Origin of the sequence: Bacillus cereus (assembly GCF_002567495.1) — a bacterium.
Classification (GTDB): domain Bacteria; phylum Bacillota; class Bacilli; order Bacillales; family Bacillaceae_G; genus Bacillus_A; species Bacillus_A cereus_AQ.
This window is the reverse complement of the sequence record NZ_NVAP01000054.1, coordinates 1-57,671: the sequence shown is the minus strand read 5'-3', so window position 1 is coordinate 57,671 and position 57,671 is coordinate 1. Positions and strand designations below refer to the sequence as shown.

Genomic DNA, 57,671 nt, shown 5'->3' with positions numbered 1-57,671 from the left:
AAGCGGTGTAATAACAAGAATTAATAACGCAATTGCCCCGTATTTTTCATACTGTGTCATTTTCGCACGGATCTTTGCTGGCGCTAAATCTTCCACAACTCGATATCCATCAAGCGGTGGGATTGGTAATAAATTAAATACAAGTAAAACGATATTAAGCATAATAAAAATCTGGAAAAATTGAGCTAACGTATCTGCTACTGCAGATGGAATTGAGTATAATACACCAAATTTTAATAAGCTATACCAAATAATTAAACCAATTGCACTTAAAATTAAGTTACTAATTGGACCTGCAATCGAAACTAATATACCAGCAAGACGTGGTCTTTTAAAATTATACGGGTTAACAGGAACTGGTCTTGCCCAACCGAAACCAAGAATTAATACAGCAATCATCCCGATAGGATCTAAATGCGCCATCGGTGATAAAGTTAAGCGGCCTTGTCTCTTTGCTGTATCGTCTCCAAATTTATATGCAACATATGCATGCGCAAATTCATGCACTGATAACGCAATAATAATGGCCATTGCTACCAATGGAATTTGGTGCAACGGATATCTAAATAACTGATCCATACTTCATCTCCTCTTCAATATGTCAAAAAAGAAATTATTTGTTTTTTTCGATTGTTCTTCCCCATAATCCGCTATAATAAGAGTGTAACTTACATAAAAGGAGCGATTGTACATGCCATACGTAACAGTGAAAATGCTAGAAGGACGCACAGAGGAACAAAAGAAAGCTCTTGCTGAGAAAGTAACAGCAGCAGTAAGCGAGACAACTGGTGCTCCTGAAGAAAACATCGTTGTCTTCATCGAAGAAATGTCTAAAAACCATTATGCAGTTGGCGGAAAACGCTTAAGCGACAAATAATTTCAAGTTTTTTCATAAGAAGCAGCCATTAGCTGCTTCTTATTTTTTTCCTTCTAACAACTCGATAATTCTCTCTTTATATTTTCCTTTTCTTCCATCTTCATAGATTAAATCATGCGGATAGAATAATTTTTGATCCGTTCTCTTCTTACCTGTAATCGCCTCAACAATATCTGATTCACGTGAAAGCTCTCTAAGCTCTCCATTTGGCATAAGCAGTAAGATTGGCAGACGTTCCTCTTCTTCTCCTGCACGATAAAAGTCGTACGGTAAGTCTGATGTTGAATCAACTATTAAATAGTACTCTGGATCAAGTCCAATTTTTTTAAATAAGCTACTTAATTCCATCCAATTATCTAAGCCATGCTTATCTGTAAACTCTACATATTTAAATAGATTTCGATTCATAAAACGTCGGCATAAATCACTTAGAATTGGATCTTCTTCGTCTTGCCATACTTGGAAGTAATAATACATAACGTTCTCGTCTAACTTTAAATAATCCTCTACTGTTACTTCTTCTTCAAATAAAGAATAGAAATGAACCGGATGATTTTTAAATGTATAATACTTCTCATGCAATGCTTTAGCACGGTGTAAAATCTTCGTTAAAATAACTTCAGCACTTCGCGTTACCGGATGGAAATATACTTGCCAGTACATTTGATAACGACTCATAATATAATGCTCAACAGCATGCATACCACTATTTTTAATAACTACTTGATTCCCGTACGGACGCATTACACGTAATATACGTTCCATATCAAAATTTCCATACTTTACACCAGTGAAATAAGCATCTCTTAATAAATAATCCATACGGTCCGCATCAATTTGACTCGAAATCATACTAATCGCTAATTTATTAGTAGATGTTTTCGCAATTACGTCGGCCACCTTTTGTGGGAAATCCTTATCCACACGGCTTAATATGCGATTAATTTCCGTATCTCCAACAATAATCTTTTGTGTAAATTTCTCATGATCTAATGAAAATACTTTTTCAAACGAGTGAGAAAATGGACCGTGACCGACATCATGAAGTAATGCCGCACATAAACATAACAATCTATCTTCAGCATTCCAATTTGGTCTGCCATCAAACACATCATCAATCATACGACGAATAATTTCGTATACACCTAACGAATGAGTAAAGCGACTATGCTCTGCACCGTGAAATGTAAAAAATGTCGTTCCAAGCTGCTTAATACGGCGCAAGCGTTGAAATTCTTTCGTTCCGATTAAATCCCAAATAACACGATCGCGTACGTGCACATATTTATGTACTGGGTCTTTAAACACTTTTGTTTCGCTGAGTTTGTCGTTTAAATATACCACCTTCCGACATCCCCCTTTCTTTACTACATTCTTACTTTATATTATAAACGAAATGGGAAACAGAAAGAAATGAAAGACTATATTAATTCCCTTTATATAAAGAAAAAATCACCTTTACCGGAGTAAAAGTGATTTTCTTTTATACATTATTTCCCTAAAACGAACTCAGCAACTTCGTCTAAGATCATATCTTTACCTAATGGGAAGTAACCTTTGTTTAAGTCTTCATTTTTAATTGTAAATACGTGGTTGTTTTTAACAGCGTTCATGTTTTTCCAAATTGATTCTTCTTGGAATTCTTTTAAGCGCTGAGAACCATCACCAGTTGTAAATACAAATAAGTAATCTGGGTTGTAATCGATTAAAGCTTCTTTTTGTACTTGCACTAACGGTTTATCAGTTGGTGTACCTTTAACCGCTGGTAATTTTAAATCATTAAAGATTACGCTACCGTAACCGTAGTCACCGTATACGCGGAAAGCATTTGGATATGCAGCCATTTTCATGAATGTTGCATCGCCTGTTTTAGCGACGATTTTATCATGTAATTTACTTGCTTTTTCATCATACTTTTTGAACCATTCTTTTGTTTCTTTTTCTTTACCCAAAATTTGACCCACTTCTTCGAATTTTGGACGCCATTGATCTAATGGAGTGTTTAACATAACTGTTGGTGCAATTTTAGATAACTGGTCATAAATCTTTTCTTGACGATTATTTACAAGAATTAAATCTGGTTTTGCAGCAGCTACTGCTTCGATGTTAATTTTATCGCCCCAAGCAGAGCCAACTGGTTTAACGTCTTTTAGTTTCTTTTCAATATGTGCATCAATTTTCTCTTGAGATGTATTAGCAGTAATAACCGGTTTCATACCGAAAATTAATAATTCTTCTGTTGAACCACTAAGGTCAGCAATTTTCTTTGGATTTGCAGGGATTTTAATTTCCCCTTTTGCATGTTTTACAGTGCGCTCTTCAGTCTTCGCATCTGCTTTCTTTTCTTCTTCTTTGTTAGAACAAGCTGCAAATAGTACAGAAGTCACAACTAGTACCATTGCTAATAGTGCCATTTTAAAATTCTTCATGTTCCCACTCCTTCTAGCTGTATTTATCTTATAAGTTACAATGAACTATAAGAAACAAAGATAACAATTAATCAATATATATTTATTAACTGTTGTTAATAACCCATTCTAACGGGCGTTCAACTTCCCATTCATGTATAAGAAGCTCAACGTCCATTAGAAGTCCCCCTCTTCACGAGGGGGTTCTACTTATGCTTTTTTACGCAATTGATTACTAATCATCGCTAAATCATATGTTAAACAAATTGGCTTATAGTTTACTGGACACGGAACGATTTGAGCTTCAATCTCAAATACGTTACGAAGTGTTTCACTTGTCATAACTTCATCTGGCGTTCCTTGTTTCATTAACTTACCTGCTTTTAATGCAATCATATGATCTGAGAAACGAGAAGCGTGGTTTAAGTCATGGATAACCATAACGATCGTTCTACCTTCTTCTTCATTTAATTTTTTCAATAAGTTTAATACTTCTAATTGATGAGCCATATCTAAGTACGTTGTCGGTTCATCTAATACAAGTAATTCTGTTCCTTGCGCAAGAGCCATTGCAATCCATACACGTTGACGTTGACCACCTGATAGCGCTTCTGCTGGACGATTCGCAAATTCTTTCATTCCTGTCACTTCAAGTGCCCAGTTAATGTAGCGATAATCCTCTTCTCTCAACGTGCCGAACCCTTTTTGATGAGGGAATCTTCCGTATGACACAAGCTCAAATACAGTAAGGCCCGTGGGCACTTCTGCAGTTTGTGGTAAAATCGCCATTTTCTTTGCAATTTCTTTCGTTGGCTGTTTCTCAATTGCTTTTCCGTCAAGATAAACAGTACCTTGTTTTGCCTTCAAAATACGAGACGCCGTTTTTAATAATGTGGACTTCCCACAACCATTTGGTCCAATAATTGTTGTAATTTTCCCTTCCGGAATTTCAACTGTTAATCCATCAATAATTAAACCTTCATTATAGCCAACAGATACCGCATCAACCGCTAAAGTTGCCATACGAAAAGCCTCCCTTTATTTTGTCCTCATAAGTAAATAAATGAAATACGGTGCACCAATTACAGAAATAACAAGACCGACTGGTATTTCTGAAGTTGTTAGCACACTTCTTGAAATTACGTCTGCGAATAAAAGTAAAAACGTTCCTATTAGCGCAGCTGTAGGCAGCATAATTTGATGCTTACCACCAACAAGGCGCCTTGCTAAATGCGGGGCCATTAAACCGATAAAACCAATTCCGCCAGCAACAGCAACAGATGCACCCGCTAAACAAACTGCAATAAATAATAATTTACGTCTTTCCTTTTCTACATTTAAACCAAGACCAACAGCTGTAGAGTCGCCTAGGTTCATAACATTTAATATGTGCGCTTTACTAATAGCTAGTGGCAAGAAAATAACCATCCATGGAAGTACACTTAATACGAATTTCCAATCTGTGCCCCACAAACTTCCCGCCAGCCAAATCGTAGCAAAACGAAAATCGTTAGATGTCATCTTCATAGAGAAAATTAAACTAACAGCTCCAAATCCAGCTGCAACGGCAATACCAACAAGTATTAATCGAGTCGATGAAACGCCATCTTTCCATGCTAGTAAATAAATAATTATCGCTGCTAATATCGCTCCAACTAGTGCGAAGAATGGAAGAATAAATACAGATAAAAATGTACCAGTTCCTACTTTCCCGAAGAAGAAGTAGACGAATATAACAACTGTTAACCCCGCTCCAGCATTAATACCTATAATCCCTGGATCAGCAAGCGGATTTCGTGATAAACCTTGCAAAATCGCACCTGACATAGCTAAAGCAGATCCGACTAGTATAGCAATCACCATACGCGGCATACGGAATTCAAATAAAATAACAGACTGATCTTCAGCCCCTAGTCCAACCAATGACTTTAATACGTCCATTGGCGGGATTTTAAAAGTCCCTGTATTTAAACTAATAAGAAATATAGAAACGATTAGTCCGACTAAAATGCTTAATATAGAAATGTTCTTTTTTGTTAAGACACTCGTCCTCACATTTTTCCTCTCCCTTCATTACGTGCTAAGTAGAGGAAGAATGGAACCCCAATTAGCGCTGTAATTGCTCCAATTGGCGTTTCAAACGGCGGGTTAATGACGCGAGATAACATATCTGCACATTCAATTAACAACCCACCTAAGACCGCAGAACATGGAATAACCCATCTATAGTCCGAGCCCACAAGGAAACGAGTCATATGCGGGATTACAAGACCAACAAATCCAACTGATCCTGCCATGGAAACTGCAGAACCCGTTAACACAAGAACAAGTACTGTTCCGATAAACTTAATTAATGTCGTATTTTGACCAAGTCCAATCGCAATTTCTTCACCAAAGCTCAAAATTGTAATATACCTCGACATCATAATTGCGATAAAGAGACAAACAAGGCCAATTGGCACTAACATATTAATACTTTGCCATTTCACTCCAGCAACTCCGCCCGCATTCCACATACTCACCTCTTGGGCAAGATTGAAATACAATGCAATTCCAGATGAAATAGCCCCTAATAAAGCACTAATGGCTGCACCTGCTAAAGCTAATTTCACAGGTGTTAATCCACCTGGTGAAGAAGACCCAATTCCATATACAATGCTCGCACCAAAAGCCGCTCCAATAAAAGATGCGATAACAAACATTAAATAAGGGGAATTGGGGAAGAATGCATACATAATTGCAATTCCAAATACTGCACCATCTGTAATCCCCATTAACGATGGTGAAGCAAGTGGATTTCGCGTCATACCTTGCATAATTGCTCCTGATACCGCTAAAAAGGCACCTGCAACTACGCCCCCTATTGCTCTAGGCATGCGAAGTTCTTGAATTACGTTATGATGCGTTAACGACCCGTCAAACTGAAATACAGCTTGCCATACCGTCTTTAAACTAATATCGGCTGCCCCAAAAGAAATAGAAACTGCCATGCTTAAAGCCAACAAAACTGTACCCGCTACTAAAATAATAGAAGCGATGAGCGGTCTACTCTTAATCTCTTTAACATTCTCTTCTTGCTGTTCTATACTCCTTGCGCTCGCTTCCATCCCTCAACCATCCTAACCAACAACATATATTTAATAAAATGAAATTTATTCTCAAATAGTAATAAAAAAAATTAGGTGAATTGACCTTTTCCTGATAATGATTCTCAGAATCAGACACTTTCTATTCTACCTACCGCTTCAAAAGGCTGTCAACCATTATTTTGAAATACAAATTTATATAGATTGAAATTTTAATAAATAGGTGCTGTCCATACACTTGCGCTTTCTTAGAATAGATCCCACCTCTTATGGGCATAAAAAAAGAAGAGTAATCTGTTCACTCTTCTTTTTCTTACTTCTTTAATTTTGCTTCAATTTTTACAATTAATTCATCTTCTGTTGGAGCCGCAACTGGACGATTATTTACAAATGCGAATGATTTTTTACGACCAGGGCCACAGTAAGACTGGCATGCAACTTCAATTGTTGCACATGAATCTACTTTTTTTAACTTCGGAATCAACGTTTTAACGTTCGTTGCCTGACAATCATCGCACACACGAAATTCGTTTCCCATTATAAAACACTTCCTCTATTTCAAACTTTTCTCAAGTACATTTAAAAATAAACACTAAATGGTATTTTACCGCTCTTTGAAGCTCGTTGCAAGTTTCCCTATAAAGCTTATTCTCTACATAATACTTACATATTTATATGCTCTCCTACAGAAGTTCTCACCATTCATGGGAAAATTTTTGCCTTTCATCGAAATCTACCATATTTTTAAAAGCTTTGTATAAAAGTTCATCTTTTTGCCCATTATAAAAATAGGAAGTTCATAAAAAGAAAGGGAGTTGAATCTATGAAAGTAAGACAAGATGCTTGGACGGATGAGGATGATTTATTACTTGCTGAAACGGTACTTCGTCATGTTCGAGAAGGAAGTACGCAATTAAACGCATTTGAAGAAGTAGGTGATCAGTTAAATCGCACATCCGCTGCTTGTGGTTTCCGCTGGAATGCTGTTGTTCGCTATAGCTATGAACAAGCTCTTCAACTAGCAAAAAAACATCGTAAAGATAAAATGCGTGCCTCAAGCGGTGAACAAGCGAAAAAACGTTTACTTTATACACCACCAGCTTCAGGAGCTATAACCGATTATGAAGAACTAGTACAGGAGGAAACAACTGTACAATACAAAGAAGCTATTCCATATCAAGAACCTACTGTTCCTGTTTCAAGAACCTCTATAACAATGCAAGATGTTATTTATTTTCTACAAACAGTCGGGTCTTCAAATATAAAAGTAACAGCTCTTGAAAACGAGAATACGAGATTAAAACAAGAAATTAAAGTACAAATCCTTCGAAATGAAGAACTAGAAAAGAAACTAGAAAAGTTAGAAAAACAATCTCATACTGTACAAGAAGATTACGAAACACTTATGAACATTATGAACCGAGCTCGTAAATTGGCAGTCATGGATGACGAAGAACGTTCTCAAACATCTTTCCGAATGGATCGAAACGGTAATTTAGAAAAAATTGCAGAATAAAAAGGATGCATTGCATGCATCCTTTTTATTATTTCACTTCAACCATATGTGCTTCTTCTACTTTAGAGTCTTTCTTTATATCTGGGAAAATTTCTTTCTTTGGATTTTCTTTAAAGGCTGCTAATCCAATTGTTTTTACTGGTTGATTTATCTTTGCATATTCTGTATCACTAACAACTACATACATATCTGTGTACTTACGTGCATCACCAATTACTACATTACCTTCATACTTCATTTTCTTTCCATCAATTTCTACATCTTTTTCTTCTTTAGCAAATACGATTCCAGCTTCATCAGAAATAGACGGTAATGCTTTAATCGGTTCTACATCTTCTTTCACTACCTTTTTCAGCATTTTTTCTTTTACCATCTTTTCAGCTGTTGTTTTATTCATAATTAAAACCTTTTTCTCATTGACTGTACCTAGTTTTGCTTCAAATTTATTTTGTGATTCAATTTTATCTTTATATTGATCCATTGTTTTTTGAACACCAGTTTCATCTCCGTACATCACAATACCATTTGCTTGTGGTGCAATCATATCCATAATAGAACAGCCACTAAATACAGCAGCTGACATAACCGCTACAATTCCTAATTTAACTTTTTTCATTTGTATTGCCTCCTAAAATCATAATTACATCTCTTAGTTTAACCACCGCAGCTAGTTTGACCAATTCACTTTCCTTACAACAACATTACAATTTAGTAAGATTTCTTCCTAAAACTACTTTTTATATTTTTTGCTATAATAGAGATTGTCATTTTAGCCCGCTATTTGCGGGCTAATAATCAGCGGGGAATGAACACCCCTCCACTGATTAAAGTTTCACTTTATAGATAAGGGGTTAGTTATATGAGCAATTCCCGTTCCATTTTATCTCAGCCAGAGTGGCGTATTGTAGATCAATCTAGTTTGGGACCGACATTCCATGCACTTCAGTCATTTGCAATGGATGACACATTATGCACAAGCATTGGAAAGGGTGAATCAGCTGCAACAATGCGCTCTTGGGTTCATCACAATACAATTGTTCTTGGTATTCAAGATTCACGCCTTCCACATCTAGAAGAAGGTATTTCCTTTTTAAAGGAAAACAACTTCAATGTTATCGTTCGTAATTCTGGCGGGCTTGCAGTCGTTCTTGATGAAGGTGTTTTGAACGTATCACTTTTATTCCAAGAAACAGAAAAAGGTATCGATATTGATCTTGGATACGATACGATGTGGCATTTAATTCAGGAGATGTTAAAAGATTACGACGTTACGATCGAGGCAAAAGAAATTGTTGGCTCTTACTGTCCTGGTAGTTATGACTTAAGTATTCGCGATCAAAAATTCGCTGGTATTTCACAACGCCGTATTCGCGGCGGTGTCGCTGTCCAAATTTATCTCTGTGCTACCGAAAGTGGCTCTGAGCGTGCCGCACTCGTTCGTGATTTCTACAACCTAGCAATTCAAGGGGAAGAAACACGCTTTACGTACCCTGAAATTGTACCAAGTACGATGGCATCACTATCAGAATTACTTGGCGAAACCATTACAGTCCAAGATTTAATGATGCGCCTTTTAAAAACGTTGCAGCAATTCGCTCCAGAGTTAACACCATCTCAATTAACAATAAATGAGATTCCTTTATATGAGACGAATTTACAACGTATTATTGATCGTAATAATAAAGCACTTGGCTTAGAAAAATAAAAAATGACCACCCTGAGGGTGGTCATTTTTTATACTCATTCATTCTAGAATTAAAGTGCTTGAGCTGCTGTAATTAAAGCTAACTTGTACACTTCTTCTTCGTTACATCCGCGAGATAGGTCATTTACAGGCATATTTAAACCTTGTAAGATTGGTCCTACTGCTTCGAAGTTACCTAAGCGTTGAGCGATTTTGTAGCCGATATTACCAGCTTCTAAGCTTGGGAATACGAATACGTTAGCATCACCTTTAATTGTAGAACCTGGAGCTTTTTTCTCAGCTACAGATGGTACGAATGCAGCATCGAATTGGAATTCTCCATCTAAAGTTAACTCAGGAGCCATTTCTTTTGCAATGCGAGTTGCTTCTACAACTTTTTCTGTTTCTGGAGATTTCGCAGAACCTTTTGTAGAGAAGCTTAACATAGCAACGCGTGGATCAATGCCGAATAACTCAGCAGTTTTCGCACTTTCAATACCGATTTCAGCTAAATCTTGGCTGTTTGGTGCAATGTTAATTGCGCAATCAGCGAATACATACTTCTCTTCTTCACGTACCATGATGAATACGCCAGAAGTTTTTGTAACGCCTGGTTTTGTTTTAATAATTTGAAGTGCTGGACGAACTGTATCAGCTGTAGAGTGAGCTGCACCACTTACTAAACCGTGTGCTTTGCCCATGTATACAAGCATTGTACCGAAATAGTTTTCGTCTTTAAGGATTTTGCGAGCGTCTTCTTCTGTTGCTTTACCTTTACGGCGTTCAACGAAAGATGCTACCATTGCATCCATTTCTTCGTATGTAGCTGGGTCATAAATATCAACGCCTGCTAATGTTAAATTCATGCTAGCAGCTTTTGCGCTAATTTCTTCTTTATTACCAACTAAGATTGGTTTTACTAACTCTTCTTTTGCTAAACGCTCTGCAGCGCCTAAAATTCTTTCATCAGTTCCTTCAGGAAGTACGATAGAAATGCCTTTTCCTTGAACTTTTTCTTTTACTGTTGTAAATAAGTTGCTCACGAATAAACCCTCCTACATATGTTAAAAAAACTCTATCTTTAAGAATACTGCTTTTCTTCTATATTTTAAACTTATAGCTCCCAAAAAATAGATAAAATAAAAATGATTATATTTTCATAAAATTCAGCCATAAAATCCATCTTATTTAGAAGGCTCTGTCTCTTTACCATTCCATATAAATGTGACAATTTTATGCGCTGAAGTTTTATATAGATGATTTTAAAACTATATATGCTATAGTTAACGTGTAAAACTATCATTAACTGAGGTGAATAGAATGAGTGAAGCAACAACAACGTTAGATGGCTGGTATTGTTTACATGATTTACGTTCTATTGATTGGGCTGCATGGAAAACATTATCTAGCGACGAACGCGGACAAGCAGTGTCTGAATTTTTAAATGTCGTTGAAAAATGGAACGAAGTAGCTGCTACAAAAAAAGGCAGTCACGCAATGTATACAGTTGTTGGCCAAAAAGCTGATATTATGCTTATGATTTTACGTCCAACAATGGAAGAGTTAAATGAAATTGAGACAGAATTGAATAAAACAACTTTAGCTGAATATATGGTTCCTGCATATTCTTACGTATCTGTTGTTGAATTAAGCAACTATCTTCCAGCTGATGAGGATCCATACCAAAACCCACAAATTTTAGCTCGCTTATATCCTGAATTGCCGAAAGCAAATCATATTTGCTTCTATCCAATGGATAAGCGTCGCCAAGGTAATGACAACTGGTACATGCTTCCTATGGAAGAGCGTAAAAAAATGATGTACAGTCATAGTAAAATTGGTCGCCAATACGCAGGTAAAGTACGCCAAGTGATTTCAGGATCTGTTGGATTCGATGATTTCGAGTGGGGCGTAACATTATTCGCTGACGATGTTCTTCAATTTAAAAAGCTTATATATGAAATGCGCTTCGATGAAGTAAGTGCTCGTTATGGTGAATTTGGAACATTCTTCGTTGGAAACATTTTACCAGACGAAAAAGTAGAGAAATTTTTACACATATAAATGGTGAAAAGGAACGAAATTCGTTCCTTTTTTTATTCTTCTCTATACTTAACCTCAAAATCTCCTTATTTCTGCAATTTTGAACAAAAACCGACAAATTATTTTCAAATTTCTTGTAAAATTGTAACCTTTTTATATGTAAAGATATGCTAAAATGATACGAGCTATATGCTAAATAACGATGCGAAGGTGATAATCTATATGAAAAAAATCTTGTCTATTTTACTATTGCTTGTATTGTCAATTCCTTCCTTAGAAGTAACAACATCCCATGCGGAAGAAAAAATACATATTGAGGCAGCTGCTGCACTTCTATTTGATGCAGATACAGGAAAAATACTACACGAGCAAAATCCAGATGAATTACTAGCTATTGCTAGTATGTCAAAATTAATTGTTGTTTACGCTGTTTTAGAAGCAATTAAAGAAGGAAAAATCACTTGGGATACGAAAGTAAATATTTCTGATTACGCTTATGAAGTCTCTCGTAATAATGAATTCTCTAATGTACCGTTCGAAAAAGGACGTCAATATACTGTAATAGAATTATATCATTCTATTGTTATATTCTCTGCAAATGGATCTAGTATTGCTTTAGCAGAACTTCTTGCAGGAAGTGAGAAAAACTTCTTAAATCTTGCAAATGAACATGCAAAAAAACTAGGGTTAAAGAAATATAAATTTGTAAACTCTACCGGGTTAAACAATGCTGATTTAAAAGGAAAACATCCTGAAGGAACTGATCCGACTGGAGAAAACTCCATGTCAGCTCGCGATATGGGTATTCTTGCAAAAACAATTATTACAAAGTATCCAGAAATGCTAGAGGATACAAAACAAAGATTTAGAAACTTCCCAGACAATCATCCAAAACCAATTCGTATGGAAAACTGGAACTGGATGTTACCAGGCGCAGCCTTCTCTTATGATGGAACAGATGGTTTAAAAACTGGTAGTTCTGATACCGCTGGATATGGATTTACTATTACTGCTAAACGTGGTGATGTACGTCTTATTTCGGTTATTATTAAAACAAAATCAATGGATGAACGCTTTACAGAATCTCGTGAATTAATCGAATACGGGTTTAATAACTTTGAAAAACAAAAACTAAAAATTAATAAAAATAACACAATCCCTGTAGTAAAAGGGAAAGAAGATCAAGTAACTGTTACACCAGAAAAAGAAATAACAGTAATTGCAAAAAAAGGTAGCAAAGATCCTTATAAAATCGGGACTGAAATAGATAAATCTCTCGCTGAAGATGGACATTTAGTTGCTCCTATTAAGAAAGATACCAAAGTAGGCTCAATTACTTTAGAATCAACTGATAAATATGGTTTCTTAGACGGTAATAAAAGTATGAAAGTTACTGCAAAAACGACAGAAGAAATTGAAAAAGCAAATTGGTTTGTGTTAACAATGCGCTCTATTGGAGATTTCTTCTCAAACTTATGGTCTAAAGTATTTTAATGATGAAAAGCTAGCTCACGCTAGCTTTTTTTATTTTCCTCTCTCAATGTAAAACTTCGTTTGGTTGTCATATCTGAGTCCTTTTCCTCATACGTATGAACTAGTAATTGTTCCACACTTCATCTAGAGATAAAGTGAAACTTTAATCAGTGGAGGTTTTGTTCATCCCCCACTAATTATTAGCCTTCACCAATCGGGCGTTTAGGGGCAGTTTGATCTCCCACCCACCTTCTTTGCTCCAGCCAAATTTTAAGGTGGGAGTCTTACTGCCCATTGATGCGGGATAAACCTCTTTCCAACAGGTATTACAAAAAGAGAGGTGACACATAATGGGTGTTATTGCTTATAACGAGGAAGATGTAAAGTTGTTGGCTAGACTGATGCGTGCTGAAGCCGAGGGAGAAGGGCAACAAGGAATGTTAATGGTCGGAAACGTTGGGGTAAATCGTGTCCGTGGAAATTGTTTAGACTTTAAAAGTGTTCGTAATTTACGTCAAATGGTTTATCAAAACCCCGGCGGTTTTGAAGCAACGCAAAAAGGATATTTTTATCAACGGGCACGCGAACAAGATATTGCTCTGGCGAGACGGACCATTCAAGGGCAACGTTTTTGGCCTGCCAACTTTGCCTTATGGTTCTTTAGACCCGAAGGTGCATGTCCACCAACTTGGTATAACCAACAAAACTCTGGTCGCTTTAAAAAGCACTGCTTCTTCCAGCCATCTGCTGGAGACTGTCCTAGCGTATATTAAGGAATAAAAATGAGGAGGGATTTTTGAATGGCACAGCAACAAAATCCGTACTATGGAACAGGTTTTTATCAACCATCTGGAACTTATGTACAACCGCAACAAATGACTCAACAACAGCAGCAAGCGATGCAACAACAAACAGCTCAAGCTGCGCAAGCTCAATATGCAATTTCTCAAGGCATGTTACCTCTAGAGCAATCATATATTGAAAATATCCTTCGTTTAAACAAAGGTAAGCAAGCTACGATTGTAATGACTTATGAACGTGGCAGTTCCCTTGGTACACAGTCTTATACAGGTATTATTGAAGCAGCTGGCCGTGACCATATTGTTATTAGTGAACCACAATCAGGAAAACGCTATTTACTACTAATGATCTACTTAGATTACGTAGAATTCCCAGAAGAAATTGCGTATTTACCTAGTCAACAAGCAACTTATACTCCAAGACCATAAAAAAAAGCTGGCAAATGCCAGCTTTTGTTTTTTTATAATCCTTTTACAACTGCAGTCCCTACTAGAATCCACGCCACAATAAATGCTACACCACCAAGAGGTGTAATTGGACCAAAAAACTTAATGCCCGTCGTACTTAATGCATACAAACTACCTGAGAACATAATAATCCCAGCTACCATAAGCCAACCAGCAGTAGTTAAAAGTGATGATTGAACCTTATCCATCAATAAAGCAACTACGAATAGTCCACCTGCATGAAACATTTGATATGTAACGCCTGTTTTCCAAACCTCTAACATTTTCGCAGAAATTTTATTTTCTAAACCATGTGCTCCAAAGGCTCCTAACACAACAGATAGTCCCGCTGCAATACAACCTAGTAAAAAGAAAATTTTCATCTTAATTCCCCTTTTTTACTTTTATCATAAGCAATTTTTTCATATAAGCCAAACGATTTCATCCTTAAAAATCAAATAAAGAATTACCATTTGCACCTTCTTCTTTTATATACACAGGTTCTCCAGAAACTGGCATAACTGGTTGAACTGTCGTTATAGGCTGTGATCCAATTACTTGCGATTGAATTTGCGGCTCCCTATACGTAGAAGATTCAACCTGTTCATCTAATAGTAAATCGCATAAAGCACGCACAACTAATAAATGATCTTTTGATTTTTGTCCTTCACTACTTTTTGCCTTTGCAATTTCATTCGCCATTTTATTTAAAATCTTATCGCTCGATATTTGCATTCCTTATCACCTCGTACTTTGTAGTTCTTTCTCAAATTGCCTCAGCTTCTCTACTGAACCAAATACTATTATCATATCATGTTCTTGCAGTTTTTCCTGCCCCGTTGGATTATGTATAATATCCCCATTTCTCAAAATCGCTAATATCGTTACATCAAATTGATTCCTCACATCACTCTCTAGTAACGATTTACCAACTAGTATTGTATCTTTTCCAACTAAAATTTCTTCAATGACAAATGACTGTTCTATCCCATACAGCACTGTATCAATATAATGAACTGTTAATGGATTCGCAATACCTTTTGCAATATGAATTCCTGCCATACTAGATGGATTAATAACTTTATTTGCACCCGCACGCCTTAATTTCTCTTCAGTTTCTGGCTTTTCAGCTCTCGCCACAATTTTAATTGCATCGTTTAATCCTCTTGCTGTTAATGTAATAAATACATTTTCAGCATCATTTGCTACGATAGCAACTAAACCAGCCGCTTTTGAAATTCCAGCATGCTGTAAAACTTGATCCTCCGTTGCATCTCCATGAATATACAAAAGCTTTTCCTTCTCTAATATGCTTTCATCTTTATCGACAACAACAAATGGAATTTTCTTTTCTTGCAATTCATGTACCACTTGAAGCCCCACTCTACCGCAACCACATACTATAATGTGATTTTGTAACTGTGCTATTTGTTTATCCATCTTCTTCCTCCGCACTGCATGAAATAAATTCCCTTCAATAATCATAGCTGCCACTACTCCAATTGCATATGTAACAATACCAACGCCAACAGGAATAATGAGGAGCGCAAATACTTTCCCCACCTGTGTTACAGGAACGGCATCTCCGTATCCAACAGTTAATACCGTAATCATCGTCATCCAAAATGCTTGAAACAAACTAATCTCTTCAATCGTCATAAATCCTATTGTTCCTAGAATCACAACAAAGGTCATACATATAACTGCTATCCATAATTGCTTACGTGCATTCATATCGTGTTTCAACTCTTTTCTCTATCTACAAATCTTTGCCAGTGGAAATAAAATACGTATATACTAGATACGGAATCTATGAAAGAGGTTGATATAATGAAGACGTTTCTTTCCGCCTTACAATGGGCACTATTTATTTTAGCTGGAAGCCTTATTGTACCAATTAGTGTCGCAACTAGTTATGGTCTTGATGGTGCTGAAGCTATCGCATTTGTACAAAGAACATTATTTGTTCTTGGCTTTGCTGGTCTACTGCAAGCTATATTTGGGCATAAACTTCCTATTCAAGAAGGTCCTGCAGGCCTTTGGTGGGGAATTTTCTCCCTTTACGCAAGCTTAGGTGTCGTATTATTTGGATCAAGCAATGAGACACTTAAAGTTCTTCAATATGCTTTCTTATTAAGCGGTATTATTTGCATTATTCTTAGCGTTTTTGGACTTATTGATAAACTAGTTCGCTATTTTACACCAACAGTCATTGGAACGTATTTATTTCTTCTTGTCGCACAACTTAGTGGCTCCTTCTTAAAAGGAATGTTTGGCCTTGATGGACAACATACAGAAGTACAACCTAACGTATTTATTCTTTCACTTATTGTTATTTTACTATCCTTTTTCATCATGAAGCTACCTATTATTGGACAATATTCCGTTCTTTTCAGTATCGTATGCGGCTGGATATTATTCGCATGCTTCGGATTATCTAATCCAATAACACCTGTGACAGACATAATTCGCCTTCCGTCTCTATTTGTGTTCGGAATGCCTCGTGTTGAATGGAACATGGCGATTACTGTAGTTTTCGTTACACTATTACTTCTAACAAATATGTTAGCAAGTATTCGCGTTGTACAAAAGGTTGTCTCTAAATATGAAGAAAATGCTGCACCAGATCGTTTCAAACAAGCAGGAATTATAACGGGAATCAACCAATTGCTAGGCGGCCTATTTTCAGCTATTGGCCCTGTCGCTATTTCCGGATCAGCAGGTTTTATTGCAACGACTAATATTTATAAACGTCTCCCGTTTATATTGGGGTCAAGCTTTATTATTGTCGTTAGTATATTTCCAAAGATCACTTCATTCTTTGCAGCAATCCCTGTTGCAGTTGGTTATGCCGCTATTTATCCTGTATTCGCAAGCATGATTGGCCTCGCTTTTCGAGAATACGAAACTGTACAGGATAAAGAACGATTATTTAAAGTTGCTGGTCTTTCGATCTTTACAGGAGTCGGGGTTATGTTTGTTCCAGCAGGAGCATATTCTACACTCCCACCATTTCTAGCATCGTTTTTAAGTAACGGTCTCGTTCTTGGGTCTGTAATGGCAATCTTGCTAGAAATACTATTTTCTCGTTCCACAGCAAAACAACTATCGTAAATTGGAAAACTTCCATTATTGCACTCTACCTTTAGAGTTGTTACGATAAAATCAAACTTTAATCATTGGGGTTTTATCCATCCCCAATGATTATTAACTGATATTATGAGCAACACACTCATAATAATTCATCTACTTCTTTTTAAAGAAGTTTGATGTCTTACTATTATTCCTCAACATCTTCATTAACATGTATTTTGATTTCAATTAAAGAAGGGAATTTTCTATATGACTTATAAAATGATTGTTTTAGATTTAGATGATACTTTATTACGTGATGACCATACTATTTCACCTCGCACAAAAGAAGCTTTAATGACTGCACAAGAGCAAGGGGTAAAAGTTGTACTTGCTTCTGGACGTCCAACGTTTGGTATGCGCAATGTAGCCAAAGAACTTCGTTTAGAAGAATACGGCAGTTTCATTCTATCTTTTAATGGCGCAAAAATTATTAACTGTAAAACAAACGAAGAAATCTTTAGTAGCACGCTATCTCCTGAAATCGTTCACAACCTATTTGAAATTAGTAAAACTGAAGATGTATGGATTCATACTTATATGGGCGATGATATCGTAACGGAAGAAAATAATCCTTATACTGAAATTGAGGGCGATATTACTGGTATGCCAATTGTTGTAGTAGATGACTTTAAAGCCGCAGTTAAAGAGCCTGTAGTAAAAGTATTAATGAATAAAGAGGCTGAACACCTTGTTGAAGTTGAAAAGAAACTACAAAAACAACTAGAAGGCCAATTAAGCGTGATGCGTTCGAAACCATTCTTCTTAGAATTTACTGAAGCCGGTGTTACAAAAGGAACGAGCTTAAACAAACTAATCCAAAAGCTTGGCATTAAGCGTGAAGAAGTTATCGCAATGGGCGATAGCTATAACGACCAAGCAATGATTGAATTTGCTGGTCTTGGCGTTGCAATGGGCAATGCACCTGATGATATTAAAGAGATTGCAAACTACGTAACAGATACAAATATGAACGATGGCGTTGCAAAAGTTGTAGAGAAATTCGTTTTAAAAACGGATGTACTTGTTTAATATTTTCATTCACAAAACCTATTTGAAGTCAAACACTTCAAATAGGTTTTTATTTAAATTCTCATGCTTTTGTGACTATATTTTGAACTTTGCACTATTCTCGTAGTGTAAACTTTCTTTTTGTATATAATGAAACAAAATAGACTATTTTATTTTGAAAAAGAATACAAATTTACTATATACAAGCATACGTTAAAGGAGGCTACTTTATGTTATCTACACCAATCGGACGATTAAGAGCAATTGGACTAGTTGAGGGTATTTCTTTCCTATTACTATTATTTGTAGCAATGCCATTAAAATATTTCGCAGGATTTGCAACAGCTGTTAAAATTACAGGCATGGCTCATGGTGTTCTATTTATTCTATTTATCTTTGCAGTAATCCAAGTAACAATCGTACACCGTAAATCAATTTTATGGGCACTCGGAGCATTCGTTTCATCCGTTATCCCATTTGGTACGTTTGTACTAGATGCAAAATTAAAGAACGAACAACAATAATAAAAAGGTAGTTAACGACTGTTAACTACCTTTTCTATTTATAAATTTGGGATTTCCCAATCAATTTCTCTTTCACCCATATTAGCTAAAATCGTATTTACTTTAGAATACGGCTTACTACCAAAGAAACCTCTTCTTGCTGATAATGGACTTGGATGTACAGATTCGATAATGTGGTGCTTCGTATTCGTAATTAATTTCTTCTTCGCCTGTGCATGGCGTCCCCACAATATGAAAACAACGGGTTTTTCACGTTCATTTAATAGCTCAATTACGCGATCTGTGAAATGCTCCCATCCTTTTCCTTTATGAGAATTTGCTTCGCCTTGACGAACCGTTAATACAGTATTTAATAATAAAACTCCTTGCTCTGCCCACTTTACTAAATAACCGTTATTCGGGATTTCATACCCATATTCATCTCGAAGTTCTTTATACATATTTAACAACGATGGTGGTGTTTTGACACCAGGTTGTACAGAAAAACTTAAACCATGCGCTTGATTCGGTCCATGATATGGATCTTGTCCTAAAATAACAACCTTTGTATTTTCATAACTTGTATACTGAAGAGCGTTAAAAATATCTTCTACCTTCGGATAAACAACATACGTGCTGTATTCTTCTGTCAAAAAACTGGATAGAGTACGATAATACTCTTTCTCAAGTTCTGGTGCCAATAATGGCCCCCAATCATTTTTCAAAACATTTTCCATGCCTTCACTTCCTGTCCAATTAATTCACCATATCCTGTTTTGTAAATACTACGAACGAAATAATAAGGGAAACAACTGCCCATACAGTTAAATTCATCAAAGAAAATCCCATCGATAAACCTTGTAATGCAGGTAATTTTCCTGATAAGTAATCTGTTAATGATAAATTCACACTAAAAATATATTTCGCGCCTTCCCAAGATGTTGCGAACGAGCTTAAAATACCGCCTGCAATTAATGCAGCTAGCATAACGCCCATACCCGCTGGTGTATTGCGAATTAAGACAGAAACCATAAATGATATAGTTCCGACAACAATAGCAACAAACCAAGCTAATCCGTATGCCATTAAAATGTATTGCCACTGCGGAATAAGATGTACAAAATTCGTATTTAACGTTTCCTTATCAATGACAAACCCAGTTAAAACCGGTAAATTCCATCCCGAGTACCCAAATACAAGCCCTGATAATATGTAAGCAAACAAACCTACAAGAAGCAGTATGAGCGAAATGAAAAATAACATCGTCACGTATTTACTAAGGAGTATTTTCCAGCGCCGAATCGGCCGCGTAAGTAACATTTTCATCGTACCATCACTTCGTTCTCCTGAAACGATATCAATTGCAACAATCATTACAAGAAGCGGAATAAACAATGTAATTCCTTGTTCAATAAATGCTCTTACAAAAGTTGGTGCACCCGGCGCCATCGGGTTAATATCATGATCTAAATAATATTGTTGTTGCTCCACTCTTACCTTCAGCCAATCCCGCCATTCTTCTGGTAGTCTAGAATTGTTCAACCGGTTCTGAGAATCAACAATTTGTTGTTGCAATGATACTTTCCAATCCGTTGTACCGAGTCTTTTTTGTGTCGTTTCCATTTCACGATACTGCGCATACACAAAAAGCGGGATTAAGATTGCTAAAATAAGCATGACAACAAAAATACGTTTCTTACGGTAAATCTTTTCCGATTCATTTAAAACTAGATTCGCAAATTCACGCATGCTGCTCACCCCTTGTGAGTTCAATAAATAAATCTTCTAGCGTAAACACAAGCTCCTTAACGCTATGTACATCTATCTCATTTTCTACAAAGTGTTTATTCCAACTACTTATAGATGCAATATCCATGCGGCATAGTAATCGCTCTCCTTCTACACTCACTTCTCTTACTTCCTCGGCCGCTTCTAGCATATCTTTCGCCTTCGAAATTGGTGTAACAACCCATTCTACACGATCACTTGCTGTTTTAATTAATTCTTCAACCTTGGCAACTGTTATCATTTTTCCTTTATGAATAATAGCAACACGATCGCATATCATTTGCACTTCACTTAGTAAGTGACTTGAAATAAACACGCTCATATTTTCTTCTTTCACAAGCTTATGTATAAACTCCCTAAGTTCTCTAATCCCGGCTGGATCTAAGCCATTTGTTGGCTCATCTAATATGAGCAATTTGGGATTCCCAAGGAGCGCCTGCGCAATTCCAAGGCGCTGTTTCATACCAAGTGAGTATGTTTTTACCTTGTCGTGAATTCTTTCATCTAAATGAACCATTTTAGCAATTTCAGTAATACGTTCATCTGATATATCACCTAACATACGAGCAAATTGCTTTAAATTTTCCCATCCTGTTAAGTATGTATATAACTCTGGGTTTTCAACGATACTTCCAATTTGACGCATCGCTTCTCTGAAGTTTTCCTTAATCGAATAACCACCAATAGAAATCGTACCTTCTGTTGCTTTAATCAATCCAACTAACATTCGGATGGTAGTCGTTTTTCCAGCACCATTTGGTCCTAAGAACCCAAACACTTCTCCTTGCTTCACATCAAATGAAATATTCTCTACAAGCGTCTTCTTCCCAATTACCTTCTTCAAGTCTCGTACGGAAAGTATCGTCGTCATTTTACCCCTCCTTGTTCTAGTTTTAATTTACTTACAACATTTTGAACTAAACGTTCTGCCATATATGTGTAACCTACTTCATTTGGATGGAAATGATCAGAGTATAATAAATCTTTCCCACGGTTTTGGAATAAATCAAATGTCGGTGTAATATACACATTTTTATCATTTAGTGCCAATTTCTCTAAAGATGCATTCCAGTCCACAACAATATTTGAAGAGCCTTTTAAATCCTCTACATCTTCAAACGGATTGTATAAACCAAGCCAAAAAATAGGACTATCTGTATTTAATTTACGAATTTCTTCTATAATTTTCTTCGCTTCATTTTGAAACGTTTCTGTATCAGGACGATATGTTTCTAAATCTATTTTCCCGAGCGATTCCCAGCCTGGGAACAAATCATTCCCACCAATCGTTAATACAATTACATCTGCTTGCTTAATGGAATATTGAGCGCCACTACCCTCAATTTGTTTTAATAAATCGGGCATTTTTGCACCACTAACTGCTAAATTTGTTAATGCAATTTTTTGCTTATAATCTTTTTGTAAATCCTCTTTCATTCGCCCAACATAGCCAATTCCTTCTTTATCGCCAACACCGCGTGTTAATGAATCACCTAAACTGACGATTTGTAACGTTCCCGTTTTCTTTTTCTCTTTTGCCACTACATCAGTCTTTTTAATTAAATTTGAAGCTTTCGGATTTAATACATCATTTACACCTGAAACAAAGCCATATGCAAATAAACAGAAAGATGCAATTGTAATGAGTAGAATTACTTTTACTACTTTTGATCTCATATCAAAACCCCTTTTAGCCCTCATAGATTGTCCATAATTATACCAAACGAAATTTTGAAAAGCGATTTTCACACCTTCCCTATCACGTCGTTTCTCTATTTACTAACTCTGGTAATAACTCTATATGTTTCACATCTAATTTCTCTTCATTAATCTTTTCATATAATAATTCAAACGCTTTCATCCCGACATTTTTACTAGGATGCGAAATTGTAGTTATACCTAATATATCTGCCACCTCTTGATCATCACATCCGATAATCGTCATATCTTCTGGAATTCGAATTCCTTGTGTTTTCGCTTCCGTTACCATTCCCGCTGCAATATGGTTACAAGATACAAGAAACGCCGTCGGTTTTACAGACATACGAGCCCATTCTCTGATTACGTTACGTCCATCTTCCACCGTAAAACACCCTTCAAATTTCCAGGTCTCTAACGGTGTTACGGTACTCTGTTGAAGCGAATCTGCATACGCCTTTTTTCGTCTTTGGCTATTAATGCTATTACTTCTTCCAATGCAATATCCAATACGTGTATGACCGGCATCTATTAAGCTTTTCATCCCACGTGAAAATACTTTGTAGTAATCAATATGTACACTTGAAATACATTTCGAATCTATTTCTTCACACATAACAATCGGGCCGAATTTCGTATATTCTTCAAGCTTCTCCTTACTATTTGCCCGAGAACATATAATAACTCCATCAAGCTTTTTCATTTTTAACATATTTAAAATTTCTATTTCTCTTTCTTCGCTATAATTTGTCTGGCAAAGCATCATATTATAATTATTCTTTGCCGTTTCTTTTGATATCCCCTCAATAATAGCGCTATAATATTGATCATTTACGTGCGGTAATAACACGCCAATTACATTCGTTTTTCCTTTCACTAAATGAATCGCATTCACATTTTGCGTATAATTTAATTCTTCTATAATCGCTAAAATTTCTGTTCGCTTTTGTTCATTTACATACGGATGATTATTCAATACACGTGAAACAGTTGAAACAGATACTCCAGCAAGTTCAGCAATCTTTCTTATATTCGTCATCTCATTCTCCCCTTCCCTGCCAAAATTCTCACTTGACCTGGTAAGCTTTCCACAATATATCCTTTCCTAGCAACTACATTTAGAAAGGATATACAACTATGCTTCGATTCAAATTAGAATATATATTTTTCATTGGCGGTTTACTCATTCTTGCCATCGGTATTAATATGATGACGACAATTACTTCCTTTGGACTTAGCCCTTATGATTCCTTCTTTATTGCACTATATCAAAATTTTGGGATAAGTATTGGTTTTTGGATTTTCATGATTAACTTTGCCTTTACACTTATCGTACTCTTTTGGAACAAAAAACAAATTACAATCGGTACAATTGTAACGATGGTTCTTATTTCTCTTTTTGTTGATTGGATTGGTTCCATTACAACTATTATGGACGCTATCCGCTCTCTTCCAAAATATATAACACTTATTTGCGGAAATCTATTCGTTGGAGCTGGAATTGGTCTTTACGTCTCTACAAACCTTTGCGCAGCGCCTCAAGAAGCTTTCGTTTTAACGGTTGCTGAGAAGAAAAAATGGACGTTTCGAAGAACAGAAATTTCATTAGCTTTTTTATTTTTAACATTAAGTTTCTTATTAGATGGGCCCATTTATTTTGGAACAATCATCTTGTCCTTTACAACGGGTTGGATTATTCAAGCGTTCATTCAAATTGGCACGAAAATTTTAAACAAAAAAGAACCTATTNNAATAGGTTCTTTTTTGTTTATCCCGCATTAACAGGCAGTAAAACTCCCACCTTAAAATCCAGCAAATACAAAGAAGTTAGGCGGGGGATGGACACCCCCACTGATTAAAGTGTCACTTTATGATAAAAGATACTACTTAGCATCTCCTTCAATTCGATAGTTTGCTTTCACACAATCTATTTCTTCATACGATTGCAATGTATGTAGAATGTACTCATAATCCGCAAGAGAAGCACGATGCGTTACAATTACGATTTCTGCTTTCCCTTTCTCTTCAAGTGGCATTTGAATAATCTTTTCAAAACTAACACCGCGCTCAGAGAACAATGATGTAATTTTTGCAAACACACCAATTTCGTCTTTCACATGAAGTCTTAAAAACTTTTTCACAATAATTTCATCTGGCTCTTTTAGTACCTTTTGATATTGCGGGACTACCGCACTATTTCCGTTTACACCTAGCCTAATATTTTGCATTACAGCAACTAGGTCAGAAACAACAGCTGTCGCTGTTGGCAAGCTTCCTGCTCCCGGACCATAAAACATCGTTTCTCCTACCGCTTCACCATACACATAGACAGCATTATATTCATTTTGCACTGCCGCAAGAGGGTGTGCATTTGGAAGTAAAGTTGGCTCAACTGTGACCTCTAATTTCTCGCCATCTCGCTTTGCAAGACCAATTAATTTAATTGTATAGCCTAAACTCTTACTATATTCAATATCTTCTGCTGTAATAGAAGTAATTCCTTTTACTTTCACATCTCCAAGCTCTACATTTGTAGAGAAACCAAGAGTAGCTAAAATCGTCATTTTTCTTGCTGCATCTAAACCTTCTACATCTGATGTTGGATCTGCTTCTGCAAATCCAAGTTGTTGGGCTTCTTTTAACACGTCGTTATATGCTCTCCCTTCGTCTGACATTTTCGTCAAAATAAAATTTGTCGTTCCATTTACAATTCCCATTACTTTCGTAATAAGATCTGAAGAAAGTCCTTCTACGATACTTCGTAAAATCGGAATTCCTCCGGCTACACTTGCTTCATAAAACAGATCAGCCTTATTATCCTTTGCTACCGCTAATAATTCAGCTCCGTGTAACGCCATTAAATCTTTATTTGCAGTCACAACGTGCTTCCCACTTTGTAAAGCTTGTAAAATATATGCCTTTGCATCATCAATGCCGCCCATCACTTCGATGACAACATCAATATTTGGATTATCTAAAATTTCATTTGCATTTTGTGTTAATAGAGTAGAAGGTACCTCTACCTCTCTCTCTTTCTCAATGTTTTGTACTAATACTTTCGTTACCTTCACTGAACAACCTACTTGGTGTATGAGTCGTTCTTGATGATCTGTAATAATACGAACTACACCGCTACCAACTGTCCCAAGACCTAATAGACCAACTTGAATTTCTTTCATAATACTGTCCACCCCTCAAAAATTGTGTTTAGATGAAATTATATGAGTAAAAAATCTGAAAAACAATGTATTTTGAACATTCGGAAAAATAAAGAGTAATCCTTACAAAGAAAACGTTGCCACATGTTACACAATCTTTTTTTACAATACATAAGAGGTTTCTTGATACACGTAATAATTCAGCCAATTAGAGAATAATAAATTCCCATGACTCCTCCACCTAACAAGCGGCTTTTCATCTGGATTATCATGTTTAAAATAATTTTTTGGCACATCAATATTTAACCCTTTTTGGCAATCCCGTTCGTATTCTTGCTTTAACGTATCACAACTGTATTCACTATGTCCGAGGGCAAAAACTTGCCTTCCTTCTTGCCCAATAATAAGGTGAACACCAGCTTCTTCAGAGTTTGCTAACAATGTTAATTCTTTCACCCCTCTAATATCACTCTCTCGTACTTCTGTATGACGAGAATGCGGGGCAAAAAACAACTCATCAAAACCTTGTAACAATTTCACATGTTTCTCGCAAACTTCATGTTCAAATACACCAAACATTTTTTCCTTAAGGGGATACTTTGGAACACCATAATGATAATACAAGCCCGCCTGTGCCCCCCAGCAAATATGAAGCGTAGATGTTACATTCGTTTTTGAATACTCCATAATATATTTAAGCTCTTCCCAATAATCTACCTCTTCAAAAGCAAGAGTCTCCACTGGTGCTCCTGTAATAATGAGCCCATCAAACTTTTCACTTTCAATATCACGAAACGTTTTATAAAAGCTTGTTAAGTGTTCTTGCGTTACATGACGAGATAAATGTGATTCCATATGAAGTAAATGAACATCTAATTGCAACGGTGTATTTCCAATTAAGCGAAGTAATTGCGCCTCTGTGTCTTGCTTCGTTGGCATTAAATTTAATATAGCAATTTTCAATGCACGTATATCTTGTGTTTCTGCTCGCTCCTTCGTCATTACAAAAATATTTTCTTTTTGCAACACTTTGCGAGCTGGTAAATCTTTATCAATTATGATCGGCATGTTGTTTGCCTCCGACTAATGCTACTTCTAAGTCTGCAATAATATCAGAAACATCTTCTATACCAACCGATAAACGAATTAAATCAGATGTAACACCAGCTAGACGCTGATCTTCAGCACTTAATTGTCTATGCGTCGTACTAGCAGGATGTATGACACAAGTTCGTGCATCAGCTACATGTGTTACGAGTGTTGCTAGTTTTACATTTGCGATAAATTCTTTCGCTGCTTCTAATCCACCTTTAATGCCGAATGTTAAAACACCACTAGCACCCTTTTTCAAATATGTTTGTGCTAACGAGTAATTTTCATTACTATCTAACCCCGGATAATTCACCCATTCAATACGTTCATGGTTAGCAAGCCACTTGGCAACTGCGAGAGCATTTTCGCTATGACGCTCCATTCGTAAATGCAGTGTTTCTAAGCCAATATTGCTAATATATGCATTGAATGGGCTCATACAATTTCCATAGTCTCTTAATAACTGAACACGTGCTTTCACAATATAAGCTGCTGCCCCAAAGTTTTGAACATAGCTTACGCCGTGATAACTCGGATCTGGTTCAACAAGCTCAGGATATTTTCCGTTTGTCCAATCAAAATTTCCTCCGTCAATTACAATGCCACCTAAAGAGCTTGCATGACCATCAATATATTTCGTCGTAGAATGAACAATAATATTTGCTCCATGTTCAAACGCCTGGCATAAATAAGGAGTCGCTAATGTATTATCAACGATAAAAGGTACTTTCAGCTCTTTGGCTGCATCTGAAAATTCTTTGAAATTTAAAACGTTCATTGCTGGATTTCCTAACGATTCTGCATAGATGAGTTTCGTCTTATCATTAGCAAGTGCCGCAATTTCATCTGCTGTTAAATTGGGATTAAAGAACGTAACATCAATGCCAAGCTTACGTAAACTTACTCCAAATAAATTAAACGTTCCTCCGTAAACTGTTGAAGAACAAAGCAGATGATCTCCACTACTACAAATATTTAAAACTGCTAGCATAATGGCCGCCTGCCCAGAAGCTGTTGCAACAGCTCCCACGCCGCCTTCTAAATCTGATAACTTTTGTTCAAATGCAGCTAGTGTGGGATTCCCAATACGCGTATAAATATAACCTTCTGCCTCTAAGTTAAATAATGCCGCTAGATCATCCGACGTATCGTATTTATACGTTGTGCTTTGATACAGCGGTAGAACGCGTGGTTCACCATTCTTTGGTGTATAGCCACCTTGCACACAAATTGTTCCTTTTCCCCATGATTCTCCCATCTCTCATTCTCCTTTCTTTTATACAAAATAAAAAACTGCCCCTTTCCTGAAAACAAGAAAGGAGCAGTTTGAAAACACGCTCTAAAGGCTCTTTCTTATCTTTCAGGATTACTACCTGCAGGATTTGGCACAATTCCGTTATACGGCTGTTGCCAAGGTTTCATCGGGCCTGTCCCTCCACCTTTTCTTGATAAGACTATGCAATTACCGTTGATTTTATAGCAATAATTTCCTAATGTCAATTGGTTTTTCTGAATGTTCTAAAATAAATGTCAACAAGTTTCATATAAAGCAACAAAAGAAATATATTCCATATCAACTCGAAAAAGACCTTTAAAAAAAACGATTACTGTAACATAAACCCCAACCACTTATTTATTACACATGCTGTTTTAATAGAGCGTATAACTCTTCAAAATTATGCACTTCATATGTCGGTATAATCCCACTACTATTTAATTTCCTTTCTGGGTTAAACCAACAAGTATCAATTCCTGCTACATATCCACCTTTAATATCGGCGCTTAATGAATCCCCAATAATTAGCCCTTCTTCAAGTGCAAAGTTAGGAATCCGTTCAAAAACATAATCAAAATACTCTTTCATCGGCTTTTGAAAACCTGTATCTTCAGAAACAAAAACATCTTTAAACAATGAATGTAAACCCGCATTACGCAAACGTTTATCTTGCGTCTTAGAAACACCATTTGTTACTATATACAACTCATACTCCCCTTGAATTTGATTTATAAATTCAAACGCACCTTGCATGAGTTGGTTTCCTTCTTCTAAGTAGCTACGATAATTATTTTCAAATAACATTCCATCTACTTCTTCCCCATACTCTTTAAACAACATAGAAAATCGTATATTTACAACTTCATTGCGCGATAGTTCGCCTTTTTCAAAAGCATCCCAAAGACCTTTATTTATTTTTTTATAACGAGCCTCTATCTCGTCTGTTAAAGGAATTCCCTTCTCTTCAAAGAGCATCCATAAAGCAACTTTTTCAGCCTTTTGGAAATCTAATAATGTATCGTCTACATCAAATAGCAATGTGTTATATTTTTTCATAAACCCCTCACACTCTCTTTTCTACAAAAACAAATTTACATAAATCGTATCATTCCTTCTTGTAAAAATAATAGGAGATATCTCATACTTCAAATAGGGGGTGAAAATATGAAAATCAACAAAAATGAAGAAGAAATTTATCAATATATGAAAACTCACCAATTCCATACTTTTTTTTCCTTTCATGTCTTACCATATGTAGAACTACATTCTTTTCAAAAGAATGAAATGATATGTAACGAAGGAAATGATCTCCCTTATCTCTATTACTTAATTTCTGGAAAAGCAAAAATATATATGAGTCATAAAAACGGGAAAGTTTCATTAATTAATTTTATTCAAGCACCATCCTTTATTGGAGAATTAGGATTAATAGGCGTGGAAAATATCACCAAATCCATTGAGGTGCTAGAAGATTGCGTTTGCTTAGCACTTCCGCTTAAAGAATGTCAGCATCTTTTATTACGAGATGCAACTTTTTTACAACATCTATGCAAATTTATCGGTAAAAAAACGATTGCCCGAACAGAAAGTTACGCAAAAAACTACAGTTATCCTTTTGAAAATCGATTAGCTGCATTTATCTTATTAACAGAACAAAATAATTGTTATATAGAAAAGCATACTGAGGCTTCGGAATACTTGAACGTCAGCTATCGTCATCTTTTATATGTATTAAACCAATTTTGCCAGCAAAATTATTTAAGAAAAGAAGGCCGAACATATTATATACAAGGTCGAAATCAATTAGAAAAGCTTGCTGACGAGCTGAAAATATAAAGAAACAGCATTAACATAAACGTTAATGCTGTTTCTTTGAGTGGCGATTATAATTTCAATTAAAATTTGCTTGCTACTTTCGCTGCTTCTTCAAGACCTGCAGTAATGATTTCTTCTGCTTTGTCTGGGAATTGATTATGTCCTTCAATAACTACTGTTTCCATGTTTGTTGCACCGAAGAAGCCCATCATGCTTGCCACGTATTTAACAGCCATTTCTACCTCAGCTGCTGGACCTTCTGAATATACGCCGCCTCGCGCATTTAATAATGCAATCTTCTTATCTCCGATTAGGCCAACCGGACCTTCTGGTGTATATTTGAACGTTTTACCAGCACGGTTTAAATAATCAATATATGTGTGTAGCACTGCTGGAATCGTTAAATTCCATAATGGGAAGCCGAAAACGACTTTATCAGCTTCTAGGAATTGATTTAAATACTTATCAGCAACTGCTACTGCTTTTGCTTCTTCTTCTGTTAAATCAAAGCCTTTACCTGCCTTGAATGTACCATTAATCATGTCTACGCCTACGTATGGTAATTCTTCTTTATATAAATCAAGTTCTACTACTGTATCATTTGGATGTGCTTCTTTATAATTTGCTAAAAATGCCTCGTATAATTTCACACTAACTGCTTGTTCCGCTGGGCGGTTGTTTGCTTTTACAAATAAAACTGTTGCCATTGTTTCTTCCTCCTAATATGCTCTCTTATGTTGTTATATGCTTTCAAAAAGGTATCCCTTGTAATTGTTGTTTTGTTGCTTACAAACATATTTTATCTTTATATCAAGACAATTTCGTCCTCACATAGACGTATTTTTCCATAAAAAAAGTCCACCTTCTAAAGGCGAACTAGGTCTTACGACTTTTGTCTTATACAATTCCATTTTTCACTGCATATAATGCCGCTTGCGTGCGATCAGATAAATGTAATTTACTCAAAATACTACTTACATGAGCTTTTACCGTTTTTTCTGTAATAACTAAAACAGAAGCAATTTCTTTATTGCTCATCCCTTTTGCTAATAGCTGCAACACTTCATTTTCTCTCGCTGTTAGCACATCCACTTGAATAGAAGGTTCTTCTTCCTTTTCTTCCACTGGTAATGTTTGAGAGAGAAGAGCAGTTGCTATATCTGGATGTAATTGAATATTACCTTTATATGCGCTTCGAATAGCTTCAACAAGTTGATCTGGTTCTACATCTTTTAAAATATAGCCGCTTGCTCCCGCCCTTAACGCTGGTAAAACATGTGCCTGATCAGAAAAGCTAGTTAATACAATTACTTTCACATCCGGATATTCTTGTTTAATACACGCTGTCGCCTCAACGCCATCCATTTCAGGCATATATAAATCCATTAGTACAACATCAGGATTTGTCTCCCCTACTTTCACTAATGCTTCTTTCCCATTATTCGCTTCTCCGACTAACGCTAAGTCTTCTTGCGTACTTAAGAAAAATGCTAATCCTTTTAAAACGACTGTATGATCATCAACTAACAATACTTTTATTTTCACAAACTTCCCTCATTTTCACATCATAATGGTACGTTTACTTTTACACTTGTTCTTTTCTTATCACTTACAATTTTAATTGTTCCACCAATTAATTCTACTCTTTCACGCATCGTAGTCATGCCGAGTGATTTCTTCTCTTTTATATCCTTTTCTACAAATCCGTTTCCTTGATCGACTATTTCTAATGATACTTTCTTCTCCGTCAATTTCAAATAAATCGTCGCTTCTCTGACATTCGCATGTTTACTTACGTTATTTAAAGCTTCTTGTCCAATTCTCCATAGCGCTTCCTCTACTACGCGCGGTAAATCACGAACACCTGTAACTTGTTCTCTAATTTTCAATCCTAAATTTTCACCGTACTGCTTTAAGGCTGGTAATAAACCTTTTTCTAATCCCGCTGGACGAAGCTGCCAAATTAATGTTCTCATTTCCTTTAAAGCCCCTTGCGCTAGTTCACGCATCTCACGCAAGGAACTATCGACCTTTTCATTTTGGCCTTTTAAAACAGCTTCAGCACCTTTCGTCATAAAAGTTAATGAAAATAACTTTTGTGATACAGAATCATGTAAATCTCTTGCTAATCGATTCCTTTCTTCCATTCGTACAAGTTCACGGCGCTGTTCGTTTAATCTTAAATTCTCTATTATTAACGAAACGTGGTTCGATAATGCTTGAATTACATCTATCGTATTAACATCAAATTCCCCATTATTTAAACTAACACATAAAACACCAAATATATGATTTTGGATATGTATTGGCGTAGCAATAACAGCTCCATGTAGATGCTTTAATAGAGCTGGCTCACCTTGTTCTAACGCCTTCTTGGCCACTTCCCTTACACCCTCTTGTAACTCTTCCTGACCATAAGAAGCTCGCAAGGATAACTCTATTTCTTCCCTAATAAAAAACGCTACTTGATTCCACTGAAATACTTCACCTACATGATTTACTACTTTTTCAGGTAATACATTAAACTTATGAATCATTTTTAAATCTTGAATAAACCGCTCCAATTTCACATAATAATGTGCTCTTCGCTTTTCATTTTCATATAATTTTGTTCGCTTTAAGGCCGTCCCAATTTGGAAAGCAACTGATTGGAGCAATACTAATTCTTCTTCCGAAAAGTGTGTTTTACCTGGGCTCGCTACATTTAAAACACCAAATTTCTCTCCTCCAGCCTTTAAAGGAACCGTAGCATGATGAAGAATTCCCTCTGTATCTCCCCAATTATATTCAATTGCATTATTAATTCTTTTACATTCAATTATATTAACCGCTCGCTCTAATTTTCCATCCACAAAGCCACGTAAACACCAACACTCACCTTCACACATTGGGCGTTTATTTTCATATGTAAGTGCCTCTGGTAGCTGGTAATCGATCAATTTTGTATATTTTCCATTTTCATCCGCAAGAAAAATCCAGCCCGTCGTTAAACCTGTTACACTGAGCAACTTTTCTAACACTGCTTGCAGTACATGATACATATCATTTGATGTATTTAATGTTTCTGCAATTTCTTTTAATATAACTAATTCATTTGTACGATTCTCTTGAAACATAATTCGTCTCCTACATACAAGATTTTAAATAGCTCCTCAAATAAATCATCTACTTTTCACTTTGTACTTATTCGTAACATTGATATAATGGTGAAAACATAGTTTTCATTATATCACCTGAGGGGGCTTTCATAATGACATTAAATAAAGCACTTACTATCGCTGGTTCTGACACAAGTGGTGGTGCTGGTATACAAGCAGATTTAAAAACATTCCAAGAACTTGGTGTATACGGAATGACATCTCTTACGACAATCGTAACGATGGATCCACATAACGGTTGGGCACATAACGTATTCCCAATCCCAGCTTCTACATTAAAACCACAATTAGAAACGACAATTGAGGGCGTTGGCGTAGATGCTTTAAAAACGGGTATGCTTGGATCAGTAGAAATTATTGAAATGGTTGCTGAAACAATCGAAAAACATAATTTCAAAAATGTAGTAGTTGACCCTGTTATGGTATGTAAAGGTGCTGATGAAGCATTACATCCTGAAACGAATGATTGCTTACGTGACGTTCTTGTTCCAAAAGCATTAGTTGTAACACCAAACTTATTTGAAGCTTACCAATTAAGTGGCGTAAAAATTAATTCTCTTGAGGATATGAAAGAAGCAGCGAAAAAAATCCACGCTTTAGGTGCGAAATACGTCTTAATTAAAGGCGGTAGCAAACTTGGTACGGAAACTGCAATCGACGTCCTATATGATGGAGAAACATTCGATCTTCTAGAATCAGAAAAAATCGATACTACAAATACACACGGTGCAGGTTGTACATATTCTGCTGCGATTACAGCAGAACTTGCAAAAGGAAAACCTGTGAAAGAAGCAGTAAAAACTGCTAAAGAATTCATCACAGCTGCCATTCGTTACTCATTCAAAATTAACGAATACGTAGGTCCAACTCACCATGGTGCATATCGTAAATTCGTTGTATCAAAAGAACTTGTCTAATATATAAATAAAAACACTCACGGAGTTCATACATTGCCTCTGTGAGTGTTTTTTAGTAACCTTTATATCTTCCGGTCATCTTACCTTTACGATGCCGAACTGACCTGATTTCTACCATTTCGTTTCGAATAGTATAACGCATCATCCGCTGCTTGAATAAATTGCTCCGGTGATTCTTCATACTCTGAAATACCTACCGAAACTGTAATTTTTATTTTCGTTCCGTCTAACAATTGAAATGAATGTCTTTCAACAGCTGTACGAATTTGTTCCCCAATACGCATTCCATAAGCTAATCCCTTCCTTGGTATCAAAAGCGCAAACTCCTCTCCACCCTTTCGAAAAACCAAATCCGGAAATGCTGACATTTCTCGTAAAATACGCCCTACTTGTTTTAGCACTTCATCTCCTGCCGGATGCCCATACGTATCATTTACATGCTTAAAGTGATCAATATCTATAAGTAGTAAACAAAGTGAATCATCTTTCAGATGTTTATTACTAATATGACGATTCATCTCTAAATCAAACTGCCTTACGTTTCCTAGGCTTGTCAATGCGTCTACCGTTGCATATTGCTTCATCGTTTGAAATAACTCATTGGATTGCAAAACATAGTTTGCACTTATGAATGTTATGTAACCTGTAATAATACTAGAAATTAAATATAATCCCACTACGTGGATGTCCTTAATTAACCATATATATAGCGCTGGGATTAGAATAGATAAAATATATGTGTGTAACCATACCCACTTTTCTCCTAAAGAAAGCTTCATGCGCGAAATAAAGATGCTACCTATTCCTATCGCAATGATTGTATAAAAGGCCACTTGAGAAGCTAATGAATAATCCATAAATAATAGTCTAACTACTAAAATCATACCAACAGTTATAGAACTCGCTATCGGTCCTCCAATTATAACAGCCAGAATGACAGCTAAGTAGCGCAAATCTAATAGGATAGTATCAACATGAACACCGAAATACATGAGTAATATACCTAATATCCCAGTAAAAATACCTACTATACATTTCTGCCCAAAAGAGAACCCTTCTTTTAACGGCTTGTCCCTTAAAAGCTGACCTCCAACAAAAATAAAGGAAAGAATAATTGTTGTATTTACAAATAAGTCCCTTAACATAAAATAATCTCCCTACTTTTCTATCTATCCCTTTCCTTACTTTATTGTATACGAAATACCTATAATTCCCAAAGTTTTTTGTTTATTTTTTGCTGTTCCACGTGAAACAGCAAAAAAATAAAAAGGGCGAGTTTTCGCCCTTTTTTCATTAACAACAGCGTGATATTTTTCCACCCTTTGCGTTAAATCTCGCTTCTTGTGCCTCAGCAAAAAACTGCCTTTGACATACAATTTCTTCTTCTGGATGATTCTTTTGCATATGCTCTACATATACTTCATAACTTGGTACCCCAACGAGTAAACTAATAAAGCGCTTCCTTTCTCTCCATACTTGCCACAGCTTTTTAAGCATAGTTCCTCGACTCACTTTCATCTCTTGGAATATATGGTGCCTCTTTTAACGGCATCGGCTTATTTCTTAATACTTGAATCCAAATTCGAAGTGCAGAGATTAACACAGCAATTACAACTATCATAAAAATCCCACAAAGTGCTGCATCGATATAATCATTAAAAATAATTTGCTTCATTTGAGCAACATTTTTAGCTGGCGCTAACACTTTCCCTTCATCTAACGCTCCCTGAAATACCTTCGCATGAGATAGAAATCCGATTTTAGGATTTTCATGAAATAGCTTCTGATAACCAGCTGTCATTGTTACAATAAGCAATCCTACAGTTGGAATAAGTGTCACCCAAACATACGCCTTTTTCCCCATTTTGAACAAAATTGTCGTTCCAAGTAATAATGCAATGCCCGCTAACATTTGATTTGCAATACCGAAAAGTGGCCATAATGTATTAATCCCACCGAGCGGATCTACTACCCCTTGATATAAAAAGTATCCCCATCCTAATACACATAATGTTGTGGCTATTACGTTCGCTAATGTAGAATCCGTTTTTGCAAACGGCTTATATACATGCCCTAAAATATCTTGAATCATAAATCGTCCTACACGTGTTCCTGCATCAATCGTTGTTAAAATAAATAGTGCTTCAAAGAGAATAGCAAAATGATACCAAAATGCCATCATTGCCGTTCCACCTATTACTTGTGAAAAAATATATGCCATACCTATCGCTAATGTTGGTGCACCACCTGTACGTGATAAAATAGTTTGCTCTCCAACGTTTACAGCAAGATCTTTTAGTTCATTTGGTGTAATAGCAAATCCCCATGAAGAAATAACTTGAGCTGCTTGCGATACATCCGTACCAATAAGCGCCGCCGGACTATTAATCGCAAAATAAGTTCCTGGTGTTAATACACAAGCTGCAATCATTGCCATCGCTGCTACAAACGACTCCATTAACATTGCTCCATAACCAATTGGCTGTGCATGTCCCTCTTGTTCAATCATTTTTGGCGTCGTACCTGATGAAACAAGAGCATGGAATCCAGAGACTGCACCACAGGCAATCGTAATAAATAAGAACGGGAATAAATTACCGGAGAAAACAGGACCCGTTCCATCAATAAATTGCGAAACTGCTGGCATTTGTAAATCGGGTGCTACAATTAAAATACCAATCGCCAATCCAACAATTGTTCCAACTTTTAAAAATGTACTTAAATAATCACGTGGCGCTAATAACATCCAAACTGGTAATGCAGATGCAATAAATCCATATACAATAAGCATAATAGCAATTGTTTCACCACTAAATGTGAACATACTTGCAAGCGTTGGATTTTCTGCTACATACTGTCCTCCAATAAGAGATAGGATAAGTAGGATAATACCAATTACTGATCCTTCTCCAACACGACCAGGCCTAATATAGCGCATATAAACTCCCATTAAAATAGCGATAGGAATCGTTGCTGCTATCGTAAACATTCCCCAAGGACTTCCGATCAGTGCCTTTACTACGACTAATGCTAATACCGCTAATAAAATAATCATAATTCCTAAAATACCTATCATTGCAATTAGTCCTGTAACAGGTCCAATCTCATCCTTAATCATTTCTCCTAACGATTTACCATTACGCCTCATCGAAGCAAATAAAATGACAAAATCTTGGACAGCTCCCGCGACAACTACCCCAACAATAATCCAAATGGTCCCTGGTAAATATCCCATTTGTGCTGCTAAAATTGGTCCTACTAAAGGTCCCGCCCCAGCAATCGCTGCAAAGTGATGTCCAAACAATACCCACTTATTTGTTGGAACATAGTCTTTCCCATCGTTTAATGTATGGGCTGGTGTTTGTCGATTATTATCTAAATTAAAAACTTTTCTCGCTATAAATCTACTATAAAAGCGATAAGCAACTGCATATACACATACGGCAGCTACTAAGAGCCATACAGCATTAATAGTTTCACCTTGTGATAAGGCTATTACTCCAAAAGCACCTGCTCCTACTGCTGTAATAACACCCCAAAGTAAGATTGATTTCAATGTCTTCACATACAATTCCCCCAATACTATTTCTTAGTGGAGATTGTACTAAATTTTCTGAATATTTAACTTGAATCCTCCTTATCATGAAGGATTTTCAGTTTATCATGTCAAAATACTCTCATTACCTGCTATAATTCAATGTTATTTCGAAGGCGTTTTACATAATTACGACTAACTGGAATCGGTTGCTCATCATACCTATCTAAATACAAATTATATGTGCCATTATAATAAGGTTTCAGTTCTTTTACATATAACATATTAATTAAATAGCTTTTATGTACACGTAAAAAATCATATACATTTAGCTTATTTTCTAATTCTTGAAGTGTATATGTTGAAATATACTGATTATTCGTTGTGTAAATTGAAACAGTTTTATTTTCTTTATTTTTACTTACATATACGATATCTTCTGGAAGAATATATCGTATACCCTCTTGACTTTCTATCGGTAGTTTTCGCAAATAACTCTTTGCTTTCTCACCTTGTTCTTTGCCTATTTTATATAAAAGAAATTGTAAGTCTTCTTCACGAAATGGTCGTAATAAATAATAAAATGCTTGGAAACGGAAAGCTGTAATAGATTCTTCTATGTTTTCACCTACAAAAATAAATTTTGTATAGCAATTTATTTCTCGTAATAAACTTGCATATTCAAAACCAGTACCATCTAGTAATTTGGAACTTAAAAAAACAAAGTCTGGTATATGTTTTTTCATCATAAATAAAGATTCTGTTCCTGTCTTTGCTTCAAAACATTCTACATTTCTCATATTTTCAGTGAAATTTTCAACTAACTCTCTTCTCTCTTCTGCCTCTTCCATGATCAGTAAAATTTTCATTTCTTCAACCACCTAATTCTTTGTCCATATGTCCTGTTGTATACATTCGCTTTTATAAGAAATAATCCCTTTTTCTTACTATACCATTATTTATCTAAAAAAACAGAAAAAAGGGAATCCTCACGGTTCCCCCTGCCTTTTATTCCGTTATTTATATGCAGTATAACTCTCACTGATTAAAATTTCACTTTATACTAATTCTCGTTGCTTCGTTTCTTGCCCAAGTACAATTACAGCAACTACACCAATTAAAATTGATCCGCAGAAAATCGTAAATATTAGTGATAATGAAGCCTGCGAAGCAACTAAGTATCCTACTAATAATGGCCCAAGAATACCACCAATACGACCGAATGCCGCTGCCATCCCTGCACCTGTACCACGAATAACCGTTGGATACTGTTCAGGTGTATAAGCGTATAATGCACCCCAAGCACCTAAATTAAAGAAGGATAGTAACATACCTGCTACGATTAATACTGTTAATGACTCTGCCACTCCAAACAAGTAAGCACTGCATGCTGTACCGATTAAATACGTAACTAAAACAAACTTACGACCAAGACGTTCAATAAACCAAGCAGCAGTGAAATACCCTGGTAATTGAGCTAACGTCATAATAAGTACGTATTGGAAACTTTTTATTAAACTAAATCCTTTTAATACCATTACACTAGGTAACCAAAGGAACATTCCATAATAGGAAAAGACAACACAAAACCATAGAATCCATAGCATAATTGTTGCTTTACGATATTCCCCTGACCAAACTGATTTTATATTTTCAATAACAGATGGCCTTTTTTCAACTTTTTGGAACCTTGGGGAATCCGGTAAATTCCATCTTAAATATAAAGCATATAGTGCTGGAACTGCACTCAATACCATCGCAACTTCCCAACCATATTTCGGAATAACAAAATACGAGATAAGAGCTGCAATTAGCCATCCACCTGCCCAAAAACTTTCTAATAACACAACAATTTTCCCGCGCTCATGCGCTTCAACACTCTCTGATACTAGTGTAGAGGCAACCGGAAGCTCTCCACCAAGCCCCATACCAATTATAAAGCGTAAAACGAGAAACATCGCGAGTGTCGTCGTTAACGCAGTTAAACCACTACCGATAGAAAATAATAATAATGTAATAATAAAGACTGATTTTCGCCCTATTTTATCTGATAGTATCCCAAAAATAAGCGCTCCTACTGCCATACCGATTGAGTTAATACTACCTATCCAGCCCATTTCCTGGCTCGTTAATCCCCAATCCTTTTGCAGGGCTACCATTACAAATGAAAGCATTCCAACATCCATTGCATCAAATAGCCATCCAAGCCCAGCTATACCGAGTAGTTTTCGCTTCGAAATTTCTTTTACCTTGCCCACTAGAAGTCCTCCTCACACAGGTGTCTTTACACATCATTTTACATGTGTGAATTGTATAAGTAAAATACTTTCGTGTAAAAAATTCTCCTTCATCATTCCCAAAAAATAAAATGTTTATCCCGCAATTTGAGGGCAGTAAAACTCCCGACTGGTGAGGGCTGATAATCAATGGGGAATGCCCCCACTGATTAAAGTTTCAATTTATCAAAAATAGACAAATAAAAAAAGTAGCGATATTTCGCTACTTTTTCGAACGCATTACCTCTTTTAAAAATTCCGCTAGTACTAACTGACGACGCCAGCGTGTTGGATTACTGCATAATCTATAAAACCACTCTAAATGAATCGCTTGAATCCATTTTGGTGCACGTTTTACTTCTCCAGCCCATACGTCTAAACTTCCGCCTACTCCAACAGCCATTTTCGTTTCTAAACGATGTCTATTGTTTTGGATAAAGTTCTCTTGTCTTGGAAAACCAAGTGCAACAAATAATAAATCTGGTTTTGCTTCTTGAATGCGAGAAATAATATCCTCTTCATCTTCTTGTTTAAAATAACCATCTTGTGTCCCCACGATGGATACAGCTGAATATGTCTTTGTTAAATGATCTGCTGCAGCTTGTACAACATGCGGCTTTGCACCTAATAAGAAAACAGATACTGGTTTATTCTCTTCTGATAACTTCGCAAGTAAATTACACATTAAATCAAAACCTGCTACACGTTCTTTTAAAGGTGTACCAAGCATACCGCTTGCCTTTACAACCCCAATACCATCAGGTGTAATTAAATCTGTATTCAATAATGTTTGATAGAACTTTTCATCCTTTTTTGCGCACATAACAATTTCAGGATTTGCTGTTACTACCTGAAACGTATGATTTTGCTCCGCTTCTAGTTGTTCTTTTAAATACTGAACCGTTTCATCCATTGTCATTGTAGAGAAAGGAACGCCTAGAATATCAACTGTTTGTACTGCCATAATTAACTATCCCCTCTATCATTACAGGTTTTTCGCTATTAATTGCTTATATGTTTCTTTTGTATCGTCATATAGTTTTTGAAGTGAGAAGTCCATAGTAGCATGCTCATAAATATGTTTACCCATTGCTGCTAACTCTCCGGTCTTCCACTTATCATACGCCTCTTCTAAAGCTAAGGCTAATGCCTTTCCATCACCTGTTGGCACAATCCATCCGTAAGTTTCATCTACGATTAATGGCTCAATTTCTCCAGCCCTAGTCACAATTGATGGTACGCGTTGATTTGCCGCTTCTAATAAAACTAGTGGGAACCCTTCACTATGGGAGGTTAATAAATTTACATGTGACGACGCAAATAATTGTTTTACATCTTGACGATGTCCTAAAAACTCAACTTTATCGTTAATCCCTTTTTCAGTAGCTAATGACTTTAGATTTTCTTCTAACGGGCCATCGCCAACTAATAATACTTTAATTTTCTCTAATTTTGTTTGTTGTAACGCATCGAATAAAACTTCATGTCCTTTGACAGGATGTAATCGTGCTACTTGGATTGCTGTAAATACATCTTCATCAATATTGAACATTTCTTTTTTATTATAGCCTTCTGCTTTTTCCTTATCGTATTCAATTCCATTATAAATAACATGCATCTTTTCATTTGAAATACCTAATGCTGCCAAGCTTTTTTTCAATCTATTTGTTACAACAAAAAATAAATCTATATTTTTTAAGGCTTTCAAATTTAATTTCGTAAAAATCCAACCTTTTAAGCCTTGTTTAGTAAAGTCTTGAAATGGATCACTATGAATAGTCGTTACCCATTTTGCATTTATTCTCTTTTTCATTAGAGAAACATAGAAATTAGCCCTAGGACCATGTGTATGGACTACATCAAATTTTTCGTTATTAATAAATTCACTTATATTCTTTAAAATGGATAAATCATAGCGCGATTTTTGTGAAAACACATGGACTTTTATCCCTAACTCCCTTGCTTCCTTCGCAACAATTCCATCTTCAAATACTGCTAATTCTACTTCACCAGTTGGAAACTGATCGAGAAGTGAAATAATATGTGTTTTCCCTCCCCCATCTTCTGCTCCTGCATTCATATGCAATATTCTCATATTTTTTCCTCCTTTAAATCCTCGCTACGTTTCCATCTATTTTTATTTTACTGTACTAAAAAATAAAAGCTAACAAAAGTTAGCTTTTATTTTTATCATTCAATTTCTAGGTCTACTATTAGATAAGCTAACACCACTACAAAGTAAATCCCAACTCCTGGTGCTGTTAAAATATGTCCTGCAATATAAGCAATACCTAATGCTAACAATAAGCTTGCTGCAATCATTCCATATTTTATATTAAATATGTCCTTAAATCTCGTAGCAAATGCTAGTAGGATTCTTAGCCCGTAATAAATAAATGGAATCATTAATAATGCAAAACCAATAATTCCAAAATCATAAAACCAATCATGGAAGTCCATTTCGATTAGCTTTGGATCTGGCTGCTTTTGTTCATTATATTTAAAGTTACCTGCATAGCCCATTCCTAGTAATTTTTGTGACAATGGCGCTTCTTTAAAGAACTGCTTATGTCTTTCTTCATATACTTGACGTCCGCTGAAGATAAGATTTTCTTGATTTTCTTTCTTTTGTTCTTTCTCAAGCTCTTTCTTAACTTCCTCTTCTATCTTCGCCTTTTCTTCTGGCTTTTCAACTTTATGATGATTTTCTTCTTTTGCTTTAAGTTCTTGCTCTTTTTTCAGCTTCTCTTTAATTTCTTGTTCTTTTTGACCTTGTTGTGCCACATTTTGCTCTGATAAATAATTATTGTGAATACCCATATTTTGCGCTAATGGCGTTTGTTTAAACGTTCCAACTACACCAGCTAATAGGACAACAGCAATTACTGCGTTAAGCGCAAGAGATTTTTTGTTCGGATTTTTTCTATTAAATAATAATTGTAGTACAATGATCCCGATTGCTGCTGCTAACGTAGCACCAATTGAGCCCATTCCTACTTTTGTACCAACTTGAATTAATGAGTAAATCATTAAAAGTGATGGAATCCAATATAAAATGTGTTTCCAGCTCTTTGTTTTTTGAATAGAATATAGTACCACAATAGGGAAAATAATAGCTAAGATTGAACCTAGTTCATTCCCTGCATAGAACCAACCTCGAGAACCAACCTTCATCCATTCATAACTACCAAAATCAGTAGATGTTGAAATAGAAATAACCATAATTGCGTTAATGATTAATGTAGAATATACAATACTATTTCGAACCTTATCACTAATATTAACTGTCTTTTTCAATGATTTTAAAGCTAAAATGTATGATCCCAGCATAATATATATATATAATGCTTTCGCAACGAATTTAACTTCTTCACTAAGTACAATAGGATTTTTAACTACTTTGTTATTAATAAATCCTATTCCTAAAACTCCAGCTAATAATATAAGATAAATTAAAAACTTTCTATTTTCCTTCTCTTTTGCCTGAATTAAAATGTAAATACCACCAACAGCCATAATAAGGAATCTCACTAAAATTCCAACGGTAGCATTTGATTTTAATAAAGTGATGCTAAGAGACGTTAATAAATCTAAAACAGGCTGTAAAATAATAAAAAAGAGCAAAAAATGCTCAAATCTAACCCTAGCTTGATTTGCTAACATTCCAAGACCTCCATACAAAATCTTAACATTATCTTTTAATCATAATTTTTTATCGTTCAAACACACCTAGCAATTATAACATAACTCATATTCAAATCTAGAACTATTTTTCCAGCTAAAACTAGCCAGGACAAGTATTAATCAGTAATAGAAATTACTGTCCTTTAGCTATACTCCCCTATTTTTACAAAAGCTATCTAACAACCATCCCCTTATTTTTGTCAGTATATACATATTTTTTTATCATTTTATACAAATATAAACCAACGCACCTACTATTGTAACATTTTACCAAATAGGTAACATCAAAAAATGTGAAATTAATCTTTTCATATCTTTTTCAAATTAATTTATGGCTACTTTCCAAACATTTTCAAACGCTTTCTTTATGTATTTCATCCGTTTTTCTACATGTAACGAAAAGTAATTGTTATTTCCAATACTTTAGTGTATATTTTTTCTCTGGAACATCTTTAAGAGGAAGGGATTAAGGCCATGTTATTAATCGATATATTTACGTTTCTTGGCATTATCGCCGCTGCCATTTCTGGTACATTAGTTGGTTTAAAAAAAGATTTAGATTTATTTGGTGTCCTTTGTTTAGCTGTAGCTACTGCGCTCGGCGGCGGTATTATTCGTGATATTATGATTGGTAACCTGCCCCCTGTCGCATTTGTAAAGCCCATTTACTTTTTCGTAAGTGTATTATCAGCATTATTTACTTGTATGTTTTTTGAGCGCATCAATAAACTTCAAGTCGTTATTATGCTTTCTGATGCTGTAGGCTTAGGCGTTTTTACAGCTATTGGTGCAAATGCGGCAATGTCACATCATGTTGACGCCTCATTTCTAGTTGTTTCAATGGGAGTCATTACAGGTATTGGAGGCGGTATTTTGCGTGACATTTGTGCTCAAGATATCCCTTACGTATTCCGAAAAGAGATCTACGCAATCGCTTCTATCTTAGGAGCAATTAGCTTCCTAATCACACATGCAATGGGGGCGCACGTATTAGCTTTCTATGTTTGTTTATTAGTAACATTCGTTATTCGTGTCGTCACTGTAATATATAATGTGCATTTCCCTGTTTTCTTTAAAACACATGCTAAAATTAATAAAGGCCATTAAGAGAATTCTATCTAGAATTCTCTTAATTTATATACTATTCTACAAACTAATATAGAGTAATTACTCTATATTAGTTTTAAAATTGAAAACGTTTTATAAACAGGGGGAAGAATGATGCTTGGGGTTTTCAAAAAAAATATTAATAAAACAAACGCCAGTATACTTGAATTAAGTAAGGACCAACAAATAACTTTTAATGTCCCTACTAATTCTGAACTAAAAATCCAAATGGATATGCTACATATTTCAAAAGAAGATTTACAAGTTGTCAAAGTACTACAGCCTTTTATTTATGCAGAAATAGATTGGATTACTGAAAAATTCTATGCCAACATTACAAAACAACCTAATTTAATTACTATTATTGAACGTTACAGCTCTATTCCAAAATTAAAACAAACTTTAAAAACACACATTAAAGAATTATTCAGCGGCAATATGCATGAAGATTTTATTGAACAGCGTGTTAGGATTGCCAAAAGACATGTACAAATTGGTTTACATCGAAAATGGTATACTGCTGCTTATCAAGAATTATTCCGCTCTATCATTAAGATTTTGCAAACAAAAATAACAACAATCGATGATTTTTCCTATTCTATAAATGTCATAAATAAATTATTCACTCTTGAACAAGAACTTGTTCTTGCAGCTTATGAATCTGAATATGAAAGAATACAAAAAGGGCACGAGAAAGAAAAAGAACTAACTGCTATGACAATTACGCATATTGCAACAGAACTAGCTGCCGTATCTGAAAAAACAAGTTCTTCTATTCAAAAACTAACCGCTAAATCTGAAACTATTGTAGAAATCGCTAAAACAGGTACATCATTAGCTACAACATCTGAAGAAAAAGCGAATAAAGGGAAAGAACAATTAAACCAACAAAACAAACGAATGGGATCTATTCAAATGAATATGGAAACGATTATTACAGATACTCATGAACTTCTCGATATTTCCAACAAAATTAATGAAATCATAGATATCGTTAAATCGATTGCGGAGCAAACAAATTTACTCGCATTAAATGCTGCTATTGAGTCTGCACGTGCTGGAGAATTTGGTAAAGGTTTTTCTGTTGTTGCTGGTGAAATCCGAAAATTATCAGAGCAAACGAAGGAATCTATATTTAACGTTACAAAGCTCGTTGAAAAAACAAATGAGCAAATTACCCGTGTCTCGTCTTCCGTGAAACAAATTAGTTCTCTCGTATCAGAAGGAACAGATAGTATGTCGGCCACAGATCAATACTTCCAAGAAATTGTAAAAGATATGTCTAACTCAAAAGAACAGAATAAAAAAATTGAACATGAGCTACAAGCTATTTCACAAGTAATGAAAGGGATTCAAGATGATTCCTCAAAAATGGCCCTAACAGCCGATAATTTACAACTAGAACTAAACCGATAAGATAAAGTGAAACTTTAATCAGACCTCACCAATCGGGCTTTTACGGGCAGCCCGCCCCCCCACCTAACTTCTTTGTTTTCGCTGAATTTTTGGGTGGGGGTCTTACTGCCCGGCAAATAGCGGGATAAAATTCAGGTCAGGCGTACTCTCTATCTGCACTGACTACTAAATTTCATATTCCATCAAAAAAAGAATCCAGAATGGATTCTTTTTATTTTCTGAAAAATATTTTTTGACAATACATATAACTCATATAAACACCAAAGCTCTGCAAAATAAACAGTGCTGGCATAATTATATTGTAATACGCCACATCTACTTGGAAGAGTCTTAACAATACGTAGCCACTAATTAAAAACAAGAACAACATATATCCCTCATTTTGTTGTTTCTTAATAAGGAAGTGTAATAGAGCTATGGCCATAAACAATGTTACGGCTATATATATCAGTTTTTCACATTTGAAAAGAATAGAATTTATCCCCTCATCTGAAAACTGATTTATCATCGGTTCTAAAAGTTTAAACCTTTCTCCCTCAATCTCTTTTAACTTTTGACCAATATGCTCTGTTACACTTTGATTTTTCGGCATTTTTTCCTCATGTTGTGTTTTGCCAATTAAGACCGATTGAACATACGCCTCATTCGAAATCGTATATTGTGACATTCCCATTGTCTTAATTCCATAATTCACACCAAAATGAACACTATAAAATAGAATAAGTATCCCTATCATCTTTAGTAACACCTTTTGTTTCGTTGCTGATTGAAACACTTCAATTAATAATACATATACAGCGATAAAAATAGGAAGAAATAATCCCATTGGGAAAATCATATTACTAAATGCAAATAAAATCGCTGAAAACACCCACATATAAGGATGATCTAATCCTTTATATAAAAGTATGTAACAAGCAAAATAAAATAAAAATATTGCAAGTGACTCAGGAGTTAATACGGAACTCATAAATATATTTGGAATATACAGAGCATAAAATATAGAAGCAATACGACCGCATTCTTCTCCAAAAACCATTGCCGCAATACGATAAATAAAAAATACAGTTCCTGCGCAAAATAACACATTAAATAGTTGTAAAGCGAATATTGTATCACCAAATATACGAATAATTACTGACTCATATATAATAAAAGGCAAATGAGTTACAGTCCCTATATTATTACCAATTGCAATCTGCTTTGCAGACTCATACATCACTTTCATATCACCAATTATTGGAGCATCTACAAATAAAAGCATACTAAGTCTCACAACTATAGATATACTTATAAGAAAAATAAGAAATTGTTTATCTGTAAAACGATATTGTAGTATTGATGCCACTAACAAAATGAGTATGACGAAAATTGCCAATATGATTGTTACACTTGTTGTACTTCCTCCAAAAAATTGCTTACTTGTCTCAAATGCTGCCCAACAACTATAAACAAAAAATGCGAGCATCGCACCGATTATAATTTTATTGAAGAAAGATGAAAAATTTGTTTGTATATGATTCATATGTCCATTGCACCTCTATTTCCATTCATAACAAAACGATTCTATCATGAATGGGTACACGGCTGATAGAAAATTTCTATGACAAATACATAGTCATTACTTTTTCACTTGCAATGTAAGCGAATCCTCTTTTACACTACATTTTAGACAAAATAAATTTTCTTTCAGTTACATGAATACAAATACAGAAGTTTAAATAATCCTCTTTTGGAATACACTTTACTTCATTAAATATCTAATGTGAGTACTCCGCGTACACATATTATTCTGATTGAAAACAGACTATAGGGGCTGAATATATGGAAAAGAAATTCATGCGAGAATCTAAAGCAATTAAGACAACACGTGTTTTTCCTAACGATTTAAATAATCACCAAACACTTTTTGGAGGGAAATTATTAGCAGAAATTGATAGTATTGCTTCAATTGCGGCTGCAAGACATAGTCGTAAACATTGCGTAACAGCATCTATCGATTCAGTTGATTTTTTAACTCCAATTCACCAAGCTGATTCTGTTTGTTATGAAGCATTCGTATGTTATACAGGGAAATCTTCAATGGAAGTTTTCGTAAAAGTAATTGCAGAAAATTTATTAGCAGGCGAGCGTAGAATTGCTGCTACTTGCTTTATTACATTTGTAGCAATAAAAGATGGAAAACCTTCATCTGTACCACAAGTACTTCCTGAAACTGAGGAAGAACATTGGTTACACACAACCGGTTCAGAACGCGCGGAAAACCGAAAAAAAGGACGTTTAAAAAGCAAGGAGATGGCTGAAGTTTTAACTTTAAGTAAGCCATGGAATATGTAATACGATAATTTCACTTCATACATGCACAGGTTTTTTCATCCTTGCATGTATTTTTTATTATAAAAAATGCCACCCCTTATCTTTTATTTACTGTTTGTCTCCTAAAATAACCCACCAGTTTTTCCTTTATTTTGCTATGCTATTAATGGTATATTAGATAAGGTTCGTTTAAAAATAACTATAATATAATTAAGTATATAAGGGATGGTGCGGTAATGTCTATTGAGGTACCAATTTCAATACCAAAAACGTTAATTATTATTCCTGCTTATAACGAGGAAGAAGCAATTGCGGATACATTAACAAGATTATTAAAACTAAAACAGCATTTTACAGAATTAAGCATTTGCGTTATTAACGATGGATCACATGATAAAACAGCTCAAATCGTAAATGATTTTCCTGTTCACCTTGTGAACTTACCCTATAATCTAGGTATTGGCTCGGCTGTACAAACTGGTTATAAATACGCTTATGAGAATGGATATGATATTGCGATTCAGTTCGATGCTGATGGCCAACATAATCCTGATGACTTATACAAAATTATAAAACCTATCGCTGAAGACCAATGCGATATGGTACTAGGTTCACGTTTTACAGAAAAAACAGCCTATAAAGGGAGTATTTCCAGAAGAATTGGTATTTTTTATTTTACTGCTCTATTGAAAGTACTAACAAAACAAACCTTTATGGATCCAACTTCTGGGTATCGTGCTATCAATCGAGAAGTAATTAAGATTTTTGCATACAATTATCCAAAAGATTATCCAGAGCCAGAAGTCCTTATTCATTTAAAAAAGAAAAAATTACGCATTAATGAAATCTCCGTAAATATGCAAGAACGCCAAGGGGGACAATCTTCTATTACACCTCTCAAATCTGCATATTACATGATTAAAGTAAGTCTTGCTATATTGATGCAAAAAATCGTGAAAGGTTGATAATAAATGCCTATAATTACCTTTTCATTTATCTTCATTCTACTATTATTTTTATTAATTATTAATTCCATTCGTCGTGGAGCTTTAGAAACGAAATATGCTATTTTATGGATTTTTGTTTGTGTTTCAATGGCAATTTTAAGTTCTACTGAAAAAATTATAAATTGGATTGGACAACTATTACACGTAGAATATCCTCCATCTGTTTTATTCTTATTTGGACTATTATTCTGTTTCATCTTAATTTTTGACTTAACAAGAAAAATTTCTAAATTACATCATCAGCTTGTAACATTAACGCAAGATTATGCGTTATTAAAGCAAAAATTAAACGTTAAGCAAACTGAAACTGATAACGAATAGTTTTCTATTTAAATATGAACATATACGAAAAAACATCTTAATTTTTCAAAAAAATTAAGATGTTTTTTATTTCAAACTATTTTTTTCTAATTAATAATTTACTAATTTTCATAACCGTTGCCACAGTACCGACTCCAATTATAATAAATAAGAATGGTATTAACGGTAATGCATATCGTTCATATGCAACATAAAAACACGTTAAAGCTGTTTGCAGTAAAAGGATTGACCATAAAAATGTAGTCTCTCTCCACCTTTTTAAAAGGAAAATAAATGAAAGTACTGTACATATTAAAAACATCGTCTTAATAAAATTATATATTTCATTCATATCCTTTGCAGAAACATTGAACACTTCAATATTATGCTCTATAGAATAATACGGTTTTTTCCAAAGAATTTCTGGTTTCAAGACTAAATAACTCTCTATCATAGATTCCTTATCCGTTTTCCACCATTCTTTCATTTTATCAATCGCTATTTTTTCTTCTAATTCCATAAATTCATGCGCTTCAAGATTAGGGTACTTTGCATGTAATTCTATTTCAAGTTCCCCCATATCCTTACCTTCTGGGTAGCCTTTCCCTTGATACGTTCCAAGTAATAACGGATTCCCTGCCCCAGCAGTTAGTGGGATAAATTTATCAAATTGAATGTAATTGCGGGCCCACCATGGTCCAAGTACGATAAGTCCTATTCCTATGCTTATAATCGCCTGCTTCATCATAATCCGGAATGGGTAGCGTTTCATTAAAAGATACCCAAATAATAAGATTGGATATAAGGCAATTTGTACGCGGAGGTACAGTGCTAAAAAGTAGAAAATTAATACGATCAGAAGATGTTTCGTTTTATGAGTATCAGCTAATTTTAAACTCCAATATACTAATCCTAATGAAAGGAATAGAAACGGTCCTTCTGTTAAAGTTAAATTTTCCATAACAATCTCTGGAGGATACACAGCTAATAAGAAAGCACCTATTAATCCTGCAGCAGGATTCAATAAATAAGTACCAATCTTATAAGTTAGCAAAATACTAAGTACCCCTAATAGGATAATAATTAATTTGGCTACAAAAAGACCTTCACTGCCATTTCCAAAAAAGTAAAATACAGCTGCTAATAAGGCTGGAAAACCCGGCATAATATGAATCGTTGGTTTATCTGGTTCATGGTATGTTAACATCCCTGTTTCCAATAAAATATTTGCCGTTTTTTGATAACCTATATCATCGCTAGCTATAGATAGATCTGCACCGTGTGTTTGTAAAGTTGCAAAACGAAGTGCAAACCCGACAATCATAATAATCCCTAAAAGGACTATATTAGATTTGCGAGTAAATCGCCCTAACATCTCATCTTCTCCCTTCAGATACATAATCTCCAAAATATTTTTCTATATTTTTACAACACAATACGTTCTATAATAAATACTTTTTATACAAAGTACAACAATAGAAAGTTGATTTACAAAGTTTATATGCGTTAAACTTATACAGATGTTCTTGTAATCTTCTCCCTTTCAAAGGGCTTGTATATATGGTGCAAGACATAAAAAACTTGAGGAGATAAAAATTCTATGATGGAACAAAAGCAACTTGTTTCTGTTGTCATACCTCTGTATAACACGGAAAAATATATTGAAGAAACGATGCAGTCAATACTAGATCAAACATATAAAAACATTGAAATTGTAATTGTAGATGATGGAAGTAAAGATCAATCACCTTCTATCGTGAAAAACCTTGCCGAAAAATATCCAGGGCAAGTAAAATACGTTCATCAAAAAAACCAAGGTGTTTCGGTAGCTCGTAATACAGGTATCGAAAGTGCTAGCGGAGAATATGTCGCTTTCCTTGATAGTGATGACTTATGGCATCCAACTAAAATTGAGAAGCAAGTCGAAAGTATGCATAAAAACAACATGGACGCGTGCTATTGTGGTTATATGAATTTCTACGAAGAAACAGGCGAGAAGGTTGAACATACAACAAACTTTATTAAAGGCGATATGGCAAAAGCATTCCTAACACATCAGGTTGTTGCTCAAACAAGTACTTGGATTTTCAAACGATCCATCGTAATGGATCATAACATTCGTTTTACACCAGGATGTAGTTGGGGCGAAGACTTGGAATTTTTATTTAAACTTATGAGTGTGACAAATGTATGTTATGTCGATGAATACTTAACATATTATAGAATCTTATCAGAAGGAAATCTTTCTTCTAAATATAAAGATTATGAATTAAAAACAACAAAAGAGCTGGAAGTATTCAACCGTATGAAGGACTGGGTACATAATAAATCTCAAGATTTCATTACAAAAGATTCTCAGTCACTTATTGAAATTCTTGAGACTTATTTATTCCCTTATACAGTCATCAATAACGCTTGTATATATATTAAGGGAAACTCTCAATTAGATAAATCACAAGTTCAATTAATCAAAAAAGATATAAAGAAATATTGCCGTAAAATCTATTCAAAAAATGGAAAGCGTAGTAAAAAGCTATATGCAATGCTTTGGTTTGTACGAATTAAATTTCTGTTTTCTTAAACCGAAAATATAACGGTACTCTCTCTTTCTGTGAACAAATCAAATTTACAAATAGGACAAGCTAACCGGGTCCTAAAGAATAGAAAGGTCCTTTCTCATGAAAACAAATAAAATTCTAAAAAACGCATCCTACCTCTTTGTAGGAAACATTACTGTTCGCTTTGTACTGGCCATTGCAACAATTCTCTTTGCAAGATATGTTTCTCCAGAGGATTACGGTATGTTTACAACTGCATTAGCAGTTTCAGCTGTTATTTGTTACTTTACAGATGCAGGTTTGACACATACGTTTATGCGTGAAGGAACGAGAAGCGATGCTAATATTAGCGTACTAATAAGTAGTTATTTACGTATTCGTTTAATATTAGCTATCGTAATTTCTGTACTCTTCGCCATTTTTGCCCAGTTCTTCTATCCCGATGCTTACTTACGTGCGATGGTATATTGGGTTGTTCTACCAACAATGTTCGGAGCAACCTTACAAGGTGTCGGAATGGCTTACTTCCAAGTAACAGAACGTATGCAATTTACAGCTATTATTTCTGTACTACAAGGTGTAACAGCTGCTGCTGCCTTATTACTAGGAATGTCTTTTCAATGGTCACTTATGATGGTTGCTGCTATGTACGGGGTATCTAGTCTTGTAACAGGTGTTATCGCCTTTATAATGACAATACGCTATACGAAAGTCCATAAGGGTTGGGATAAAGGTATTTTAGATCAACTACTTATTTTCACAATCAATGGAATCATCATTATGCTCTTACCACAATTGGGGCCTATTATATTAGAAAAGGTTTCAACATATAATCAAGTTGGATTCTTTGGTGCTGCATCTAAAATACCTGCTGTACTATATCAAATACCTGGAGTAATTGCAGCTGCCTTTTATCCAAGGCTTTTTGCTTTTGGTAATGAGAAGAACATTGAAGAGCATAGAAAATTATCAAGTTTTGAATTAAAACTTATGTCTTTTTTAGGAATGGGAATTTCTATCCCCTTTATTGCTGATCCAAGTTTCTGGATTGTTAGTTTATTAGGAGAAAAGTACGCTCCCGCTGGTGACGCTCTTGCTATTTTAGCGTTTATGGTTATTTTACAATCAATTAACTATCCACTAGCCGACAATTTAACAACAATTGGCCAGCAATGGAAACGCGCAACAACAATGACTATTGGATTAGTTGTTGCCATCATAAGTTATATTGTATTAGGTAGTAAATATGGAATGATGGGGGCAGCTGTGGCAGCTATCCTTACCGAAATTACACTATTAATCGGATTTACCCTCTTTATTCGTAAAGGCATACAATTATTAGTTAAAGGAATTATATTTAATTCCTTAGCCTTTCTTATTAGTTACGGTATATACCGATTTACATTAATCAACTTACCACCATTAGTTGCTTTAACGCTTACTGGTATACTATACGGTATAATCGGGGTTTTAATTGACCCTCAAATACGTGGATTCGTTTTAGGGTTTATAAAACAAAAGCTCATTCGCAAACATGCTTAAAAACAAAAAGCTTTTCCTATTTAAAAATGGAAAAGCTTTTTGTTTTTTTATATACCACCATTTTTCTTCAGTAAAAAAATTCTATATATTCCAGGTCAAATTGACTTACTTTCTGAAAATGCCTTATACTAAATTACATGTAAACTATGAATTTCAACGCCTGTAAAAATATATATGCTTCAACAAAAATATATATTTTCTCATGTTAAAACTAAAAAACACACCTTTAAAAATTGGTGTGTTTTTATATGCTACCTAAAAACTAGTTGCTACATGATAACAACTTTTAAAGGAGGATTATCAATTTTTATGAGCATAAAGCCGAATAATAAATTCTTTTCCAAGAAAACGATAATAATTATGCCAATATTATTATTGTGTGCTTTTGCTTTTCATTATTTCTTTTTAACATCTAATCAAGCCTTTTCTGGTACAGGGGATGCGTTACGCCAATTTGGCTTCTTTACGTTTCTTCTGCAACATGCCTTTAAAGATGGCAACCTTTTTTGGTCTTTTGATTATGGGTTAGGTGGAGATTTATTTGGAGAGTTTAGTTATTATTACAGCACATCACCGTTTTTCTGGATTACACTGTTACTACCTAAACTAAGTCTTGAGCAAGTGTATGACGTGAAATTATACATGAGTATTTTAAAAAACTTTTTAGCTATGTTATTCATGTATGGCTCTTTACGTTACCATAATAAAACAGCATTCTCATCTTTTGTTGCTGCTATTATATATGGTGGCTGTATTACTTTCATCCGCCACTCTTTACTATGGGATTTCATGGCTGATGCCATTGTATTTTTACCATTAGTAGTATGGGGACTTGATAAATATATTATTGAAAAGAAGCGCGGACTTTTCCTAATCGCTGCTACTTTAATGTTAGCATCAAACTTTTATTTTGCTTTTATCACAAGTATTTTTATATTCATTTATGCATTATTCCAATACTTTGCGACACAACAAAATAAAACGATTGTCTCTTTTCTAACTTATTATATTAGAATCGGCTTATTGTACGGACTATCACTCGGTTTAGCCGCCGTTTGCTTCCTCCCATCAGTTAATGCCGTATTTAGTGCCGATCGACTATCAAAAAAGTTTGAGATACCACTATTATTTGAAGATAAATTTTATAAAGATTTAATGGAAAATATTTTCTTCATGTATAGTGCTGAAAATCATCAACTAGCTTTACCAGCTTTAATTTTATTCTTAATTGTATTTGGAATGTTTATACGTGATAAACTCGTTAAAAATAAAGTATTCTTTACGTTATTCATGTTCATTCTGTTTATGCTTCCATATACATATTCTGTATTTAATGGTTTTTCAGCAATGCAATCTAGATGGTTTTATTTATTTGTATTTGTCATTGCCCAAACAATTGCATACATCTTAGATTGGATGATTGTTCATAAGAAAGACTACAAATTACCTTATTTAATAAGTTTATTAGTATCTATAGGATTATTCATTTATGCATTTTATAGAAAAGCAAATATAAATGTAACTGATAAGCCTTTACAGGACGTTGATAACATTTTACTCGGAACCGTCGTTCTTTCTGTTATTACAGTATGTTTATGGCGTTATATTTCTAAACCTTTCATACAATTTTTAGTTGTATTGAACGTACTCGTTAGCACAATTTCTATGAATTATATGTATGCGAATAATATACTTAGCACCGTTTACGGACAGAGCCAGATTTCAACAGAAAAGTTACACGAACCAGGTTATGATAATAAAGAAGAAATCGCTGCAATTCGCTACATACAAGAAAATGATAAAGATTTTTATCGTATCCTTAATCCATATAGCGAATATAACACACCAATGCTACAAGGATATCATGGCGTAAGTACGTATCAAAGCTTGGTTAATTATTATGTCCATGACTTTATGAAAAATAAATACGGTGTATTCCAAATGTACGATACACCTTCAATGTTTTATCAAGCTGATAGTCGACTACTACTTGAAAATATGCTAGGTGTAAAATATCGCGTATTAAGTGTTGATACAGATCCAAAGAATGTACCTTATGGATATAAACTATTACAGCAAGTAGGACCGTATAATATTTACAAAAACGACTATGCTTTACCGTTAGGTTATGTATATGATTCGGCTATAAGTGAAGAAGAGTTTTCTAAATTAAACTTCGCTCAGCGTGATCAATTATTATTACATGCTGTTGTCGTTAATAATACAAAAGAATTTTCATTAAACCATTTTAATAAACAAGATCTTAAATCAAAGGCAGTATCTATTAAAACGGAAAAAGCAAAATTCGAAAACATGGAAAAAGAAGGAAACAAACTAATTGTTCATGGCTATGGAAATATGATCGTACCTATCAATTACCCTAATACGCCTGGTGATCTACTAATAGAATTAAAATTGAAAAATGCAGGTACATTCAATGCAGCTGTTAATGGAAAAACGATAGGAAAAGGTGACGATGCTGGTGCATACTCGTATCCGTTAGAAAGATTTGTTTACAATTTAGGCAATGAGCGTCCAGAAAACCTAACTATCTCTATTGATGTGGCAGGTGAGTATGAATTAGGTGACTTACAAGCAAATATTGTAAACTATGAAAGTGTACAAAAAGAAACAAAAAAATTAACTGAAAATAGACTTGAAAATATTTATTATAAGAACAATTATTTAAAAGGAGATATTAACTCAAATAAAGACGGGCTCCTATATTTATCTGTTCCATATAGTAAAGGTTGGACTATAAAAGTTGATGGAAAAGAAACGGAATTTACGAAAGCGAATTCTGCATTTATCGGTGTTCCCATTACAAAAGGCTCACATGTAATCGAAATGACTTACGTTACACCTTACTTCAAATTAGGTATGATTATATCAATCATCTCACTAATTATTTGTGTAGCTTTACTAATTTTCACAAATCCAAAAGCACGACGAAAATTTTCTTTTAAAAAGCAATAATGAGCACTCAATGAATCATGAAGCTATCCAATTGGGTAGCTTCATATAAAAACGCATAACATTGTTTTAACCCATTACAAACAAGGAGTGTCAAAAATGACTCTTTCAATCGTTGTACCATGCTACAATGAAGAAAAGGTGCTTCGTGCCTTTTATTCAGAGACTTCTCTTGAAATTCATAAATTAACTACCGATTATGAATTTGTTTTTGTTAATGATGGTAGTAAAGATGATACTTTAAATATTTTACGTGATTTAGCTAGTTCAGATTCGTCAGTACACTATATATCATTTAGTCGAAACTTCGGAAAAGAAGCTGCAATGTTAGCAGGTTTAAAATATGCTACAGGCGATGCAATCGTTATTATGGATGCTGACTTACAACACCCTCCTACGTTAATAAAAGAACTGTTAGAAGGATATAACGACGGCTACGACCAAGTCATTGCAAAAAGGACAAGAACTGGTGATTCACCCGTTCGCTCTTTCGTCTCTCGTCTTTACTATAAGGTGATGAATAAGTTTGTAGATATTGAATTAGTAGATGGTATTGGTGACTTTAGACTTTTAAGTCGAAGAGCAGTAGATTCTTTAGTATCTTTAAGTGAATACAACCGATTTTCAAAGGGCTTATTCTCTTGGATCGGTTATAACGAATTAATCATTGAATATGAAAATGTATTACGTTCTGATGGAGAAAGTAAATGGACCTTCTCGAAATTATTAAATTACGGAATTGATGGTGTAATTTCATTCAATAATAAACCGTTACGTCTATCTATATATCTCGGATTACTAACAACCATTTTTGGACTTTTATATGTAATCACTACGTTCGTTCAAATCATCCTTGGTGGTGTGGAAGTTCCTGGTTACTTCACTCTCATTTCCGCTATACTATTTATTGGTGGTATTCAACTCATATTCCTAGGAGTTATCGGGGAATATATCGGTCGTATTTATTATGAAACAAAACGTAGACCACATTTTATTGTAGCTGAAAAGAAAGTTAGTGAAGTCAAACAAAAAGCATAATAAAAAAGTTACTTCTGTATAATCTGTACCCTTTGTA

General features: G+C 34.9%; 56 protein-coding genes, 1 pseudogene and 1 riboswitch (1 of these 58 running past the window's edge). Of the genes and pseudogenes, 23 read left to right on the top strand and 34 right to left on the bottom strand.

Translation table 11 applies throughout. The features are described from left to right. A protein-coding gene (locus COK05_RS25790; RefSeq protein WP_098614822.1) for a site-2 protease family protein crosses the window boundary here: on the bottom strand, nt 1–579 show its 5' portion. It extends 93 nt beyond the left edge of the window; the window shows 579 of its 672 coding nt (coding positions 1–579); its start codon is at nt 577–579; the stop codon falls past the left edge of the window. Nucleotides 580–691: 112 nt separating this feature from the next. Between COK05_RS25790 and COK05_RS25785 the strand changes: the two genes are divergently transcribed. Then, on the top strand, nt 692–877 hold the full coding sequence (locus COK05_RS25785) for a 2-hydroxymuconate tautomerase (protein ID WP_001147171.1): 186 nt from the start codon (nt 692–694) through the stop codon (nt 875–877). Between the two features lie 39 nt (nt 878–916). Here the strand turns inward: COK05_RS25785 and COK05_RS25780 are convergent, their stop codons facing one another. From COK05_RS25780 to COK05_RS25755, 6 genes are all read right to left on the bottom strand, one after another. Then, entirely contained in the window at nt 917–2,221 is a 1,305-nt protein-coding gene (locus COK05_RS25780) for an HD domain-containing protein (protein WP_098614821.1), read from the bottom strand. Between the two features lie 146 nt (nt 2,222–2,367). Next, the gene (locus COK05_RS25775) at nt 2,368–3,306 is read right to left on the bottom strand and encodes an ABC transporter substrate-binding protein (protein WP_098614820.1); all 939 of its coding nucleotides are present in this window, start codon (nt 3,304–3,306) and stop codon (nt 2,368–2,370) included. Between the two features lie 189 nt (nt 3,307–3,495). Further along, on the bottom strand, nt 3,496–4,308 hold the full coding sequence (locus tag COK05_RS25770) for an ABC transporter ATP-binding protein (protein WP_098614819.1): 813 nt from the start codon (nt 4,306–4,308) through the stop codon (nt 3,496–3,498). Between the two features lie 15 nt (nt 4,309–4,323). Beyond that, nucleotides 4,324–5,340, bottom strand: a complete 1,017-nt coding sequence (locus COK05_RS25765) for a FecCD family ABC transporter permease (RefSeq protein ID WP_098614818.1) — start codon at nt 5,338–5,340, stop codon at nt 4,324–4,326. After that, the gene (locus COK05_RS25760) at nt 5,337–6,392 is read right to left on the bottom strand and encodes a FecCD family ABC transporter permease (protein ID WP_098614817.1); all 1,056 of its coding nucleotides are present in this window, start codon (nt 6,390–6,392) and stop codon (nt 5,337–5,339) included. The genes COK05_RS25765 and COK05_RS25760 overlap by 4 nt, the downstream gene beginning before the upstream one ends. A 292-nt stretch (nt 6,393–6,684) precedes the next feature. Continuing rightward, entirely contained in the window at nt 6,685–6,909 is a 225-nt protein-coding gene (locus tag COK05_RS25755) for a DUF1450 domain-containing protein (RefSeq protein ID WP_000526074.1), read from the bottom strand. A 285-nt stretch (nt 6,910–7,194) separates the two neighbouring features. Here COK05_RS25755 and COK05_RS25750 point away from each other — a divergent pair, with 285 nt between their 5' ends. After that, complete coding sequence (locus COK05_RS25750) at nt 7,195–7,887, top strand: RsfA family transcriptional regulator (protein WP_098614816.1); 693 nt, start codon at nt 7,195–7,197, stop codon at nt 7,885–7,887. A gap of 28 nt (nt 7,888–7,915) precedes the next feature. Here COK05_RS25750 and COK05_RS25745 read toward each other — a convergent pair whose 3' ends face one another. Beyond that, nucleotides 7,916–8,503, bottom strand: coding sequence for a lipoprotein BA_5634 family protein (locus COK05_RS25745; RefSeq protein ID WP_098614815.1), 588 nt, complete (start codon nt 8,501–8,503; stop codon nt 7,916–7,918). Nucleotides 8,504–8,746: 243 nt separating this feature from the next. Here COK05_RS25745 and COK05_RS25740 point away from each other — a divergent pair, with 243 nt between their 5' ends. Beyond that, nucleotides 8,747–9,592 carry a lipoate--protein ligase family protein gene (locus tag COK05_RS25740; protein WP_098614814.1) on the top strand — a complete coding sequence of 282 codons (846 nt, stop codon included), beginning with the start codon at nt 8,747–8,749 and terminating at the stop codon, nt 9,590–9,592. Between the two features lie 50 nt (nt 9,593–9,642). On the opposite strand, the gene pta is transcribed toward COK05_RS25740, so the two are convergent. After that, the gene (gene pta, locus COK05_RS25735; protein WP_000067215.1) at nt 9,643–10,614 is read right to left on the bottom strand and encodes a phosphate acetyltransferase; all 972 of its coding nucleotides are present in this window, start codon (nt 10,612–10,614) and stop codon (nt 9,643–9,645) included. A gap of 277 nt (nt 10,615–10,891) precedes the next feature. On the opposite strand from pta, the gene hemQ reads away from it, so the two are divergent. From hemQ to gerQ, 4 genes are all read left to right on the top strand, one after another. Continuing rightward, nucleotides 10,892–11,635 carry a hydrogen peroxide-dependent heme synthase gene (gene hemQ / locus COK05_RS25730; protein WP_098614813.1) on the top strand — a complete coding sequence of 248 codons (744 nt, stop codon included), beginning with the start codon at nt 10,892–10,894 and terminating at the stop codon, nt 11,633–11,635. Nucleotides 11,636–11,836: 201 nt separating this feature from the next. Further along, nucleotides 11,837–13,108, top strand: a complete 1,272-nt coding sequence (locus COK05_RS25725) for a serine hydrolase (RefSeq protein ID WP_098614812.1) — start codon at nt 11,837–11,839, stop codon at nt 13,106–13,108. Nucleotides 13,109–13,437: 329 nt separating this feature from the next. Beyond that, nucleotides 13,438–13,860 carry a cell wall hydrolase CwlJ gene (gene cwlJ / locus COK05_RS25720; RefSeq protein ID WP_098614811.1) on the top strand — a complete coding sequence of 141 codons (423 nt, stop codon included), beginning with the start codon at nt 13,438–13,440 and terminating at the stop codon, nt 13,858–13,860. Between the two features lie 27 nt (nt 13,861–13,887). After that, complete coding sequence (gerQ, locus tag COK05_RS25715) at nt 13,888–14,316, top strand: spore coat protein GerQ (RefSeq protein WP_098614810.1); 429 nt, start codon at nt 13,888–13,890, stop codon at nt 14,314–14,316. 32 nt (nt 14,317–14,348) lie between these two features. On the opposite strand, the gene COK05_RS25710 is transcribed toward gerQ, so the two are convergent. The 3 genes from COK05_RS25710 to COK05_RS25700 all read right to left on the bottom strand — a co-directional run bounded on the left by COK05_RS25710 (nt 14,349) and on the right by COK05_RS25700 (nt 16,068). After that, the gene (locus COK05_RS25710) at nt 14,349–14,717 is read right to left on the bottom strand and encodes a DUF423 domain-containing protein (RefSeq protein WP_000688325.1); all 369 of its coding nucleotides are present in this window, start codon (nt 14,715–14,717) and stop codon (nt 14,349–14,351) included. Between the two features lie 64 nt (nt 14,718–14,781). Then, nucleotides 14,782–15,069 carry a YwdI family protein gene (locus COK05_RS25705; protein WP_002123688.1) on the bottom strand — a complete coding sequence of 96 codons (288 nt, stop codon included), beginning with the start codon at nt 15,067–15,069 and terminating at the stop codon, nt 14,782–14,784. Between the two features lie 6 nt (nt 15,070–15,075). Continuing rightward, entirely contained in the window at nt 15,076–16,068 is a 993-nt protein-coding gene (locus tag COK05_RS25700) for a potassium channel family protein (RefSeq protein WP_141539261.1), read from the bottom strand. A 96-nt stretch (nt 16,069–16,164) separates the two neighbouring features. Here COK05_RS25700 and COK05_RS25695 point away from each other — a divergent pair, with 96 nt between their 5' ends. From COK05_RS25695 to COK05_RS25685, 3 genes are all read left to right on the top strand, one after another. Then, entirely contained in the window at nt 16,165–17,448 is a 1,284-nt protein-coding gene (locus tag COK05_RS25695; protein WP_141539257.1) for a purine/pyrimidine permease, read from the top strand. Nucleotides 17,449–17,676: 228 nt separating this feature from the next. Then, complete coding sequence (locus COK05_RS25690; RefSeq protein WP_098614807.1) at nt 17,677–18,498, top strand: Cof-type HAD-IIB family hydrolase; 822 nt, start codon at nt 17,677–17,679, stop codon at nt 18,496–18,498. Nucleotides 18,499–18,707: 209 nt separating this feature from the next. Next, entirely contained in the window at nt 18,708–19,001 is a 294-nt protein-coding gene (locus tag COK05_RS25685) for a DUF3817 domain-containing protein (protein ID WP_000953396.1), read from the top strand. Nucleotides 19,002–19,039: 38 nt separating this feature from the next. Here the strand turns inward: COK05_RS25685 and COK05_RS25680 are convergent, their stop codons facing one another. Genes COK05_RS25680 through COK05_RS25660 form a run of 5 tightly spaced genes read right to left on the bottom strand, consistent with a single transcriptional unit; the run spans nt 19,040 to nt 23,505 of the window. After that, entirely contained in the window at nt 19,040–19,717 is a 678-nt protein-coding gene (locus tag COK05_RS25680; protein WP_098614806.1) for a uracil-DNA glycosylase, read from the bottom strand. A gap of 19 nt (nt 19,718–19,736) precedes the next feature. Then, nucleotides 19,737–20,729: an ABC transporter permease subunit gene (locus COK05_RS25675; protein ID WP_098614805.1), complete on the bottom strand. Its 993-nt coding sequence runs from the start codon at nt 20,727–20,729 to the stop codon at nt 19,737–19,739. Then, complete coding sequence (locus tag COK05_RS25670; RefSeq protein ID WP_098614804.1) at nt 20,722–21,639, bottom strand: ABC transporter ATP-binding protein; 918 nt, start codon at nt 21,637–21,639, stop codon at nt 20,722–20,724. The genes COK05_RS25675 and COK05_RS25670 overlap by 8 nt, the downstream gene beginning before the upstream one ends. After that, a complete protein-coding gene (locus tag COK05_RS25665; protein ID WP_141539256.1) occupies nt 21,636–22,517 on the bottom strand; it encodes an SGNH/GDSL hydrolase family protein in 882 nt (293 codons plus the stop codon). Before COK05_RS25665 ends, COK05_RS25670 begins: the two co-directional genes overlap by 4 nt. Nucleotides 22,518–22,527: 10 nt before the next feature. Beyond that, the gene (locus COK05_RS25660; RefSeq protein WP_098614802.1) at nt 22,528–23,505 is read right to left on the bottom strand and encodes a LacI family DNA-binding transcriptional regulator; all 978 of its coding nucleotides are present in this window, start codon (nt 23,503–23,505) and stop codon (nt 22,528–22,530) included. A 98-nt stretch (nt 23,506–23,603) separates the two neighbouring features. On the opposite strand from COK05_RS25660, the gene COK05_RS25655 reads away from it, so the two are divergent. Further along, complete coding sequence (locus tag COK05_RS25655) at nt 23,604–24,248, top strand: YczE/YyaS/YitT family protein (RefSeq protein WP_098614801.1); 645 nt, start codon at nt 23,604–23,606, stop codon at nt 24,246–24,248. Nucleotides 24,249–24,349: 101 nt separating this feature from the next. On the opposite strand, the gene COK05_RS25650 is transcribed toward COK05_RS25655, so the two are convergent. The 4 genes from COK05_RS25650 to COK05_RS25635 all read right to left on the bottom strand — a co-directional run bounded on the left by COK05_RS25650 (nt 24,350) and on the right by COK05_RS25635 (nt 29,048). Continuing rightward, nucleotides 24,350–25,645 (bottom strand): homoserine dehydrogenase, encoded by a 1,296-nt coding sequence (locus COK05_RS25650; RefSeq protein WP_098614800.1) that lies wholly within the window; start codon nt 25,643–25,645, stop codon nt 24,350–24,352. A gap of 141 nt (nt 25,646–25,786) precedes the next feature. Further along, nucleotides 25,787–26,692: a homoserine O-acetyltransferase MetA gene (gene metA, locus COK05_RS25645; RefSeq protein ID WP_098614799.1), complete on the bottom strand. Its 906-nt coding sequence runs from the start codon at nt 26,690–26,692 to the stop codon at nt 25,787–25,789. Next, nucleotides 26,676–27,974 (bottom strand): bifunctional O-acetylhomoserine aminocarboxypropyltransferase/cysteine synthase, encoded by a 1,299-nt coding sequence (locus tag COK05_RS25640; protein WP_098614798.1) that lies wholly within the window; start codon nt 27,972–27,974, stop codon nt 26,676–26,678. The genes metA and COK05_RS25640 overlap by 17 nt, the downstream gene beginning before the upstream one ends. 92 nt (nt 27,975–28,066) lie before the next feature. Next, nucleotides 28,067–28,171, bottom strand: a riboswitch (SAM riboswitch). Nucleotides 28,172–28,352: 181 nt separating this feature from the next. Further along, nucleotides 28,353–29,048, bottom strand: coding sequence for a YjjG family noncanonical pyrimidine nucleotidase (locus tag COK05_RS25635; RefSeq protein ID WP_098614797.1), 696 nt, complete (start codon nt 29,046–29,048; stop codon nt 28,353–28,355). Between the two features lie 108 nt (nt 29,049–29,156). Here COK05_RS25635 and COK05_RS25630 point away from each other — a divergent pair, with 108 nt between their 5' ends. Next, a complete protein-coding gene (locus tag COK05_RS25630) occupies nt 29,157–29,828 on the top strand; it encodes a transcriptional regulator YeiL (RefSeq protein WP_098614796.1) in 672 nt (223 codons plus the stop codon). Between the two features lie 59 nt (nt 29,829–29,887). Here COK05_RS25630 and COK05_RS25625 read toward each other — a convergent pair whose 3' ends face one another. The 3 genes from COK05_RS25625 to COK05_RS25615 form a co-directional block, all read right to left on the bottom strand. Beyond that, nucleotides 29,888–30,514 (bottom strand): FMN-dependent NADH-azoreductase, encoded by a 627-nt coding sequence (locus tag COK05_RS25625; RefSeq protein WP_000246726.1) that lies wholly within the window; start codon nt 30,512–30,514, stop codon nt 29,888–29,890. A 190-nt stretch (nt 30,515–30,704) separates the two neighbouring features. Then, complete coding sequence (locus COK05_RS25620) at nt 30,705–31,352, bottom strand: response regulator (RefSeq protein WP_063223946.1); 648 nt, start codon at nt 31,350–31,352, stop codon at nt 30,705–30,707. A gap of 20 nt (nt 31,353–31,372) precedes the next feature. Beyond that, a complete protein-coding gene (locus COK05_RS25615) occupies nt 31,373–32,923 on the bottom strand; it encodes a GAF domain-containing sensor histidine kinase (protein WP_098614795.1) in 1,551 nt (516 codons plus the stop codon). 134 nt (nt 32,924–33,057) lie between these two features. On the opposite strand from COK05_RS25615, the gene pdxK reads away from it, so the two are divergent. Then, entirely contained in the window at nt 33,058–33,882 is an 825-nt protein-coding gene (gene pdxK / locus COK05_RS25610; protein WP_000174252.1) for a pyridoxine/pyridoxal/pyridoxamine kinase, read from the top strand. A gap of 86 nt (nt 33,883–33,968) precedes the next feature. On the opposite strand, the gene COK05_RS25605 is transcribed toward pdxK, so the two are convergent. The 8 genes from COK05_RS25605 to COK05_RS25565 all read right to left on the bottom strand — a co-directional run bounded on the left by COK05_RS25605 (nt 33,969) and on the right by COK05_RS25565 (nt 43,356). Continuing rightward, the gene (locus COK05_RS25605) at nt 33,969–35,027 is read right to left on the bottom strand and encodes a GGDEF domain-containing protein (protein WP_098614794.1); all 1,059 of its coding nucleotides are present in this window, start codon (nt 35,025–35,027) and stop codon (nt 33,969–33,971) included. Nucleotides 35,028–35,175: 148 nt separating this feature from the next. Beyond that, on the bottom strand, nt 35,176–35,379 hold the full coding sequence (locus COK05_RS25600; RefSeq protein ID WP_098614793.1) for a YbdD/YjiX family protein: 204 nt from the start codon (nt 35,377–35,379) through the stop codon (nt 35,176–35,178). Beyond that, a complete protein-coding gene (gene cstA, locus COK05_RS25595) occupies nt 35,372–37,447 on the bottom strand; it encodes a carbon starvation protein CstA (RefSeq protein WP_098614792.1) in 2,076 nt (691 codons plus the stop codon). The genes COK05_RS25600 and cstA overlap by 8 nt, the downstream gene beginning before the upstream one ends. A 122-nt stretch (nt 37,448–37,569) precedes the next feature. After that, nucleotides 37,570–38,286, bottom strand: a complete 717-nt coding sequence (locus tag COK05_RS25590) for a LytR/AlgR family response regulator transcription factor (RefSeq protein WP_098614791.1) — start codon at nt 38,284–38,286, stop codon at nt 37,570–37,572. Between the two features lie 189 nt (nt 38,287–38,475). Then, the gene (locus tag COK05_RS25585; RefSeq protein WP_098614790.1) at nt 38,476–39,675 is read right to left on the bottom strand and encodes an MFS transporter; all 1,200 of its coding nucleotides are present in this window, start codon (nt 39,673–39,675) and stop codon (nt 38,476–38,478) included. Nucleotides 39,676–39,916: 241 nt separating this feature from the next. After that, entirely contained in the window at nt 39,917–40,657 is a 741-nt protein-coding gene (locus COK05_RS25575; protein ID WP_098614788.1) for a WecB/TagA/CpsF family glycosyltransferase, read from the bottom strand. A 21-nt stretch (nt 40,658–40,678) separates the two neighbouring features. Beyond that, the gene (locus COK05_RS25570) at nt 40,679–41,788 is read right to left on the bottom strand and encodes a glycosyltransferase family 4 protein (protein WP_098614787.1); all 1,110 of its coding nucleotides are present in this window, start codon (nt 41,786–41,788) and stop codon (nt 40,679–40,681) included. Nucleotides 41,789–41,883: 95 nt separating this feature from the next. After that, nucleotides 41,884–43,356, bottom strand: coding sequence for an O-antigen ligase family protein (locus COK05_RS25565; protein WP_098614786.1), 1,473 nt, complete (start codon nt 43,354–43,356; stop codon nt 41,884–41,886). Nucleotides 43,357–43,851: 495 nt separating this feature from the next. Between COK05_RS25565 and COK05_RS25560 the strand changes: the two genes are divergently transcribed. The 3 genes and pseudogenes from COK05_RS25560 (at nt 43,852) to COK05_RS32235 (ending at nt 45,900) form a co-directional block, all read left to right on the top strand. Continuing rightward, nucleotides 43,852–44,484, top strand: a complete 633-nt coding sequence (locus tag COK05_RS25560) for a trimeric intracellular cation channel family protein (RefSeq protein ID WP_000924371.1) — start codon at nt 43,852–43,854, stop codon at nt 44,482–44,484. Between the two features lie 111 nt (nt 44,485–44,595). Then, nucleotides 44,596–45,144, top strand: a pseudogene (locus tag COK05_RS32240) (protoglobin family protein); the annotation flags it as partial. Nucleotides 45,145–45,198: 54 nt separating this feature from the next. Next, nucleotides 45,199–45,900, top strand: coding sequence for a methyl-accepting chemotaxis protein (locus COK05_RS32235; protein ID WP_373605410.1), 702 nt, complete (start codon nt 45,199–45,201; stop codon nt 45,898–45,900). Nucleotides 45,901–46,111: 211 nt separating this feature from the next. Here COK05_RS32235 and COK05_RS25550 read toward each other — a convergent pair whose 3' ends face one another. Beyond that, a complete protein-coding gene (locus COK05_RS25550; protein ID WP_098614784.1) occupies nt 46,112–47,425 on the bottom strand; it encodes an ArnT family glycosyltransferase in 1,314 nt (437 codons plus the stop codon). Between the two features lie 299 nt (nt 47,426–47,724). Between COK05_RS25550 and COK05_RS25545 the strand changes: the two genes are divergently transcribed. From COK05_RS25545 to COK05_RS25535, 3 genes are all read left to right on the top strand, one after another. Next, a complete protein-coding gene (locus COK05_RS25545) occupies nt 47,725–48,237 on the top strand; it encodes an acyl-CoA thioesterase (protein ID WP_098614783.1) in 513 nt (170 codons plus the stop codon). A 215-nt stretch (nt 48,238–48,452) separates the two neighbouring features. Next, nucleotides 48,453–49,181: a glycosyltransferase family 2 protein gene (locus COK05_RS25540; protein ID WP_098614782.1), complete on the top strand. Its 729-nt coding sequence runs from the start codon at nt 48,453–48,455 to the stop codon at nt 49,179–49,181. Between the two features lie 6 nt (nt 49,182–49,187). Further along, complete coding sequence (locus tag COK05_RS25535) at nt 49,188–49,544, top strand: DUF2304 domain-containing protein (RefSeq protein WP_098614781.1); 357 nt, start codon at nt 49,188–49,190, stop codon at nt 49,542–49,544. Between the two features lie 76 nt (nt 49,545–49,620). On the opposite strand, the gene COK05_RS25530 is transcribed toward COK05_RS25535, so the two are convergent. Beyond that, nucleotides 49,621–50,898 (bottom strand): glycosyltransferase family 39 protein, encoded by a 1,278-nt coding sequence (locus COK05_RS25530; protein WP_141539255.1) that lies wholly within the window; start codon nt 50,896–50,898, stop codon nt 49,621–49,623. A 225-nt stretch (nt 50,899–51,123) separates the two neighbouring features. On the opposite strand from COK05_RS25530, the gene COK05_RS25525 reads away from it, so the two are divergent. The 4 genes from COK05_RS25525 to COK05_RS25510 all read left to right on the top strand — a co-directional run bounded on the left by COK05_RS25525 (nt 51,124) and on the right by COK05_RS25510 (nt 57,634). Further along, the gene (locus tag COK05_RS25525; RefSeq protein WP_098614780.1) at nt 51,124–52,104 is read left to right on the top strand and encodes a glycosyltransferase family 2 protein; all 981 of its coding nucleotides are present in this window, start codon (nt 51,124–51,126) and stop codon (nt 52,102–52,104) included. Nucleotides 52,105–52,201: 97 nt separating this feature from the next. Beyond that, nucleotides 52,202–53,623 carry a flippase gene (locus COK05_RS25520; RefSeq protein ID WP_098614779.1) on the top strand — a complete coding sequence of 474 codons (1,422 nt, stop codon included), beginning with the start codon at nt 52,202–52,204 and terminating at the stop codon, nt 53,621–53,623. 309 nt (nt 53,624–53,932) lie between these two features. Next, the gene (locus tag COK05_RS25515; protein WP_098614778.1) at nt 53,933–56,599 is read left to right on the top strand and encodes a YfhO family protein; all 2,667 of its coding nucleotides are present in this window, start codon (nt 53,933–53,935) and stop codon (nt 56,597–56,599) included. A gap of 96 nt (nt 56,600–56,695) precedes the next feature. After that, nucleotides 56,696–57,634: a glycosyltransferase family 2 protein gene (locus COK05_RS25510; RefSeq protein ID WP_000175828.1), complete on the top strand. Its 939-nt coding sequence runs from the start codon at nt 56,696–56,698 to the stop codon at nt 57,632–57,634. Nucleotides 57,635–57,671: the final 37 nt, after the last annotated feature.

Excerpts from the sequence above, each read along its gene's own strand:
- COK05_RS25785 (WP_001147171.1), top strand. The coding sequence starts at position 692 with ATGCCATACGTAACAGTGAAAATGCTAGAAGGACGCACAGAGGAACAA.
- COK05_RS25575 (WP_098614788.1), bottom strand. The coding sequence starts at position 40,657 with ATGGCAGTACAAACAGTTGATATTCTAGGCGTTCCTTTCTCTACAATG.
- COK05_RS25690 (WP_098614807.1), top strand. The coding sequence starts at position 17,677 with ATGACTTATAAAATGATTGTTTTAGATTTAGATGATACTTTATTACGT.
- COK05_RS25535 (WP_098614781.1), top strand. The coding sequence starts at position 49,188 with ATGCCTATAATTACCTTTTCATTTATCTTCATTCTACTATTATTTTTA.
- COK05_RS25605 (WP_098614794.1), bottom strand. The coding sequence starts at position 35,027 with ATGTTAAGGGACTTATTTGTAAATACAACAATTATTCTTTCCTTTATT.
- COK05_RS25660 (WP_098614802.1), bottom strand. The coding sequence starts at position 23,505 with ATGACGAATATAAGAAAGATTGCTGAACTTGCTGGAGTATCTGTTTCA.
- COK05_RS25590 (WP_098614791.1), bottom strand. The coding sequence starts at position 38,286 with ATGAAAATTTTACTGATCATGGAAGAGGCAGAAGAGAGAAGAGAGTTA.
- COK05_RS25600 (WP_098614793.1), bottom strand. The coding sequence starts at position 35,379 with ATGCTTAAAAAGCTGTGGCAAGTATGGAGAGAAAGGAAGCGCTTTATT.
- COK05_RS32235 (WP_373605410.1), top strand. The coding sequence starts at position 45,199 with ATGACAATTACGCATATTGCAACAGAACTAGCTGCCGTATCTGAAAAA.
- COK05_RS25510 (WP_000175828.1), top strand. The coding sequence starts at position 56,696 with ATGACTCTTTCAATCGTTGTACCATGCTACAATGAAGAAAAGGTGCTT.
- hemQ (WP_098614813.1), top strand. The coding sequence starts at position 10,892 with ATGAGTGAAGCAACAACAACGTTAGATGGCTGGTATTGTTTACATGAT.
- COK05_RS25760 (WP_098614817.1), bottom strand. The coding sequence starts at position 6,392 with ATGGAAGCGAGCGCAAGGAGTATAGAACAGCAAGAAGAGAATGTTAAA.
- COK05_RS25515 (WP_098614778.1), top strand. The coding sequence starts at position 53,933 with ATGAGCATAAAGCCGAATAATAAATTCTTTTCCAAGAAAACGATAATA.
- COK05_RS25570 (WP_098614787.1), bottom strand. The coding sequence starts at position 41,788 with ATGAGAATATTGCATATGAATGCAGGAGCAGAAGATGGGGGAGGGAAA.
- cwlJ (WP_098614811.1), top strand. The coding sequence starts at position 13,438 with ATGGGTGTTATTGCTTATAACGAGGAAGATGTAAAGTTGTTGGCTAGA.
- COK05_RS25640 (WP_098614798.1), bottom strand. The coding sequence starts at position 27,974 with ATGGGAGAATCATGGGGAAAAGGAACAATTTGTGTGCAAGGTGGCTAT.
- COK05_RS25680 (WP_098614806.1), bottom strand. The coding sequence starts at position 19,717 with ATGGAAAATGTTTTGAAAAATGATTGGGGGCCATTATTGGCACCAGAA.
- COK05_RS25565 (WP_098614786.1), bottom strand. The coding sequence starts at position 43,356 with ATGTTAGCAAATCAAGCTAGGGTTAGATTTGAGCATTTTTTGCTCTTT.
- COK05_RS25560 (WP_000924371.1), top strand. The coding sequence starts at position 43,852 with ATGTTATTAATCGATATATTTACGTTTCTTGGCATTATCGCCGCTGCC.
- COK05_RS25700 (WP_141539261.1), bottom strand. The coding sequence starts at position 16,068 with ATGAATGCACGTAAGCAATTATGGATAGCAGTTATATGTATGACCTTT.
- COK05_RS25650 (WP_098614800.1), bottom strand. The coding sequence starts at position 25,645 with ATGAAAGAAATTCAAGTTGGTCTATTAGGTCTTGGGACAGTTGGTAGC.
- COK05_RS25530 (WP_141539255.1), bottom strand. The coding sequence starts at position 50,898 with ATGTTAGGGCGATTTACTCGCAAATCTAATATAGTCCTTTTAGGGATT.
- COK05_RS25625 (WP_000246726.1), bottom strand. The coding sequence starts at position 30,514 with ATGGCAACAGTTTTATTTGTAAAAGCAAACAACCGCCCAGCGGAACAA.
- COK05_RS25550 (WP_098614784.1), bottom strand. The coding sequence starts at position 47,425 with ATGAATCATATACAAACAAATTTTTCATCTTTCTTCAATAAAATTATA.
- COK05_RS25745 (WP_098614815.1), bottom strand. The coding sequence starts at position 8,503 with ATGAAAAAAGTTAAATTAGGAATTGTAGCGGTTATGTCAGCTGCTGTA.
- COK05_RS25525 (WP_098614780.1), top strand. The coding sequence starts at position 51,124 with ATGATGGAACAAAAGCAACTTGTTTCTGTTGTCATACCTCTGTATAAC.
- COK05_RS25540 (WP_098614782.1), top strand. The coding sequence starts at position 48,453 with ATGTCTATTGAGGTACCAATTTCAATACCAAAAACGTTAATTATTATT.
- COK05_RS25750 (WP_098614816.1), top strand. The coding sequence starts at position 7,195 with ATGAAAGTAAGACAAGATGCTTGGACGGATGAGGATGATTTATTACTT.
- gerQ (WP_098614810.1), top strand. The coding sequence starts at position 13,888 with ATGGCACAGCAACAAAATCCGTACTATGGAACAGGTTTTTATCAACCA.
- COK05_RS25545 (WP_098614783.1), top strand. The coding sequence starts at position 47,725 with ATGGAAAAGAAATTCATGCGAGAATCTAAAGCAATTAAGACAACACGT.
- COK05_RS25725 (WP_098614812.1), top strand. The coding sequence starts at position 11,837 with ATGAAAAAAATCTTGTCTATTTTACTATTGCTTGTATTGTCAATTCCT.
- metA (WP_098614799.1), bottom strand. The coding sequence starts at position 26,692 with ATGCCGATCATAATTGATAAAGATTTACCAGCTCGCAAAGTGTTGCAA.
- COK05_RS25615 (WP_098614795.1), bottom strand. The coding sequence starts at position 32,923 with ATGTTTCAAGAGAATCGTACAAATGAATTAGTTATATTAAAAGAAATT.
- COK05_RS25520 (WP_098614779.1), top strand. The coding sequence starts at position 52,202 with ATGAAAACAAATAAAATTCTAAAAAACGCATCCTACCTCTTTGTAGGA.
- COK05_RS25740 (WP_098614814.1), top strand. The coding sequence starts at position 8,747 with ATGAGCAATTCCCGTTCCATTTTATCTCAGCCAGAGTGGCGTATTGTA.
- COK05_RS25695 (WP_141539257.1), top strand. The coding sequence starts at position 16,165 with ATGAAGACGTTTCTTTCCGCCTTACAATGGGCACTATTTATTTTAGCT.
- COK05_RS25675 (WP_098614805.1), bottom strand. The coding sequence starts at position 20,729 with ATGCGTGAATTTGCGAATCTAGTTTTAAATGAATCGGAAAAGATTTAC.
- COK05_RS25685 (WP_000953396.1), top strand. The coding sequence starts at position 18,708 with ATGTTATCTACACCAATCGGACGATTAAGAGCAATTGGACTAGTTGAG.
- COK05_RS25755 (WP_000526074.1), bottom strand. The coding sequence starts at position 6,909 with ATGGGAAACGAATTTCGTGTGTGCGATGATTGTCAGGCAACGAACGTT.
- COK05_RS25670 (WP_098614804.1), bottom strand. The coding sequence starts at position 21,639 with ATGACGACGATACTTTCCGTACGAGACTTGAAGAAGGTAATTGGGAAG.
- COK05_RS25705 (WP_002123688.1), bottom strand. The coding sequence starts at position 15,069 with ATGCAAATATCGAGCGATAAGATTTTAAATAAAATGGCGAATGAAATT.
- COK05_RS25630 (WP_098614796.1), top strand. The coding sequence starts at position 29,157 with ATGAAAATCAACAAAAATGAAGAAGAAATTTATCAATATATGAAAACT.
- COK05_RS25775 (WP_098614820.1), bottom strand. The coding sequence starts at position 3,306 with ATGAAGAATTTTAAAATGGCACTATTAGCAATGGTACTAGTTGTGACT.
- COK05_RS25635 (WP_098614797.1), bottom strand. The coding sequence starts at position 29,048 with ATGAAAAAATATAACACATTGCTATTTGATGTAGACGATACATTATTA.
- pdxK (WP_000174252.1), top strand. The coding sequence starts at position 33,058 with ATGACATTAAATAAAGCACTTACTATCGCTGGTTCTGACACAAGTGGT.
- COK05_RS25710 (WP_000688325.1), bottom strand. The coding sequence starts at position 14,717 with ATGAAAATTTTCTTTTTACTAGGTTGTATTGCAGCGGGACTATCTGTT.
- COK05_RS25770 (WP_098614819.1), bottom strand. The coding sequence starts at position 4,308 with ATGGCAACTTTAGCGGTTGATGCGGTATCTGTTGGCTATAATGAAGGT.